Annotated in this window: 53 protein-coding genes and 1 riboswitch; of the genes, 23 read left to right on the plus strand and 30 right to left on the minus strand. The window is 44.3% G+C overall.

Annotated features, from left to right (window positions below; translation table 11 throughout):
• Positions 1-123: 123 nt before the first annotated feature.
• Positions 124-1,059 (minus strand): dihydroorotate oxidase, encoded by a 936-nt coding sequence (locus NFR56_RS02390; protein ID WP_251457468.1) that lies wholly within the window; start codon positions 1,057-1,059, stop codon positions 124-126.
• A gap of 299 nt (positions 1,060-1,358) precedes the next feature.
• Between NFR56_RS02390 and gdhA the strand changes: the two genes are divergently transcribed.
• Positions 1,359-2,705 carry an NADP-specific glutamate dehydrogenase gene (gdhA, locus tag NFR56_RS02395; RefSeq protein ID WP_195424606.1) on the plus strand — a complete coding sequence of 449 codons (1,347 nt, stop codon included), beginning with the start codon at positions 1,359-1,361 and terminating at the stop codon, positions 2,703-2,705.
• A 281-nt stretch (positions 2,706-2,986) separates the two neighbouring features.
• Positions 2,987-3,307, plus strand: a complete 321-nt coding sequence (locus NFR56_RS02400) for a hypothetical protein (RefSeq protein WP_024056290.1) — start codon at positions 2,987-2,989, stop codon at positions 3,305-3,307.
• A gap of 40 nt (positions 3,308-3,347) precedes the next feature.
• On the opposite strand, the gene NFR56_RS02405 is transcribed toward NFR56_RS02400, so the two are convergent.
• Positions 3,348-4,196, minus strand: a complete 849-nt coding sequence (locus tag NFR56_RS02405; protein ID WP_024056291.1) for a mechanosensitive ion channel family protein — start codon at positions 4,194-4,196, stop codon at positions 3,348-3,350.
• 137 nt (positions 4,197-4,333) lie between these two features.
• Here NFR56_RS02405 and sstT point away from each other — a divergent pair, with 137 nt between their 5' ends.
• Entirely contained in the window at positions 4,334-5,551 is a 1,218-nt protein-coding gene (sstT, locus tag NFR56_RS02410) for a serine/threonine transporter SstT (protein WP_251457471.1), read from the plus strand.
• Between the two features lie 53 nt (positions 5,552-5,604).
• Here sstT and NFR56_RS02415 read toward each other — a convergent pair whose 3' ends face one another.
• From NFR56_RS02415 to NFR56_RS02435, 5 genes are all read right to left on the minus strand, one after another.
• Positions 5,605-6,936 (minus strand): alanine/glycine:cation symporter family protein, encoded by a 1,332-nt coding sequence (locus tag NFR56_RS02415; RefSeq protein WP_045759866.1) that lies wholly within the window; start codon positions 6,934-6,936, stop codon positions 5,605-5,607.
• A 102-nt stretch (positions 6,937-7,038) separates the two neighbouring features.
• A riboswitch (glycine riboswitch) is annotated at positions 7,039-7,133 on the minus strand.
• A gap of 129 nt (positions 7,134-7,262) precedes the next feature.
• Positions 7,263-8,681, minus strand: coding sequence for a C69 family dipeptidase (locus tag NFR56_RS02420; protein ID WP_045759867.1), 1,419 nt, complete (start codon positions 8,679-8,681; stop codon positions 7,263-7,265).
• A gap of 159 nt (positions 8,682-8,840) precedes the next feature.
• Positions 8,841-11,180: an endonuclease MutS2 gene (locus NFR56_RS02425; protein WP_049497164.1), complete on the minus strand. Its 2,340-nt coding sequence runs from the start codon at positions 11,178-11,180 to the stop codon at positions 8,841-8,843.
• A gap of 73 nt (positions 11,181-11,253) precedes the next feature.
• Complete coding sequence (locus NFR56_RS02430) at positions 11,254-11,808, minus strand: CvpA family protein (protein ID WP_049474356.1); 555 nt, start codon at positions 11,806-11,808, stop codon at positions 11,254-11,256.
• A 10-nt stretch (positions 11,809-11,818) separates the two neighbouring features.
• Positions 11,819-12,109, minus strand: coding sequence for a hypothetical protein (locus tag NFR56_RS02435; protein ID WP_049471900.1), 291 nt, complete (start codon positions 12,107-12,109; stop codon positions 11,819-11,821).
• A gap of 136 nt (positions 12,110-12,245) precedes the next feature.
• On the opposite strand from NFR56_RS02435, the gene rnhC reads away from it, so the two are divergent.
• The 3 genes from rnhC to recD2 all read left to right on the plus strand — a co-directional run bounded on the left by rnhC (position 12,246) and on the right by recD2 (position 16,299).
• Entirely contained in the window at positions 12,246-13,145 is a 900-nt protein-coding gene (gene rnhC, locus NFR56_RS02440) for a ribonuclease HIII (protein WP_251457474.1), read from the plus strand.
• 3 nt (positions 13,146-13,148) lie between these two features.
• On the plus strand, positions 13,149-13,799 hold the full coding sequence (lepB, locus tag NFR56_RS02445) for a signal peptidase I (protein WP_003008799.1): 651 nt from the start codon (positions 13,149-13,151) through the stop codon (positions 13,797-13,799).
• 67 nt (positions 13,800-13,866) lie between these two features.
• Positions 13,867-16,299 carry an SF1B family DNA helicase RecD2 gene (gene recD2, locus NFR56_RS02450; RefSeq protein WP_070675390.1) on the plus strand — a complete coding sequence of 811 codons (2,433 nt, stop codon included), beginning with the start codon at positions 13,867-13,869 and terminating at the stop codon, positions 16,297-16,299.
• An 8-nt stretch (positions 16,300-16,307) separates the two neighbouring features.
• On the opposite strand, the gene dinB is transcribed toward recD2, so the two are convergent.
• Positions 16,308-17,414, minus strand: coding sequence for a DNA polymerase IV (gene dinB, locus NFR56_RS02455; protein ID WP_031575564.1), 1,107 nt, complete (start codon positions 17,412-17,414; stop codon positions 16,308-16,310).
• Positions 17,415-17,674: 260 nt separating this feature from the next.
• Here dinB and pflB point away from each other — a divergent pair, with 260 nt between their 5' ends.
• The 6 genes from pflB to NFR56_RS02485 all read left to right on the plus strand — a co-directional run bounded on the left by pflB (position 17,675) and on the right by NFR56_RS02485 (position 24,599).
• Positions 17,675-19,990 carry a formate C-acetyltransferase gene (gene pflB, locus NFR56_RS02460; RefSeq protein WP_031575567.1) on the plus strand — a complete coding sequence of 772 codons (2,316 nt, stop codon included), beginning with the start codon at positions 17,675-17,677 and terminating at the stop codon, positions 19,988-19,990.
• 420 nt (positions 19,991-20,410) lie between these two features.
• Positions 20,411-21,169: a threonine/serine exporter family protein gene (locus tag NFR56_RS02465; protein ID WP_031575570.1), complete on the plus strand. Its 759-nt coding sequence runs from the start codon at positions 20,411-20,413 to the stop codon at positions 21,167-21,169.
• A gap of 4 nt (positions 21,170-21,173) precedes the next feature.
• Positions 21,174-21,641 carry a threonine/serine exporter family protein gene (locus tag NFR56_RS02470; protein WP_003005049.1) on the plus strand — a complete coding sequence of 156 codons (468 nt, stop codon included), beginning with the start codon at positions 21,174-21,176 and terminating at the stop codon, positions 21,639-21,641.
• Between the two features lie 106 nt (positions 21,642-21,747).
• A complete protein-coding gene (locus tag NFR56_RS02475; RefSeq protein WP_101770620.1) occupies positions 21,748-21,978 on the plus strand; it encodes a hypothetical protein in 231 nt (76 codons plus the stop codon).
• A gap of 186 nt (positions 21,979-22,164) precedes the next feature.
• Positions 22,165-23,337, plus strand: coding sequence for a hydroxymethylglutaryl-CoA synthase (locus NFR56_RS02480; protein ID WP_134974643.1), 1,173 nt, complete (start codon positions 22,165-22,167; stop codon positions 23,335-23,337).
• Positions 23,337-24,599, plus strand: a complete 1,263-nt coding sequence (locus NFR56_RS02485; RefSeq protein ID WP_134974644.1) for a hydroxymethylglutaryl-CoA reductase, degradative — start codon at positions 23,337-23,339, stop codon at positions 24,597-24,599. Before NFR56_RS02480 ends, NFR56_RS02485 begins: the two co-directional genes overlap by 1 nt.
• 48 nt (positions 24,600-24,647) lie before the next feature.
• Here the strand turns inward: NFR56_RS02485 and NFR56_RS02490 are convergent, their stop codons facing one another.
• The 9 genes from NFR56_RS02490 to NFR56_RS02530 all read right to left on the minus strand — a co-directional run bounded on the left by NFR56_RS02490 (position 24,648) and on the right by NFR56_RS02530 (position 34,354).
• Positions 24,648-25,475, minus strand: a complete 828-nt coding sequence (locus NFR56_RS02490; protein WP_251457477.1) for a PrsW family glutamic-type intramembrane protease — start codon at positions 25,473-25,475, stop codon at positions 24,648-24,650.
• Positions 25,468-27,129: a C69 family dipeptidase gene (locus tag NFR56_RS02495; protein WP_251457480.1), complete on the minus strand. Its 1,662-nt coding sequence runs from the start codon at positions 27,127-27,129 to the stop codon at positions 25,468-25,470. Before NFR56_RS02495 ends, NFR56_RS02490 begins: the two co-directional genes overlap by 8 nt.
• A gap of 164 nt (positions 27,130-27,293) precedes the next feature.
• Positions 27,294-28,298, minus strand: coding sequence for a type 2 isopentenyl-diphosphate Delta-isomerase (gene fni, locus NFR56_RS02500; RefSeq protein WP_251457483.1), 1,005 nt, complete (start codon positions 28,296-28,298; stop codon positions 27,294-27,296).
• Positions 28,295-29,302, minus strand: a complete 1,008-nt coding sequence (locus NFR56_RS02505) for a phosphomevalonate kinase (protein WP_023919165.1) — start codon at positions 29,300-29,302, stop codon at positions 28,295-28,297. Before NFR56_RS02505 ends, fni begins: the two co-directional genes overlap by 4 nt.
• Positions 29,292-30,242 (minus strand): diphosphomevalonate decarboxylase, encoded by a 951-nt coding sequence (mvaD, locus tag NFR56_RS02510; RefSeq protein ID WP_251457486.1) that lies wholly within the window; start codon positions 30,240-30,242, stop codon positions 29,292-29,294. The genes NFR56_RS02505 and mvaD overlap by 11 nt, the downstream gene beginning before the upstream one ends.
• Positions 30,224-31,102 carry a mevalonate kinase gene (mvk, locus tag NFR56_RS02515; protein ID WP_251457489.1) on the minus strand — a complete coding sequence of 293 codons (879 nt, stop codon included), beginning with the start codon at positions 31,100-31,102 and terminating at the stop codon, positions 30,224-30,226. The genes mvaD and mvk overlap by 19 nt, the downstream gene beginning before the upstream one ends.
• Positions 31,103-31,250: 148 nt before the next feature.
• Positions 31,251-32,192: a serine hydrolase domain-containing protein gene (locus tag NFR56_RS02520; RefSeq protein ID WP_070675421.1), complete on the minus strand. Its 942-nt coding sequence runs from the start codon at positions 32,190-32,192 to the stop codon at positions 31,251-31,253.
• Between the two features lie 10 nt (positions 32,193-32,202).
• A complete protein-coding gene (locus NFR56_RS02525) occupies positions 32,203-32,970 on the minus strand; it encodes a CppA N-terminal domain-containing protein (RefSeq protein ID WP_070675424.1) in 768 nt (255 codons plus the stop codon).
• A 106-nt stretch (positions 32,971-33,076) separates the two neighbouring features.
• Entirely contained in the window at positions 33,077-34,354 is a 1,278-nt protein-coding gene (locus NFR56_RS02530; protein ID WP_023919173.1) for an HdeD family acid-resistance protein, read from the minus strand.
• A 101-nt stretch (positions 34,355-34,455) separates the two neighbouring features.
• On the opposite strand from NFR56_RS02530, the gene NFR56_RS02535 reads away from it, so the two are divergent.
• The 4 genes from NFR56_RS02535 (at position 34,456) to NFR56_RS02550 (ending at position 39,889) form a co-directional block, all read left to right on the plus strand.
• On the plus strand, positions 34,456-36,744 hold the full coding sequence (locus NFR56_RS02535) for a Xaa-Pro dipeptidyl-peptidase (RefSeq protein WP_251457492.1): 2,289 nt from the start codon (positions 34,456-34,458) through the stop codon (positions 36,742-36,744).
• 104 nt (positions 36,745-36,848) lie between these two features.
• Positions 36,849-37,343, plus strand: a complete 495-nt coding sequence (locus tag NFR56_RS02540) for a DUF536 domain-containing protein (RefSeq protein WP_003008835.1) — start codon at positions 36,849-36,851, stop codon at positions 37,341-37,343.
• 53 nt (positions 37,344-37,396) lie between these two features.
• Positions 37,397-37,990 carry a 3'-5' exonuclease gene (locus NFR56_RS02545; protein ID WP_251457495.1) on the plus strand — a complete coding sequence of 198 codons (594 nt, stop codon included), beginning with the start codon at positions 37,397-37,399 and terminating at the stop codon, positions 37,988-37,990.
• 324 nt (positions 37,991-38,314) lie between these two features.
• On the plus strand, positions 38,315-39,889 hold the full coding sequence (locus NFR56_RS02550) for an ATP-binding cassette domain-containing protein (protein ID WP_251457498.1): 1,575 nt from the start codon (positions 38,315-38,317) through the stop codon (positions 39,887-39,889).
• A gap of 292 nt (positions 39,890-40,181) precedes the next feature.
• On the opposite strand, the gene NFR56_RS02555 is transcribed toward NFR56_RS02550, so the two are convergent.
• The 4 genes from NFR56_RS02555 to NFR56_RS02570 form a co-directional block, all read right to left on the minus strand.
• Complete coding sequence (locus tag NFR56_RS02555; protein ID WP_003005613.1) at positions 40,182-40,481, minus strand: YbaB/EbfC family nucleoid-associated protein; 300 nt, start codon at positions 40,479-40,481, stop codon at positions 40,182-40,184.
• A 162-nt stretch (positions 40,482-40,643) separates the two neighbouring features.
• A complete protein-coding gene (locus tag NFR56_RS02560) occupies positions 40,644-41,168 on the minus strand; it encodes a DUF924 family protein (protein ID WP_049471959.1) in 525 nt (174 codons plus the stop codon).
• A gap of 3 nt (positions 41,169-41,171) precedes the next feature.
• Positions 41,172-42,020 (minus strand): ATP-dependent sacrificial sulfur transferase LarE, encoded by an 849-nt coding sequence (gene larE / locus NFR56_RS02565; protein WP_070665645.1) that lies wholly within the window; start codon positions 42,018-42,020, stop codon positions 41,172-41,174.
• Position 42,021: 1 nt separating this feature from the next.
• Positions 42,022-42,687: a Crp/Fnr family transcriptional regulator gene (locus NFR56_RS02570; RefSeq protein WP_070594487.1), complete on the minus strand. Its 666-nt coding sequence runs from the start codon at positions 42,685-42,687 to the stop codon at positions 42,022-42,024.
• Between the two features lie 161 nt (positions 42,688-42,848).
• Between NFR56_RS02570 and larA the strand changes: the two genes are divergently transcribed.
• From larA to aao, 5 genes are all read left to right on the plus strand, one after another.
• Positions 42,849-44,123 (plus strand): nickel-dependent lactate racemase, encoded by a 1,275-nt coding sequence (gene larA / locus NFR56_RS02575; RefSeq protein WP_049489292.1) that lies wholly within the window; start codon positions 42,849-42,851, stop codon positions 44,121-44,123.
• A gap of 8 nt (positions 44,124-44,131) precedes the next feature.
• A complete protein-coding gene (larB, locus tag NFR56_RS02580) occupies positions 44,132-44,899 on the plus strand; it encodes a nickel pincer cofactor biosynthesis protein LarB (protein ID WP_023919185.1) in 768 nt (255 codons plus the stop codon).
• Complete coding sequence (gene larC, locus NFR56_RS02585; protein ID WP_251457501.1) at positions 44,899-46,206, plus strand: nickel pincer cofactor biosynthesis protein LarC; 1,308 nt, start codon at positions 44,899-44,901, stop codon at positions 46,204-46,206. The genes larB and larC overlap by 1 nt, the downstream gene beginning before the upstream one ends.
• A gap of 20 nt (positions 46,207-46,226) precedes the next feature.
• The gene (gene larD / locus NFR56_RS02590) at positions 46,227-46,940 is read left to right on the plus strand and encodes a D/L-lactic acid transporter LarD (RefSeq protein WP_024056458.1); all 714 of its coding nucleotides are present in this window, start codon (positions 46,227-46,229) and stop codon (positions 46,938-46,940) included.
• Positions 46,941-47,075: 135 nt separating this feature from the next.
• Positions 47,076-48,248 carry an aminoacetone oxidase gene (gene aao, locus NFR56_RS02595; RefSeq protein ID WP_049507505.1) on the plus strand — a complete coding sequence of 391 codons (1,173 nt, stop codon included), beginning with the start codon at positions 47,076-47,078 and terminating at the stop codon, positions 48,246-48,248.
• A gap of 322 nt (positions 48,249-48,570) precedes the next feature.
• Here aao and NFR56_RS02600 read toward each other — a convergent pair whose 3' ends face one another.
• From NFR56_RS02600 to tsaB, 6 genes are all read right to left on the minus strand, one after another.
• Positions 48,571-49,233 carry a hypothetical protein gene (locus NFR56_RS02600; protein WP_049507503.1) on the minus strand — a complete coding sequence of 221 codons (663 nt, stop codon included), beginning with the start codon at positions 49,231-49,233 and terminating at the stop codon, positions 48,571-48,573.
• A gap of 102 nt (positions 49,234-49,335) precedes the next feature.
• Positions 49,336-49,662 carry an AzlD domain-containing protein gene (locus tag NFR56_RS02605; protein WP_192832564.1) on the minus strand — a complete coding sequence of 109 codons (327 nt, stop codon included), beginning with the start codon at positions 49,660-49,662 and terminating at the stop codon, positions 49,336-49,338.
• Positions 49,649-50,344 carry an AzlC family ABC transporter permease gene (locus tag NFR56_RS02610; protein WP_049471955.1) on the minus strand — a complete coding sequence of 232 codons (696 nt, stop codon included), beginning with the start codon at positions 50,342-50,344 and terminating at the stop codon, positions 49,649-49,651. Before NFR56_RS02610 ends, NFR56_RS02605 begins: the two co-directional genes overlap by 14 nt.
• Positions 50,345-50,513: 169 nt before the next feature.
• A complete protein-coding gene (gene tsaD, locus NFR56_RS02615) occupies positions 50,514-51,524 on the minus strand; it encodes a tRNA (adenosine(37)-N6)-threonylcarbamoyltransferase complex transferase subunit TsaD (RefSeq protein WP_251457503.1) in 1,011 nt (336 codons plus the stop codon).
• Positions 51,514-51,951: a ribosomal protein S18-alanine N-acetyltransferase gene (gene rimI / locus NFR56_RS02620; RefSeq protein ID WP_251457506.1), complete on the minus strand. Its 438-nt coding sequence runs from the start codon at positions 51,949-51,951 to the stop codon at positions 51,514-51,516. Before rimI ends, tsaD begins: the two co-directional genes overlap by 11 nt.
• Positions 51,948-52,631, minus strand: coding sequence for a tRNA (adenosine(37)-N6)-threonylcarbamoyltransferase complex dimerization subunit type 1 TsaB (tsaB, locus tag NFR56_RS02625; protein ID WP_251457509.1), 684 nt, complete (start codon positions 52,629-52,631; stop codon positions 51,948-51,950). The genes rimI and tsaB overlap by 4 nt, the downstream gene beginning before the upstream one ends.
• A gap of 292 nt (positions 52,632-52,923) precedes the next feature.
• Between tsaB and NFR56_RS02630 the strand changes: the two genes are divergently transcribed.
• Complete coding sequence (locus tag NFR56_RS02630) at positions 52,924-53,154, plus strand: DNA-directed RNA polymerase subunit epsilon (RefSeq protein WP_003008866.1); 231 nt, start codon at positions 52,924-52,926, stop codon at positions 53,152-53,154.
• Positions 53,155-53,157: 3 nt separating this feature from the next.
• Positions 53,158-54,840, plus strand: coding sequence for a ribonuclease J1 (gene rnjA, locus NFR56_RS02635; RefSeq protein WP_003003107.1), 1,683 nt, complete (start codon positions 53,158-53,160; stop codon positions 54,838-54,840).
• A 252-nt stretch (positions 54,841-55,092) separates the two neighbouring features.
• Here the strand turns inward: rnjA and glnA are convergent, their stop codons facing one another.
• From glnA to NFR56_RS02650, 3 genes are all read right to left on the minus strand, one after another.
• A complete protein-coding gene (gene glnA, locus NFR56_RS02640; protein WP_049506574.1) occupies positions 55,093-56,439 on the minus strand; it encodes a type I glutamate--ammonia ligase in 1,347 nt (448 codons plus the stop codon).
• 39 nt (positions 56,440-56,478) lie between these two features.
• A complete protein-coding gene (locus NFR56_RS02645; protein WP_049506573.1) occupies positions 56,479-56,838 on the minus strand; it encodes a MerR family transcriptional regulator in 360 nt (119 codons plus the stop codon).
• A 67-nt stretch (positions 56,839-56,905) separates the two neighbouring features.
• Entirely contained in the window at positions 56,906-57,439 is a 534-nt protein-coding gene (locus NFR56_RS02650) for an FUSC family protein (protein ID WP_049506572.1), read from the minus strand.
• Positions 57,440-57,671: the final 232 nt, after the last annotated feature.

Raw genomic sequence — 57,671 nt, forward strand, 5'->3', positions numbered from 1 at the left:
CAGCCCTACTCAACTGTGCGGAGGTGGGACGACGAAATCGAATTCTAACGAATTACCGATTTCTGTCCCACTCTCATAAAAAACTTCCCCAAGTTTCCACTTGAGGAAGTTCTTTTCGAAAGATTAGTCAATGTAGTGCAATTTCCCACGGAAGTCTTCCAGGCTTTGGTAGCCTTTTTCTTCCATGATGGCTTTGAGCTCCGCAGTGATGCGTTCAAATGCTCCTACTCCTTCTTTATGAAGCGTCGTGCCGATTTGCACCATACTAGCCCCACAAAGGATATGTTCAAAGGCATCGCGACCGGTCAAGACACCTCCTGTCCCCACAATCTGAATTTCTGGATTCAGACGTTGGTAAAAGGCATGGACATTGGCGAGAGCCGTTGGTTTGATGTATTCTCCACCAATCCCACCAAATCCGTTCTTAGGACGAATCACCACGGATTCATCCTCGATGTAGAGGCCATTTCCGATCGAATTGACGCAATTGACAAACTTGAGCGGGTATTTGTTAAAGATCGCTGCTGCTTGATCAAAATGAACGATATCAAAATAAGGTGGCAACTTGATGCCTAGAGGTTTGGTGAAATAGGCAAAGACCTCAGACAAGATCCGATCTGTCGTATCAAAATCATAGGCGATCTGAGGTTTCCCAGGGACATTGGGACAAGATAGGTTCAACTCTGTCAAGCCTTTAAAGTCACTATCTTGCACCTTTTTCAAGATGGTATGAGTTTCTTCAGGAGACATGCCGACGAGAGATAAGAAGAAGGTCCGGTCTGGATCCGTTTCTTGCAACTCCAATAAGTAATTCAAATAATATTCCAACCCTTGGTTAGGTAGCCCCATTGAATTGATCGAACCAAGCGGCACATCTTGGTAGCGTGGCTCTGGATTACCAGCACGGAATTCTAAGGTCGCTGTCTTGGTCACAAAGGTCCCCGCAGCTGAGTTCTTCACTTCTTCTAATTCCTCAGTGGTCATACAGGCTACACCTGCCGCATTCATCAGGCAGTTGTCAAATTCAAAACCAGCAATTTGCGTTTTTGTCGATACCATCTTGTACTCCTTTTTTGAAACACCACCAACAGAATCGTTCGGGATGCTCTCTATTTTCTTCTTTCATTATACCATCACTTGGAAGCTTCCGGACAATCAAAGCTAAAAATTCTTCCAAATATTCGGACTTTCCTAGTCGCGATAAAATTTTCAGAAAATTCAACTTTTTTCTTTACAAGCCAAAAAAAGTCTGCTATAATGATCCATGTAATAAAACATGACATTGTTTGTCAACTGTCTCAAAGCCACTCCCCTAGCGGGTTTGCTGGTTTTCGTTTCATTCACAAAGGAGAATTAACATGACAACTGCTAAAGAATATATCCAAAGCACTTTCGAAACTGTAAAAGCTCGTAACGGCCACGAAGCTGAATTCCTTCAAGCTGTTGAAGAGTTCCTCAGCACTTTGGAACCTGTTTTTGAAAAACATCCTGAATACATTGAAGAAAACATCTTGGCTCGTATTACAGAACCTGAACGCGTAATTTCTTTCCGTGTTCCTTGGGTTGACCGTGAAGGAAATATCCAAGTAAACCGTGGTTACCGTGTTCAATTCAACTCTGCTGTAGGTCCTTACAAAGGTGGTCTTCGTTTCCACCCAACTGTTAACCAAGGGATCTTGAAATTCCTCGGATTCGAACAAATCTTCAAAAACGTCTTGACTGGCCTTCCTATCGGTGGAGGTAAAGGTGGATCTGACTTCGATCCTAAAGGAAAAACTGACGCTGAAGTGATGCGTTTCTGTCAAAGCTTCATGACTGAATTGCAAAAGCACATCGGTCCTTCTCTTGATGTCCCAGCTGGTGATATCGGGGTTGGTGGACGTGAAATCGGATACCTTTACGGTCAATACAAACGCCTTCGCCAATTCGATGCTGGTGTCTTGACTGGTAAACCTCTTGGTTTTGGTGGTAGCTTGATCCGTCCAGAAGCAACTGGTTATGGTTTGGTTTACTACACTGAAGAAATGCTCAAAGCAAACGGTGATAGCTTTGCTGGTAAGAAAGTCGTGATCTCAGGTTCTGGTAACGTTGCCCAATACGCTCTTCAAAAAGCTACTGAACTTGGTGCAACTGTCATCTCTGTATCTGATTCAAACGGTTACGTGATCGACGAGAACGGTATTGACTTCGACCTTCTTACAGATGTTAAAGAAAAACGTCGTGCTCGTTTGACTGAATACGCTGCTGAAAAACCAACTGCTACATACTACGAAGGTTCTGTATGGACTTACGCTGGTAACTATGACATCGCTCTTCCATGTGCAACTCAAAATGAAATCGATGGCGATGCTGCTAAACGTTTGGTTGCTCAAGGTGTGAAAGTTGTCTCTGAAGGAGCAAACATGCCAAGTAACATCGATGCCATCAACGTATACAAAGAAAATGGTATCCTTTACGGACCTGCTAAAGCAGCCAATGCTGGTGGGGTTGCTGTATCTGCTCTTGAAATGAGCCAAAACAGCCAACGGCTTTCATGGACACGCGAAGAAGTGGACGGACGTTTGAAAGACATCATGACCAACATCTTCAACACTGCTAAAACAACTGCAGAAACTTACGGACTTGGTAAAGATTACCTTTCAGGTGCCAACATCGCTGCCTTTGAAAATGTCGCAAACGCGATGATTGCACAAGGTCTTGTATAATCAATCGATATTTTTCTTTGAGACCTTCGGGTCAAAGCCTCTCAACTCCTGAAACCAGTGTGTTTCAGGAGTTTTTTGTAGTTACTGATCTCTTTAAGGACAATTGGTCTCAAGGTAAGAAAGTCATTTTTAAAGAAAGGAATCTTAACCATCATTAGTGATGAGAGATTTGAGCCATCTCTTTTTCTGTATCTTTTTCTAAAAAAATTTTATTTTTTTTACTTTACCCCCTTGCATTTTTAATAAATTAGTATTAAACTATAGCAAAAGGAGGTGCGCTTATGTTTCATTTTGCTCAAGACAAGTCAACTACCATTGAATTCCTTAAGTCTGAATTGATGCAACTGCTTTCTGATATGCGTCAGGAGATTGCAGCAAGCCGTCAAGCACAGACTTGTACTGCTTGCCAACACATCCAACACTGCATTAACAAGATCCAAAGGGCAAAAAGTTCCGTAGCCATAGCCCTTCCGATCGAATCATTGGATCTCGAAATCACCGCCCTATTGCGCAAGCAATTATTGATCTTGCCACCTGAGGCTCGAAAGATTTGGGATCAGATTAAATATTTGGATGACAAATACTGCCACTTAAGATCGTAACATCGATTAAAAAAGCTCAGAAAAATATTTCTGAGCTTTTTTACATGATTCCGTTATTTCCTGTTGGAAGGTTGATTCCTGCTTCCATCAAGGCATCATGATAGAGTTTACAGTAAGTATGATAAACAGTAACCTGGGTTCCATTTTGAGCGGTCATCACAATACGGAAGGAGTAGCGACCATTTTTTTCAATCTGTGGGCCTAAAATGGTAGGACCTGTCAACACTTCTGGGTGTTTGTCTTGTTGAGACTGGCTGACCTGAGCGATGACCTGGTAGATCTTGTCAAGATCAGTATTCGCATCTAGTGGAATATCCACCAGCACGCGCATATCTCCACGCGAGAGGTTGCTGACGACAGTGATATTGCGGTTTGGGACAAAGTGGAGACTCCCGTCAAAATCACGTACTTGAGTTGTCCGAATTCCCACACTGCTAACGATGCCGGCAATATTAATAGAACCATTGGTAAGTCGGACATTGTCCCCCACATCCAGCTGGCGTTCTAAAAGGATAAAGAAACCATTGACCAAATCGGAAAGGAAGCCCTGGGCTCCCATCCCGATAGCCACCCCAGCAATCCCAGCACCAGCCAATAGACTAGAGACTGGAAGACCGAGGATCGACAAGATCCAGTAAATCAAGATAAAATACAAGCAGTAGTTCAAGAGACTCTCTACTAAACGGAGAATGGTTTTTTTACGGGCTTCATCCTGCACCGTATACTTAAAAGAAGGGGTTAATATCCGCTTGACCAGGCTATGGATGACCTTTTTAGCGATAAAAAATAAGAGAAAGACAAAAATCAGAGAGATGCATTTTGAAATTAGGTCATCAAAAATCTTTGTCCAGTCTATTTTACTGAAATAACGTTGGAAAGCTTGACTCATTTATTCGGGCCTTTCTAACAAAGAATAGTATGATTATATCAAATATTCGGAAATAAGGCTATTTTTTAAAAATTTCATTGCTATTACCCCCTAACTATCGTATAATATTCCTTAATTATTTTTTAAGGAGGCCTTACATGATTCATCGACTGATTACCACTTGGAATAAAACCAACCTTATGAAAAGAATCGCAATCGGAATTGTACTTGGTGTCGTTCTAGCACTTGTATTTCCGAAAGCAACTGGGATTGGACTCCTAGGAGAGTTCTTCGTTGGAGGGCTCCGTGCCATCGCACCCCTTCTGGTCTTTGCACTCGTCGCAAATGCTCTCTCCCAACACCAAAAAGGAACAGAGACCAATATGAAAAAGGTCATCGTCCTCTATCTCCTAGGAACCTTTGCAGCTGCCTTCGTCGCTGTTTTGGTCAATTACATCTTCCCTATCACCATTACTCTGACTGGAAAGGCCGCTGAAGGATCCTCTCCAAACGGGATTGGTGAAGTGATTAGTAACCTCTTGCTCAAGATCGTCGACAACCCGGTCAACGCCTTGCAACAAGCCAACTACATTGGGATCCTTTCTTGGGCGACTGTCTTTGGGATCGCCATGAGAGAGGCCAGTGAACATAGTAAAGACCTCCTACAAACCCTAGCAGACATCACTTCAAAAATTGTCGAGTGGATTATCAACCTAGCTCCATTTGGGATCTTAGGTTTGGTCTTCACGACCATCGCTGGCCAAGGACTTAGTGCCCTTAGTAACTACGGGATTCTCTTGGTAGTATTGGTGGGAACGATGGCTTTTGTCGCTCTGGTCATCAATCCATTGATCGTCTTTTTCATGATCCGCAAAAATCCCTATCCCCTTGTTTTTAAATGCCTCCGTGTCAGTGGGGTAACAGCCTTCTTCACCAGAAGTTCTGCAGCCAACATCCCTGTCAACATGCGTCTCTGTGAAGAATTGGGGCTGAATCCAGATACCTACTCTGTTTCTATCCCTCTTGGATCTACCATTAACATGGCAGGCGCAGCCGTGACGATCAATATTTTGACGCTCGCTGCTGCCAATACCTTGCACATTCAGGTTGACTTTGGAACTGCGCTCATTCTAAGTGTGGTAGCGGCTATCTCTGCTTGTGGCGCATCTGGAGTTGCGGGAGGATCTCTCCTTCTCATCCCTGTTGCTTGTAGCCTCTTTGGTATCACCAATGATTTGGCCATGCAAGTCGTCAGCGTCGGCTTTATCATCGGGGTCATCCAAGACTCTTGTGAAACAGCCCTCAACTCTTCGACAGATGTGCTCTTCACTGCCATCGCCGAAATGAGCAGCTGGCCAAAAGAAAAACGCTATTAAATGAGCCTATCTCAAATAGACAAGAAAACCCAGATCCATCGATCTGGGTTTTCTTATTTCTTAAAGTATTGTTTGCTTTCTTTGATGATGACAGGTGAGAGAGCTAAGAGGGCAATTAGGTTAGGCAAAGCCATCAGCCCATTCACAATATCCGCGATCACCCAGACCAGATCCAGCTTAAGGAAGCCTCCTAGTCCAACCATAAAAACAAAGAAGGTCCGATAGAGGTTGATATGTTTAACACCAAATAGGAATTCAAAACACCGCTCTCCGTAATAAGACCAGCCAAGAATAGTCGTGGTCGCAAAAAGCACCAAGCATAGCGTTAGAATGATGCCTCCGACTGGGCCAAAGGCGCCTGTAAACGTATCCTGAGTCAGGGTACTAGTGCTGCCCTTAGCCATCCACTCACCTGAAACCAAGAGCGAAAGTCCTGTCAAACTACAGATGATAATGGTATCAATAAAGGTTCCTGTCATGGAGATCAAGCCCTGCTCGACGGGCTCATTGGTCTTCGCCGCCGCTGCTGCAATGGGTGCAGATCCGAGACCAGATTCATTAGAGAAAACTCCACGCGCCACCCCTTTTTGGATAGCCATTTTGACCGTTGCTCCTGCGAAACCTCCCATGGCTGCAGTCCCTGTAAAAGCACCCGAAAAGACCGATTTCAAGGCTGGAAGCAATTGGTCCAGATGCAAGACAATAATCGTGATGGTCGCAAAGATATAGGCAGCCGCCATAAAAGGAACCACTTTTTCAGAGACTTTGGAAATCCAGTGAATCCCTCCAAAGATGATGGTTGAAACCACCAGAGCAATTACTACACTAGCCACTTCTGGAGCTGTTCCAAAACTGGCTTGAAGGGATCCCGTAATGGAATTAACCTGGGTCATGGTTCCGATCCCAAAGAGGGCTACCAGCACTCCTGCAACCGCAAAGAAAATAGCCAATGGTCGCCACTTCTCTCCCATCCCGTGAAGAATGTAGTACATCGGACCACCTGAGATATGACCGTTGTCATCCTTGGTCCGATAACGAATGGCTAAGAGCCCTTCTGCATACTTGGTCGCCATTCCAAAAAAGGCTGCCATCCACATCCAAAAGAGGGCACCTGGGCCACCTGTCTGAATCGCTGTAGCTACCCCTACAATATTCCCCGTCCCTACAGTAGCTGCTAGGGCTGTCGCAAGGGCTCCGAAACTCGAGATATCCCCGTGTCCCTCATCTTCTGTAAAGATCAAGCGAAAAGCTTTTGGAAGGTAGCGTATCTGAAGCAAACCCAAGCGAAGGGTCAGGTAGATCCCTGTTCCTACTAAGAGCACCAATAACGGGGCGCCCCACACTAGATTATCGAGTTGTTGAAAAAACTGCAATACATGATCCATTTTCTGTCTCCTTTTTCATCGACCGCTCGACAGAAAAGAGAAAAAGAAAGAGCACATGTCAAACATGTACTCTGGTCCTGCTTAAAATAGGGGTCTTCCCCTATTTTTCGCTCTGTCCTTTTACCTGAGAGTTTGAGTAGATGCATCCTCTACCTTGCCCCTTCGGTGCCATTTCTGGTCTCTCCAGAGTTCCGTCCATTCACAGTCACTCACGCTCCTGCAAACTTCATTCGGTCGTATGTAATTTTCTCTATTTTAATCGATTTTCAAAAGTTTGTCAATCGTTTCTGAAAACATCTTGTAAACTACCTGAAAATACACGGTTTTTAATCACTCAAGGAGAAGTGATTGGTCATGAGGTTGCTAGCATCGAGCAAAATCTTGTCCAAGAGTTGATCTGTCGCTTCCTGGATTTGATCACTCATAGCTTGGTTTTCCGCTTCAAAATCAACGGTTTCACCTGTGGCAAGTGCACGATCGACTTTATTGATGCGCGCATGTCCCCAGGCCATTGTCGTTTCTTGGTAATCATCCAAATCACCAACATGGTGAGCATAGTGAGGATCTGCTAGTCCCGCAATAATCCGGTTGGCCCAGTAGAAGGAATCCGTTGTTACCTTAGCCGTCGTATTGGCAAAGTAGTCTGGCGTTGTATCCACTTGGGTAAAGAAAGGAACAGCTGTATTGTATGGCATGGAGCCATAAGAAATCCATTGGATGCCTGTCGTTTCTTGTGGTTTATTGGGACGCAATTGTAAAATCGCTGTCTGGCTGGTCCGGTTAATCCCGATCGTCCGGAAGGTCCGCTGACTCACGTGATCTCCTTCAGGGCCATAAGGATCGTAGATAGTGTCTTGGTAGTGGTTGCTCAATACATATTTGACATCTTCAATCGTCACCTTGCGATAGGGTTTTTGACACCAAGGAATCTCAAAACTCCGTGGATCCTGCTCGATTTCAGGATTGAGGAAACGCTGGATGGCCCAAGCCCGCGGTGTATTGTAGTGACGATCCTTGTCTTTTTGGCTACCAAAGGCATAGCGTGGATTAAAACCTTTCCCTTCTTGATCCAGAATCAAATGGTGCTCTGTGACAAAATGTTCAAGGTCTGGGTCACAAAGAAACTCATCTGGATTACCAAATTCAAAATAATCACTTCCTAGTTGATTCGGGTTGGTCACATAGGCATCGTCAGGGACACGGCGCGCCATCCAGTGGTGACCTCCGATGGTTTCCAACCACCAGATTTCATTCACATCTGAAATGGCAATCCCGTTGGATTCATATGTTCCGTACTCTTCCAAAATCTTTCCGAGACGCAAGACCCCTTCGCGGGCTGTCTTGACATAAGGCAAGACCAAAGTCAGCATGTCTTCCTCACCGATGCCACTCTCTACAAGAGGATCTGCCCCTAGCACACGGCTATTGGTCGTAATGGTCTCTGTCTCACTCATGGCTACATTATAGACATTGATCCCAGCTTCTCCCCAGATCCCGTCTTTAGGAATGGCATCTGGAACCGCTGTATAGCGAACTGGATTATCTGGCAAGTCGATTTCAAAAGTTGATAAAACAGACTTGTAATGACGTGGTTGATCTTCTGGTTTGACCACGATCAATTTCTTGGGCGTAAAAACGCCATTTTGAGAATCCTCTGTTCGTGCTACAATGGTTGAACCATCATAGCTAGCATTTTTTCCGACTAGAATCGTTGTACACGAATCTGCACTTTCACGTTTACGCATGCGTATCCTCCCAAATCATTCATTGCCTCTATTATAGCACTTTTAAAAAGGAGGACCTACTGAAAATCAGATTTAAAAGCGAATCCTTTTCAACAACTTTCAAATATTTTCATTTTATAAAATTTTAAAAAACCTAGCTGATAAACAGCTAGGTTTCGATTATCCTTTAAACGTGACAATGGTCGCGCCACTTCCACCTGCATTTTGGGGGGCGTATTCAAAACTTTTGACGTGTTTGTTGCGGCGGAGGTACTTGGTCACCCCTTCACGGATAACACCCGTCCCGATCCCGTGGATGATATCGACTTGGGCCATGTTGTTGAGCAGGGCCTGATCGATAAAGCCATCTAGCTCTTGCATAGCCTCTTCATAGCGTTTTCCACGGAGGTCCAGACGCGCTCTCGGTCCGCTCGTGTTCGAACGTTTGACGACATTCACCTGACGTTTCTTAGGTTGAGCCGCTTCTTTTTCAGCCTTGATGAGGTTGAATTCTTTTTCTTCCAAGGTCATCTTGATCAAGCCAACTTGTGCCTCCCAGCGACCATCTTTGAGTTGCTTGACTAGGGTTCCGCGTTGGCCATAGCTGATAACCAAGATTTCGTCTCCCACCTTAGGAGCACGCGCCTTTTTGGCTTTTTTCAAGACCTTGTTTTTAGAAAGATCGACGGTCTCAGGCGCTAGTTTTTTCAATTGAGCCTTGGCCTCAATGATTTCATGTGGTTTCAACTGGGATTTGGCGTGAAGGCCTTGAAGGATACGGTCACTCTCTGAGAGGGCCATGTCCACAATTTCCTTGGCCTCTTCTCTTGCCTTATTAAGTTCTGTTTCTCTCTCTCGGGTCAGTTCGTTATAGAGTTTTCGAAGAGCGCGATTGAATTTGAGATTTTCTTGCTCGACCTCTTGAATGGTATCCAAGCGCTTGCGACTTTCTAAGGTCTGCGCCTCCAATTTTTCAATAATTTGATTGACATCATTATCCGTATTGGTCATCTTCATGGCATCCTGGATAATAGTCTCAGACAAGCCCAAACGGCGGGCAATTTCAAAGGCATTGGAGCGGCCAGGAACTCCTTGCATGAAGCGATAGGTCGGACGCAGACTCGCTGTATCAAATTCCATGCTGGCATTTTGCACTCCTGCAGTCTCAATCCCGTAGGCCTTGAGCTCTGGATAGTGGGTTGTCGCCATGGTCTTAATCCCGCGTAAGCGCAGGTCCTCTAGAATGGCAATAGCAAGGCCAGCCCCCTCTTGAGGATCGGTTCCAGCCCCCAACTCATCCAGAAGGATCAAGGAGGCGGTATCCACTTGATTCAAGATAGATACGATATTGGTCATATGGCTGGAGAAGGTCGACAAGCTCTGCTCGATCGATTGTTCATCTCCAATATCTGCAAAGACTTGTGAGAAGATGCCCACACGACTACCTGGATCCGCTAGGATGGGAAGACCAGACTGGGCCATAATTTGCGCTAGTCCCAGCGTTTTTAGCATGATGGTTTTCCCCCCTGTATTGGGACCGGTAATCACGATTTCTGTCAGGTCCTCGGTAAAATGCAGGTCATTCGCGACAGCATTTTCAATCAAGGGATGACGTAGTTGCAAGAGCTGAATAGAGCGATTGCTGCTAACCTCTGGTACCACTGCCTTACAATCGCGCATAAAGCGATACTTGGCCTTGATCAAGTCCAAGTGACCGATAATCCAAGCGTTATTTGCAATCTCTGCTGCATGAGGGCGGAGAGTGTCAGACAATTCCTCCAGAATCTGAATGATTTCATACCGTTCATCTGCTCGATGGTTGGCAATTTCTTCATTAAGATTGACGACTGCTCGAGGCTCGATATAAACAGTATTCCCACTGGCTGAGATATCGTGGACCACCCCTGCAATGCGGTTGCGATAGGTGTTTTTTACTGGTAGAACATTGCGGCCATTCCGACTAGCAATCACAGCATCCGCCAACATATCGGCCTTGCTTTTCAGCAGATCTTGTAGAATCTCTCTGACCTGGTGTTCATTTTCCTGGATTCGACGACGAATTTTGGCCAATTTTTCGCTAGCAAAAGACTCGACAAAGCCTCCTTCGTTGATAGCTTGAAGCCCACCTTGTAGGCGAGGAAGATCCACCAAGTTGTCAAAGAGGCGATTGAGCCTTTCCAGACGGACATTTTCCAAGTTGTCGTAGAAATCCTTGAGCTCATGTGTCACCCGAAGGACAGCTTTTAGCGCTAGTAATTCATCGATATTGAGGGATGCCTCCATCTCCAAACGCTTGGCCACTGGACGGACATCTTGAATGGTCGATACGGCAAAGCGAGGCTCTTCCAAGAGGATCTGCTCCATATCTTCTAGCTCCATAAAGGCCGTTTCGATGCTTTCTTTTTTATCAGTTGGAGTAAGGGCTGCTAGCTCCATCTCCCCTTGTTCTGTCTGTAGATAGGGTTCAAAGAGTTGCTTGACCTTGTCAAACTCCAGAATATCTAAGATTTTTTTATTCATGTTTCTCCTACAAAAAAAGTGAGCGTCCTTCCTTGAATCGGACTTGTCTCACTCCTTTCTTCATTTTTGCTCCTTAAGCTCCGATAATCGCAGTCACCCACAAGTTGTGGAACAGACTGGAACTGATCGGGGTATGAAGGATGATAAAGCGGATCAATCCACTTGCATTTAGTCTATTTTGGATGGAAGCCATGGGAACTGTTGAGAGAATAGTCAAGCCCATCTGGATCACCAAGAGGGTTATCACGACGGCGATCACACCTGCTCCAATTTGATACTTGCGATCCTCCAATTTTTCTGGCTGGGGAACCAAGTGCATAAAGATTCCAATCACGCGGCCGATCAAATAAACCAGCACAAAAATCAACACATAAGCTAACCCTGCATAAAAGATGTCATCTAATTGAAACAGGTAGCGGTTGGCATAAAAATAATTCACCGATTGCTGGGTGGGACTCGAAAAAGGAACCCATAGAGACAAAAGCTTAGCCAGTCCCTTGTAGCTACCACCTGCAATCAAGAGGGCCACCAAGGTCACTAGAAAATAATAGGACTGGAGGATGATGCCTCTTGCATAGCCAATATAAAAGCTCCATGCCAAAATCAATAAGATTAAGAAAGTTAACATGTATCTCCTCTTATTTAGATGATTTATCCTTTAAGTCGTCTAAAGCTTTGCGACGAAAATCATCTAATTCTGTTTCTTTGTCGTCAAACTCAATCTCGCGATTCAGTTGCATAGACAAACTATTTACTGCCAATAAGATAGCGATGGTTTCATCATCGGCCTCTGGCATTTGTTCCTTAATTGCTTGGTATTTTTCTTTCGCAACACGTTCGACTTCTTCCATAAACAAATTATCATGGTTGGTTGTTAAAGTGAGCGCTTTGTTTCCAAATGTAAATTTATATCTATTTAAGCTCGCCATAAAAATCACCTCACGGTATTATACCAAAAAAGGCTAGCTTTGTCAGTAGCAAAGCCCCTCTTCCCAGGGATTTTCCAGTGGATTCTTTCTTTCTTTTTGCTCCCTCTCTCCCTGAATTTGTGGTACAATAGTGGTTATGGAAAGTATGACACTCACTCCAACACAGGAGCAAATCCTTGATTTTGTCCATACCTATCGCAATTCTCTCACTCAAAGTAAGAACCCTCATATGGATTATTTCTTTCGACTAGAGGGAGCGACCGTTTCGATCTACAAGTCTGGAAAGGTCCTGCTCCAGGGCAATGACCTCACTCCTTACCTGACCTTTTTCAGGCAAGATAATGGGAACCCTAAGCCTTCTGCCACTTCATCTGCACGACAAGATCTAGCCATGATCGGAACCGATGAGGTCGGAAACGGCTCTTATTTTGGTGGACTCACCGTTGTCGCATCCTTTGTCACACCTGACCAGCACGACTGGCTCAAAAAGCTTGGTGTTGGTGATTCGAAGACCTTGGATGATCGAAAAATTCAGCAATTGGCTCCTCTCCTTGAGGAAAATATCCAGCACCAAGCACTCTTATTGTCTCCAAAGAAGTACAATGAAGTCATTGCTTCTGGCTACAATGCGGTTTCGGTCAAAGTGGCCCTGCACAACCAGGCTATCTATCTTCTATTAAATAAAGGAGTCCAAGCAGAGCGAATTGTGATCGATGCCTTTACGACGGCTAAAAACTACCAAAAATACGTGAAAGCTGAAAAAAATCAGGTCACCCAAGCCATTGAGTTGGAAGAAAAAGCAGAAAGCAAATATTTAGCGGTTGCAGTTAGTTCCATCATCGCCCGCAATCTCTTCCTTCAAAATCTGGAAGATCTGGGCAAGGAACTGGGCTTTAATCTCCCTAGTGGAGCAGGAGCGAAGTCAGACCAAGTCGCTGCTAAATTGCTTCAGACCTACGGGATGAAGGCTCTGGATTATTGTGCCAAACTCCATTTTAAAAACACAGAAAAAGCAAAGAAATTACTAGAAAGATAAGTTATGTCAAAAAGAAGTTCAAAACAGTCATCTAGCTCACCAGTGGTGAGATTCCTTAAAGAATGGGGCCTCTTCAGTATTATTGTTGGTCTCATTATCGCCTCTCGCATCTACCTCTGGGCTCCGGTCAAGGTGGACGGCCATTCGATGGATCCAACCCTAGCAGATAGCGAGTATCTCCTTGTGGTCAACCACCTCTCAATTGATCGTTTCGACATTGTCGTTGCCAATGAAAAAGACGACGACGGCAAAACCAAGGACATCGTCAAGCGGGTCATCGGTCTTCCTGGAGATACTATCCAGTACGACAACGATACCCTCTACATCAATGGGAAAAAGACCAACGAGCCCTATTTGAAAGACTACATCGCTCGTTTCAAAAAAGATAAATTGCAATCAACCTACACTGGAAAAGGCTTCGAAGAAAACGGAGAACTCTTCCGCCAATTGGCCAATACAGCCCAAGCTTTTACAGTAGACAAGGATGGCAATCCTAAATTTACCTTGAAGTTGCTCGACGATGAATACCTCCTACTTGGAGATGACCGGATCGTTTCAAAAGATAGCCGTCAGGTCGGAGCTTTCAAGAAAGAACAAATCAAAGGGCAAGCCGTCTTTAGACTCTGGCCGATCTACCCTTTCAAAACTTATTAGTCTAGATTAACAGACTGAGGCTGAGACAAGTATGTCCCAGCCTCGCTTCATAAAAAGGAAAGAAATGATGGAATATTATTTTTCTGGTACTATTGAGCGCATTATTTTTGAAAATCCTAGCAGTTTTTTTCGAATCCTCTTGCTCGACATCAGCGATACCGATGCCGAAGATTTTGATGATTTTGAGATTATTGTGACAGGAACCATGGCAGATATCATGGAAGGCGAAGACTACACCTTCTGGGGTGAGCTGGTCCATCATCCTAAATACGGAGAGCAGCTCAAAATCAGTCGCTATGAACGTGCCAAACCCTCTAGCAAGGGCTTGGTGAAATATTTTTCCAGCGATCACTTTAAAGGAATTGGTCTCAAAACAGCCCAAAAAATCGTGGACCTCTATGGGGACGATACCATTGACAAAATTTTGGAGGCCCCTGAAAAATTAGAAGGAATCACAGGTCTCTCCAAGAAAAACCGCCTGGCTTTTGTGGAAAAACTCCGTCAGAATTACGGAACGGAGCGCATTCTCGCCCAACTAGCCAACTATGGCATTCCCAATAAATTGGCCTTTCAGATCCAGGATTTCTACAAGGAAGAAACCCTCCAGATCGTGGAGCAACAGCCCTACCGATTGGTGGAAGATATCCAAGGCATGGGCTTTAAAATCGCGGACCAACTAGCCGAAGAATTGGGGATTGCAAGTGACGCCCCTGAGCGTTTCCGCGCGGGCCTGATCCACAGCCTTTTTAGCTACTCTATCGAGACTGGAAATACCTTTATCGAAGCCAAGGACCTCCTGCGCTATACCATTGACCTTCTAGAATCCGCTCGTCCAGTAGAATTGGATCCTTCCACTGTCGCCCAAGAATTAGGACGCCTCATCGAGGAAGACAAGGTCCAAAACGTGGACACCAAGATCTTTGACAACAGCCTCTTCTTTGCGGAGGAAGGGATTCGCAGTCATATCGGTCGATTATTGGAAAAAGGAAAGTCGACTTCATTTGACCCTGAGAAAATCAACCAGGCGATTGAGGCGGTTGAAAAAGATCTGGGAATTCGCTACGATGCGATTCAAAAAGAAGCGATTCACCAAGCGATCCAAAACAAGGTCTTTATCCTCACAGGGGGTCCTGGGACAGGAAAGACTACCGTTATCAATGGGATGATCAGTGTCTATGCCCAACTCCACCAGCTGGATCTTCGGAAGAAACAAGACCTGCCGATCCTCTTGGCTGCCCCAACAGGACGGGCAGCTAGACGCATGAATGAGCTGACAGGACTTCCGAGCGCCACCATCCACCGCCATTTGGGGATGACAGGAGATGATGACACCAGCCACTTAGAGGACTATCTGGATGCAGACTTCATCATTGTGGACGAATTTTCCATGGTTGATACCTGGCTGGCTAATCAATTACTCAGCAACATCGCAACAGATACCAAACTCTTGATTGTGGGAGATGCCGACCAATTACCTTCCGTCAGCCCTGGTCAGGTCTTGGCTGATCTCTTGCAGATCCCAAGCATCCCTCAGACCAAACTCGAACATATTTTCCGTCAGAGTGAAGATTCGACCATTGTCTCACTTGCAGGAGACATTCGCCAGGGCAAGCTTCCTCAAGATTTCACAGAACGAAAAGCCGACCGCTCTTATTTCGAAGCCGGAAGCGAACACATCCCTAAGATGATCGAACAGATCACCTCAGCTGCCCTTCGCAGTCAGATCCCGGCTCGAGATATCCAAGTCTTGGCACCTATGTACAAGGGCCAGGCTGGCATTGACAACATCAATACACTCATGCAAGACCTTCTCAATCCAGCTATCAAAGATCAGGTCGTCTTTGACACGCCAGACTGCCAATACCGCGATGGAGACAAGGTTATCCATCTGGTCAATGATGCAGAAAGCAATGTCTTTAATGGAGATATTGGCTACATTACCGATCTTCTCCCCGGAAAATATACAGAATCGAAGCAAGATGAATTGACTATCCAATTTGATGGCAATGAAATCGTCTACCCGCGCAATGAATGGTACAAGATTCGCTTAGCCTATGCGATGAGTATTCACAAATCGCAAGGAAGCGAATTTCCTGTGGTGATTTTACCCATTACCAATCAAAGCCACCGGATGTTGCAGCGTAATTTGATCTATACCGCCATCACGCGCTCAAAGAGCAAGCTGATTCTCTTAGGAGAATACAGCGCCTTTGATTTCGCTACTAAAAATACAGGTACAGCGCGCAAGACCTATTTGGTTGAACGTTTCAAGGACCTGGACGGAGGCGAAGCAACCACAGACTATTCTTCATCCCTTGCAACGGCTTCTGCTACAGTCGAATCTGCACGAAGCAAGGAAGAAACTGTTGAAACGAAAGCAGAGACGTCTAAGCCTACTATCTATCGACTAACAGAAGACAATCTCCACACCATCTCGCCTATGATCGGACTAACAGAAGAAGAGATTGCAGCCTTCTTTGATATCAAAAAAGACGACTAGTGAACAGACTAGTTGTCTTTTTCTTCCTCTACCAGAGGTAGTTCAGTATGATCAACAAAGTTGGTCATGGTGACACCCAAGAGGCGGATTCCTGTATTTATCGATTCGATTTCTTGAAAAATGTGACGCGCTGAACGATTGATGCGCTCAGCATCTCGCGTTGGCTCCGTCAAGGTGATACGCTTGGTCAGGGTGGTAAAGTCTCCATAGCGCACTTTTAAGACCAAAGTTTTTCCTTGCTTGCCGTGTTTTTCCAGCGATTGGGCTACCTTACTGGACAGATTGGCAATTTCTTCTAAAATATCATCTTCAGCATAGAGGAGCTTGCGATAGGTCCGCTCTTTTCCGATCGACTTGCGGATACGATGGCTCTTGACAGGGCTATTATGAATCCCTCGCGCCTTTCGAAAGAGATCATAGCCAAATCGCCCAAACCGATCAATCAAAGTCATCTCCGGGATGGCTAAAAGATCCGCGCCAGTATAGACACCCATCTCATGTAGTCTCTCTACTGTCTTCTTTCCTACTCCATGAAATTTGGCAATGTCCATTTGGCTCAGGAAATCCTTAGCGTCCTCCGGTAAAACCACCGTTAGGCCACGGGGTTTTTGGTAGTCACTTGCCATCTTGGCCAAAAATTTATTATAAGAAACACCCGCTGAAGCTGTGAGATGCAGCTCTTCCCAGATAGCATGCTGAATCAAGCGGGCGATTTTGACAGCTGATTTGCTCTGGATTTTATTTTCCGTCACATCTAGATAGGCTTCATCAATACTCATCGGCTCGATGAGATCTGTATAACGCTTGAAAATCTCACGGACCTGCTCACCTACTTCTCGGTATTTCTCATAATTTCCAGAGATAAAAATGGCTTGAGGACAAAGGTCCAGCGCTTCTTTAGAGCTCATAGCTGAATGAATGCCATATTTCCTTGCTTCATAGTTACAAGTCGAGACCACACCTCTCCCTCCTGACTGACGAGGGTCCTGGCCAATCACGACAGGCTTGCCCTTCAAACTAGGGTTGTCTCTTTCTTCGACGGCAGCAAAAAATGCATCCATATCAATATGAATAATCTTGCGACTGGTATCATTCACTAATGGAAATATCAGCATTTTTCACCCTCCTTTCTTTCTATTATAGGAAGAAAATTTCAGAATTGCAAAAATCGACTCCCCAGAAAACATGAAAATTGATGAAAAACTGTGTTTGTTTTCAAAAATATAGTACAGTATCACAGAGGATTTGAAACTGTATTACAAAAGAATCTGTTGTTTTTCGCAATTCGCCTTTGTGTAACCGATTTCTGTATGGTATACTACTATTGTAAGTGCAACAGATATAGTTGCTAGAAAGACAATAGAGGAAAATAAAAATGGTTGTTAAAACAGTCGTTGAAGCACAAGATATTTTTGACAAAGCCTGGGAAGGCTTCAAAGGTGAAGATTGGAAAGAAAAAGCAAGCGTTTCTCGCTTCGTTCAAGCTAACTACACACCATATGATGGAGATGAAAGCTTCCTAGCTGGTCCAACTGAACGTTCTCTTCACATCAAAAAAATTGTTGAAGAAACAAAAGCTCATTATGAAGAAACTCGTTTCCCATACGATAACCGTCCAACATCTATCGCTGATATCGCAGCTGGATATATCGACAAAGAAAACGAAGTCATCTTCGGTATCCAAAATGATGAATTGTTCAAATTGAACTTCATGCCTCGTGGTGGTATCCGTATGGCGGAAACTACTTTGAAAGAAAATGGATACGAACCAGATCCTGCAGTTCATGAAATCTTCACAAAATACGTTACAACTGTAAACGACGGTATCTTCCGCGCTTACACTTCTAACATCCGTCGTGCTCGTCACGCTCACACTGTAACTGGTCTTCCAGATGCTTACTCTCGTGGACGTATCATCGGGGTTTATGCTCGTTTGGCTCTTTATGGTGCTGACTACTTGATGGCTGAAAAAGCAAACGACTGGAACTCTATTACTGAAATCGATGAAGAATCAATCCGTCTTCGTGAAGAAGTAAACCTTCAATACCAAGCACTTCAAGAAGTTGTTAAATTGGGTGACCTTTATGGTGTAGACGTACGTCGTCCTGCCTTCGATACAAAAGAAGCGATCCAATGGACAAACATCGCCTTCATGGCTGTCTGCCGTGTGATCAACGGTGCTGCTACTTCTCTTGGACGTGTGCCAATCGTTTTGGATATCTACGCTGAACGTGACTTGGCTCGTGGTACATTTACTGAATCAGAAATCCAAGAATTCGTTGACGATTTCGTTATGAAATTGCGTACTGTTAAATTTGCTCGTACAAAAGCTTACGACCAATTGTACTCAGGTGACCCAACCTTCATCACAACTTCTATGGCTGGTATGGGTAACGACGGACGTCACCGTGTTACTAAGATGGACTACCGTTTCTTGAACACTTTGGACAACATCGGTAACTCTCCAGAACCAAACTTGACAGTTCTTTGGACTGACAAATTGCCATATAGCTTCCGTCGCTACTGTATGCACATGAGCCACAAACACTCTTCTATCCAATACGAAGGTGTAACAACAATGGCCAAAGACGGATACGGTGAAATGAGCTGTATCTCATGTTGTGTATCTCCACTTGACCCAGAAAACGAAGAACAACGCCACAACATCCAATACTTCGGTGCTCGTGTTAACGTGCTTAAAGCTCTTCTTACTGGTTTGAACGGTGGTTACGACGATGTTCATAAAGACTACAAAGTATTTGACATCGATCCAATCCGTGACGAAGTTCTTGAATTCGAATCTGTTAAAGCAAACTTCGAAAAATCTCTTGACTGGTTGACAGACACTTACGTAGATGCTTTGAACATCATCCACTACATGACTGATAAGTACAACTACGAAGCAGTTCAAATGGCCTTCTTGCCAACTCACCAACGCGCAAACATGGGATTCGGTATCTGTGGATTTGCCAACACTGTTGATACATTGTCAGCAATCAAATACGCTACTGTTAAACCAATCCGTGACGAAGATGGCTACATCTACGACTACGAAACAATCGGTGAATACCCACGTTGGGGTGAAGATGACCCACGTTCTAACGAATTGGCAGAATGGTTGATCGAAGCTTACACTACTCGTCTTCGCAGCCACAAACTTTACAAGAACGCTGAAGCTACAGTTTCACTTCTTACCATCACTTCTAACGTTGCTTACTCTAAACAAACTGGTAACTCACCAGTCCACAAAGGGGTATACCTCAACGAAGATGGTTCTGTGAACTTGTCTAAATTGGAATTCTTCTCACCAGGTGCTAACCCATCTAACAAAGCGAAAGGTGGATGGTTGCAAAACTTGAACTCACTTGCTAGCCTTGACTTTGGTTATGCAGCTGACGGTATCTCACTCACTACTCAAGTTTCACCACGTGCTCTTGGTAAAACTCGTGACGAACAAGTTGATAACTTGGTAACCATCCTTGATGGATACTTCGAAAACGGTGGACAACACGTTAACTTGAACGTTATGGACTTGAACGATGTTTACGAAAAGATCATGTCAGGTGAAGACGTCATCGTTCGTATCTCTGGATACTGTGTAAACACTAAATACCTCACTCCAGAACAAAAAACTGAATTGACACAACGTGTCTTCCACGAAGTTCTTTCAATGGATGATGCCTTGAACTAAGATTCAAATAGATCTTAAAAAACCAGTCGGAAACGGCTGGTTTTTTTCATCCCCATCGCAAGAGTATTCTGAATTTTGAAAGAGTTTAAGAGCTTACTATATAGGGTTTGACAGCGCTTTCTCCAAGTGTTATAGTAGAGCTGTAAATAAGATAGAAGGGGTGATCCTATGTTTTTAACATTTATTTTCGCTATTATTTGGCTCTTTATCCTGATTGCACTGATCTTTTTAGCAACCCTTCTCGTCCAGGATAGCACCGTGCAGCACCACCACCTGAGTTAACGAATGATAAACCTAAACAATAGCTATTCTAAATGAATTTAGAAAGGATAAGAAACAAACTAGAATTGTCAGATTTTAGTTCTGTCTCTCGTCCTTTTTTGCTATAATAGAAACAGATTATTTAGTAAGAAGGATATTATGGAAGAGTCAAAACTGATCAACCAAGTGATCGACGTCCTGATGTTAGCTGGAACCCTCCTGATAGAGAGCGGTTCTGAGATTCACCGGGTCGAAGATACCATGATCCGGATCGCCCATTCACAGGGAATCGTCGATTGCAATGTTTTAGCGATGCCAGTCGCTATTTTCTTTTCAATTGAGAATGCCAATGTCACGCGCATGAAACGGATCTTGCGGACCAATTACAATATCGAAAAGGTCTGTGATGTCAATCAGATCTCTCGTCAACTCGTCTCTGGAGAGATCGATCTCGAGCAAGCCTACCAAGCCCTGAGCGAGTTGAAAATGAAGCGAGTTCCTTATACCAATCTTCAGTTGACCATTGCGGCAACCCTCAGTGCTCCTTTCTTCTCCATCATGTTTGGAGGAAATTTCTATGATGCGATTGGAGCGGGTATTGCGACTGTCTTTGCCTTTGCTTTTTCTCTTGTCGTTGAGAAATACGTTCGCATTCCTTTTGCCACTGCCTTTGCGGCCGCCTTTGTCTTTGGTTTTTTGGCCCATATCTGGACGCGCTATAGTGGTTTTCCTTCCAATACCGATCTCATTATCGCAGGCTGTGTCATGCCCTTCGTTCCTGGAATCGCTATGACCAATGCCGTCCGAGATCTGATGAATTACCACCTCAATTCTGGGATGAGCAAACTCTTTGAGACTCTCCTCATTACTCTTGCACTTGGTGCCGGTACAACGGTCGCCCTCGTCCTTATGAAATAAAATGATGAACCTAACTGAATTTTTAATCCAAGCGGTGGCCAGTTTGATTGCCATCATCACCTTTTTAATCGTCCTAAATGTGCAGCGCTCCATGTTGATTCCTGGAGGAATCCTCGGTATGGGCATCTGGCTACTTTACTATATCCTGAAAGGGCCTACCAATGTCATCGTTGCAACCTTTATCGCAGCCATTGTCGGCTCCTGTATCAGTCAGATTTTAAGTATTATTCTCAAGACGCCTGTCGTGGTCTTTATGTTGTCCATTCTAGCCCCATTGGTTCCTGGATATATTTCCTATCGAACCACTTCCTTCTTTGTCAGTGGGCAATATCGCCAGGCAGTAACTAGCGTGACACTGGTGGTTATTCTGGCCTTGGTGATCTCCATCGGGATGGCTAGCGGCTCCGTTGTCTTGAAACTCTACCATTCTTACCAACGCCATCAAAAAAGAAAAATGACCAATGCCAACTAGCATTGGTTTTTCAAAACTTATCTATGTAATCGCTTGTATTTTTGTTTAAAAGTAGTACAATGATAGTGAAATAACAAATCCTTTAAAGGATGCGAGGTGCTGTAGGATGGTAAACAAGTATATCAAGTATCTTCCTTGGATGATCCTAGGAGCCTTCCCCTCCTATCAATCAGCGACTTACTATGCCCGTAATTCATTTGACTTGTTCTATCTGACCTTGAACTTTCTGATTGTGTACATCGCTTTAATCGTCTTCTACGAAAAAGTTCTAAGAGACAAATGCAAAGAACTCTTCATACGAATCATGAGCAATCCTAAAAAAGATAAGCAAGGATAAGAGTTGAAAAGTCATCTAAGGATGGCTTTTTTTATAGATTTTCTATTTTTTCTATGAAACATTGCAAAATCGGTCCCGAGAATGATTTCCTTGCTGATCTAGCTTTTTCAAGGGAGTTTTACCCTTAAATATGGTAAAATAGTAACGAAATATACTAGTAGATATCAAATAAAAAAGAGGTTAAGAATGACAATTGGGATTGATAAGATTGGTTTTGCGACGAGTCCTTATGTCTTGCGTTTAAAAGATTTGGCTGCTGCTCGTGATACTGATCCCGAAAAACTGAGCAAGGGTCTTCTCTTAAAAGAACAAAGTGTTGCACCGATCACAGAAGACATCGTCACATTGGCTGCTACTGCAGCAGATGATATTTTAACAGACGAAGATAAAGAAGCGATCGACATGGTGATTCTTGCGACAGAATCTGGAATTGACCAGAGTAAGGCTGCTGCTGTGTTTGTCCATGGCTTACTAGATATCCAGCCTTTCGCCCGCTCTTTTGAGATGAAAGAAGCCTGCTATGCTGCGACTGCTGCCTTGGATTATGCTAAACTCCATGTTGAAAAATTTCCACAGAGTAAGGTTTTGGTCATTGCCAGTGACATTGCTAAATACGGAATTGGAACTCCTGGAGAACCAACACAGGGGGCTGGAGCGGTTGCTATGCTGATCAGCCAAAATCCTCGTATTCTATCTTTTAACGATGATAATGTTGCCCAAACACGCGATGTCATGGATTTTTGGCGTCCAAATTATGCGACAACTCCCTTCGTGAATGGGATTTATTCAACGCAACAATATCTAGATTCTCTGAAAACAACCTGGGCGGAATACCAGAAACGGACTGGCCTTACCTTGACAGACTTTGCGTCCGTCTGCTTCCATTTACCTTATCCAAAATTAGCTCTCAAGGGCTTGAAAAAAATCTTGGATAAGTCAGTATCAGAAGAGAAAAAAGATCAATTACAATACAACTTTGATCAATCGATTCTATACAGCCAACGCGTGGGAAATATCTACACTGGATCTCTTTTCCTAGGCTTGCTATCACTACTGGAAAATCGTCCCCAACTCAAAGCCGGGGACCGAATCGCCCTCTTTAGCTATGGAAGTGGAGCAGTTTCTGAGATCTTTAGTGCCAATCTCGTTCCTGGTTTTGAGCAACTCCTAGATCACAAACGTATGGACAAACTAGATCAACGGACGGTTCTTAGTGTTGCTGACTACGAACGACTCTTTTATGAGGAAGTAGATCTAGACTCTAGTGGCAATCAAGTGTTTGAACCTGCTACGCTTCAAACTTATGCTTTGACAGAGATCAAGGAACACCAACGCACTTACCAGAAAGTAGAAAAATAATGGCACGATTACCAGGTTTTGCAAAACTTTCTCCCACAGAACGCATAGAGGCCTTACTGAAGGAAGGCCTCTTAACTTGGGATGAAGCACAGATCTTAAAAGAACAAAAGGGACTTCCCCTTTCTATTGCAGATCAATTGACGGAAAATGTCTTGTCGACTTTTGACTTGCCTTTTAGTCTCGCTCCTTATTTTCTGATCAATGGTCGTGACTATGTCCTTCCTATGGTCACAGAAGAGCCTTCCGTGGTTGCAGCTGCCAGCTTTGCGGCCAAGCTCATCCAACGTTCGGGCGGTTTCACCACCCAAGTGCACCAACGCCAAATGATCGGTGAGATTGCTCTGACAGATGTTACGGATGTGAAAATGGCTAGCAAGCGCATCCTAGAAGACAAGGAAACTCTTCTTCAGCTGGCTAATGAAGCCTATCCTTCTATCGTCAAGCGTGGAGGCGGAGCGAGGGATCTTTGGGTCGAAAACAAGGGGAACTTTCTCATTGTCTACTTGGCTGTCGATCCTAAAGAAGCCATGGGAGCCAATATGCTCAACACGATGCTGGAAGCTCTGACTGATCGTATCCAGGAACTCTCTGGTGGTCAGGCCTTGATGGCAATTTTATCCAACTTGGCCACTCGCTCTTTGGTGAGTGCACGGTGTGCCATCGATTTTAAAGCACTGAGTCGAAATCCTGAGGAAGCCATTGAGATTGCCCACCGGATGGAGCTAGCTAGCCAACTGGCTCAAGTGGATCCTTACCGTGCAGCCACTCATAACAAGGGGATTTTTAACGGGATTGATGCCCTGGTCCTTGCGACAGGTAATGACTGGCGGGCCATCGAAGCAGGAGCCCATGCCTATGCCGCACAAAGTGGCCCATACAAAGGCTTGAGTAGCTGGACAAGTCAGCCAGAAGAGAAAAAACTCTATGGAGAGATCACCCTACCAATGCCAGTTGCAACAAAAGGAGGCTCCATTGGCCTCAACCCTACAGTTCAAGTCAGCCACCGTTTACTAGGAGAACCTTCTGCTATCGAATTAGCAGGTGTCATCGCGTCGCTCGGTTTAGCGCAGAATTTCGCCGCCTTGAAAGCCCTCGTGACTACAGGGATCCAAGCAGGACACATGAAGCTCCAAGCACGCTCTCTAGCCCTGCTAGCAGGAGCTAAGGAAGAGGAAGTTCCCCGTCTGGTCAGCCAACTCCTTGAAAACAAACCCTTCAATTTAGAAAAAGCACAAACACTCTTACAAGAATTGAGAAAATGAAAGAACTAAGACGCACGTCTTAGTTCTTTTGTGTTTGAAAAATTTGCCTTATTGTTTTAAAAATGGCAAATCGGGCTCTTTCTTGGTATAGAGTACCACTTCGATAAAGGTCCCTACTTGGACGGCAAAGAGCAGTCCGACGAGAAGATTAATCCGATGGTCTGTTTCATAAAACGGAGAATTCCATAAGAAGTGATTGGCTACTGTCGAGACAACACACCAGAGTCCAAAGAGTTTTTCCTTTTGCTGGGTCACTTGAGACAACAAGAGGAAGACACCAACGGATACAACAGCTGTATAGAGGGCGTGTGAAGCTAACCCACCAGAAATACGATTAATGGCCTCAGTAACGGCGGCTAATTGGCTAGTTTTTGTTTGGCGGGCAACGTACCCTAAGTCCTCAATGATTTGAAAACCAAAGCCGGAGCCCAAGCCGGCAATTAGAATCGATTTTAGATCTTTTTTGCCAACCATCAAAACTACCCAAAAGGCAACTAGAGCCTTAAAGAATTCCTCTGAGAATGGGGCTGTCAAGGCATCGGTCCACTTGTTAAAGACAGTGGCATCCTTGATCACATGGCTATTCATAATATCGATCAAGCTATTACCTGAAAAGCTCAACCAGCCTGCTACGAAGGCACCCCCAAACATAGCAATCCATAAGAGATAGTTTGGGACAGACAACTGCTTGGCCAATCGTTTTGAAAAGAGATAGAGTGGGATAATAATAGCAGCTAAAACAGACAAGTTCAAGACCAAGTCTCTGCCTGCAGACTGGCTAAATTCTTGTTGAGAAAGATGACCGAGTTCAAACTCCAAGCCAATTCCTGCAAATAATAGAAAGAGATAGATCGAGACTCTTTGAATTTTAGTCATCTTGTTTTCCTCCCTTTTGTTTCTTTGAGCGAATTAGATAGATCACAATCGCTAGAAGGGTTGCTCCGAACAAGCCTGCTGCTAAAATGTAATCATAGTCAAAATCAACGAGATCAATTTTCTCTTCATAAGCAGCATCTTCTTCGTCATCTAGATCTTGCAGAGCACTTTTTCCGTGTTCATCTGCTACCTTTTGTTCTGCTTCTTTTCTAATTTCTTGCAAGCGTTCAAAGGTTTTCTCAGCTCTCGCTATTCCTTCCTCTGTTGCCTTCTTACTTGCTTCTTCAGGCTGAGAAGCAAGGGCAATTTGTTCCTGATCACTCAGATCTTGTTCAACCATCCACTGAGATTCCAATCGTTCCATTTCAGTACGAATCGCCCCATCTTCGAATAAATCAGGATACTTGGCTACAAGGTCATTGATTCTTGAAATGGTCCAATACCAGGAGCGGTCATTGTAATGATCGCCTAATTCTTGGTAGGCTTGATAGGTGTTGAGAATATTGCCATAGTACGGTAGGTAAGGAGCATTCCGCGGACTGCCCATCGACAGCCACATGGTACCTCCACCCGCACTTGCTGGGACCTCGTCTTTCAGTTGGAAAATATGGGCCTCCATGACATTTGGATTGGAGATGGGGTATTTATAAACGGCATCAAACTCTCCTTTTTTCGGGATGCCTTTTCCATCCAGCTCCATTTGATCCTGTGGTTTGTATTTGGTTCCTTCCAAACGATTGCGTTGGAGATTCATGGCATCGCGGAGAGTTAATTTCCGATCAGTTGTATGAAGAAGATCAAAGGACGCATCGTCATATTTAACAGGAGAGCTTGGGTCTAGAGATTTGATCCCCGACCAAACCCGCGAGCGATCCGCTTCTTGCAAAGGCGGATTATAGGATTGAGAAATGTGGAATTTTCCATCCACTTCCTTATAGCTATTTGCGTCCTTGGCGACTTTTTCAAGACCTTTTGAGGCAATCGTACGCTCTGTATCCGATAAATCAACATGGCCTAAGAAGAAAGTATTTGGAAAGACTGCAAAGCGATCTTCTGGAAAGAGAATGGCCGCATATTGGTGACCGGATAGGATTTCCATATACCAGACGCCTTCTTTATCGGCAATGGTCACAATATTTCCTTCTGCAGCGCCTTTTTCTTCGACGATTTTAGCAATGAGTTCAACCCCTTCTCTTGCGGTTTTCACACTTGGGAGAACAATGCTGGTTAAGCCGGATTCTGCCAAACCATCCTTGACATAGGGATCCACTTTTTGGATCTTGTCATTTGCTGAAGCAGATACAGTAGCAGAAATGGAAACCCCATATTCATTGAATCCTGCTTCATCAAAAATTCCTTGATCTGGGGTGACATCTGGAACTGCTGTATACTTATAGCTAATCTCTGGCAAGGGATATTGAAAACCGTTGGCGGCATCCTCAAAGATGGCACCTTTTTTATTGTAGACACGCTCTCTGACCACAAAATTTTTATTATGGTTGGGCTCTAAATCTTCGGTACGCCCTACCAAGGTCGAGCCGTCGGCCGTCAGTTTCTTCCCAATGATGAACCCCGTACAAGCCTCAACAGGTTGAGCAATCAACAAAAGCGGAAGCAAGGCTGCTACAGCTGAGCGAAAATAGTGCTTCTTCATCCTAAACTCCTTTTTAAAAATGTTTTTCCTTATTTAGTATACTCTTTTACGATCCTGTTTTGCAAGCGATTCCACCAACCGTAAACGATTCGTAAACTATCAGAATTTTTGAGGGGAATCACTTTTTCAAAAAAGAAAGGATTGGCTTATTTTGCCAATCCTTTTCATTTTCTCTGTTGCTTCGCTTGCCACAACTTTCCATATAGGAGATAGTCGACTTCACGGAGCTCTTTCAGGTTCTGACAACCGAGCGCACATAGGAGCAATCTGAGATCTTCTTTCCAGCCTTGGACAAGGACGATCACTTCTTCAATGCTCTTAGTCTCTACCATCTCAAGAAAAACGCGGGATAGTCCTACGCCACGTGCTCCAAGGACCAAGGCCTTGACCATATCAAGAGGATGACGGATGCCACCACTTGCGAGGACCTCAACCTGATCCATCTGATCCTGTAACTGTAAGAGACACTGCGCAGTTGATTGTCCCCAATCATCCAGATAAGCGCGATTGCCACCACGACGATTCTCAATATAGGCAAAACTAGTGCCACCACGGCCAGAAATATCGACGGTTTTAATTCCAGCATCTAGCGCTGCCTGAACTGTTTTGGGATCCATACCAAAGCCAACTTCCTTCAGGACTACAGGCACTGGAAAGCCCTGCCCATAGCTCTTGAGATGGTCTTTCCAAGTGTGGAAAATCCGCTCCCCTTCGGGCATGAGTAACTCTTGCATCAGATTCACATGGACTTGAAGAAAGAGGGGTTGTAGCTCTTCCACTGTACGCAAACCCAAATCTGGCTCTTTATCGATGCCAATGTTGGTTGCTAAAAGAAGATGAGGGTGGACTTTTTTGACCGCATACGATTGATCGCTCGGATCCTTCAGCCCTGCACTGTAAGAGCCGGTCACAAAGAGAATCCCACAGGCTTCGGCTACCGCTGCCAACTTTTGATTGATCTCTTTGGCCCGTTTACTCCCGCCTGTCATGGCATTGATATAAAAAGGGACCTCCCAATCACGCCCTGCGAAATGGGTTGTCAAATCAATCTCCGCTAGATCCACAAGGGGGAGGGATCGGTGAATCAGCTCGATCTCATCAAAGCTATTATAGGAGGAGCTTTGCTCCAAGGCATAGCGAATATGCTGGTCTTTTCGATTTTCGCTCACGAATCTCCCATCCTTTCTTGGTAAATGACTTCAATATTCTTTTCCTTCCAGCGGTCTATCAAGGTCTGAGTCTCAACTGGGTCAAAACTAAGGGCGATTCCACAGTCGCCTCCTCCAGCACCACTAGATTTGGCACAGGCAGAAAGACCCTCTGTCGCTTCTTGCAGAACTTTCAGAGCTGGGGTATAGATCAAAGGGTTCAAAGACTTTAGGTTCTTATCGGCACGTTTGATACTGGTCTCAATTTCTTTTTGGTTCCCTTCACGGAGGCCTTTTTCAAGATTCTTCACTGCGCTCTGGCTCTCCTGAAGAAATTCTTCCTTGATCGCTCCCTTGACCTGACGGATCAAATCACTTGAAATCGCTGGTTCCTTGGTCCAACCAACCAGAAAATCATAAGCGATGGCTGGCTGGATCGAGCAGATCTGGTAGTCCCAATCCAGGTCTAAAACTTGTGACAGGGGCTGAGAAGTCAAGACTTCATGCAACCAAGCCCGATCAAAGGATTGGTAATAAATCAAGTCCTCGTAGGCAATACAAGCCAAATCGCCCATGGAACCATTGTCCCCTCTTTGCACCAAGACCACTGCTGCTAGTCGAAAGAGCAGGTCCGGATGTAGGTCTAGTTCATACAGAGCGGCCACGGCCTTGATCACGAGCAAGACCACACTTCCGCTGGAACCAATCCCATACTTTTTCCTCTCTTCGCCCAACGTCCCTCTTAGGTGAAGATCAAACGGTTTAGGGGCTATCCCCTGATCTTTCAGCCACTTTTCCATGAGCTGAATGGTCTCTTGAATCAAGGCGTAGTCCTTATTTGGGGTCAAATCCACCTGGTAACCAAAGAGATCTGAGACTAGCTGATAGCTTCTAGATTCTTGGATAGTAGCTGACAGATAAATGGGAATAAACTGAATCACGGCTCCATAGCCAGGCGTTAGCACTGCGTATTCTCCAGCTAGATAGAGCTTGCCTCCAGTCTGTACCTGATACTTAGTCTTCATCTTGAGGATCCTTTGTTTTAGATACGATGGTCCGATAGCGGTCGTCAAATAAAGGCACCAGCTGATCCAAGTCTTCTTCTAAACAGAGAACCTTAACGTTTGGCCCTGCATCCATGGTGAAGTAACAAGCATGGCCTGCAGCGCGAAGCTCACGGACAAAGTCCATAGCTTTGTGGCTTTCTTCTGTCAAGTAGCTAAAGGCTGGAGTGGCTGTTCTAGTCGTCGCATGCATAGCAAGGGCATTGCGCTCTGTCAGCTGACCGACATGTTCAAAATTATTGCCAGCTAGATAGTCCAGCATATCCTTGTAATCTTGTCTAGACTCTTCGATCCATTCTTTGAAATTAGTCGAAGTCTCCATGCAGCGTTTCATCCCTTCCCGGCTGGAAACGGGCTTTTGCTTGTCATTGAGAACCAGCATGATCATAGCCAGTTTCAGGTCTGTTTTAACCTTATAAATCTCTCCACTTTCTTTGTCCCAGGCCGCTAAAGGGCCAAAGAAAGACCGTGAAGAGGAACCCGAAGCAAACTTGGCTTTTTGAGCTAATTCCTCCTGGCTCAAGCCCAAATCATAGTACTGATTGCAAGCCTTGACGAGAGCAGAGAGCCCGCTTGAGCTAGAGGACAAGCCTGCTGCGGTTGGCATGTTGTTGCTGGTATCCACCCGAACAAATCCCGCTTCATCTGCTGGATTCAAGCCATCAATCACAGCTCCAATTTTGGCTTGCTCAGCTGGATTTTGAAATTCCCCATCGATGTAAAATTCATGCGCAGTCGCATCTGCTGGCAAGGGAGAGAGACTGGTCTCTGTATACATATTCTCTAAGGTCAACGAAATCGAACTGGTTGAAGGGACCATCTGTTTGGCATCTTCTTTTCCCCAGTATTTGATAATCGCGATATTGGCATAGGACTTAGCCGTTACAGGTTTTCGATCCATGTATGGTGCGCTCCTTCTTTTTCTAATGCATGGGCAATGGTTGCTGCTTCACGAGAATCCTTGACGAGGGCAATCACACAGCCACCAAGACCGCCTCCGCTCATTTTAGCCCCTAAGGCCCCGTTTTCAAGGGCAACAGCGACCAAATGGTCTGCTTCAACACAGCTGACACCGACGGCTCTCAAGTGCTCATGACAAGTAGTCAGAGCCTGTCCTAGGCTCGTTAGATCATTCATTTTCAGAGCCTCTTCCACCTGCTGGGTCAACTGACCAATCTCATGGAAATGGGACAAAACTTCCTGCCCTTTGGCTTCCACCTTTTGGATCGCCTCACGGGTATTGCCATGAATTCCCGTATCCGCAATCACCAAGCTCGCTTTTATTCCCAGCTCCAGCGGGTAAAAGCCTACATTCCGGATGAATTTAATGGCTTGATCGCTCAAACAAGTCTTGGCATCGAGCCCACTTGGATTCATATGGGCAATGGTTTCTGCTCGATTGACCAGGATTTCTAAGGTCTCATCATCCAGCTCCTCTTGATAATAGTCAAAAACTGCTCGAATAGCTGCGATACTCACCGCCGCAGACGATCCCATCCCCCGTTTTTCCGGTACCATGGACTGAATCCGGCAGCGAATCCGGGCCTCTTTAATCCCGAGGTGCTCAAGAGACGCAAAAACCGCCATGGACAAGGTGTCGTCTTCAAACAAAACCCATGGACTGTCTGCCGGGATGATCTGGCAGATCACTTCGATATGATGGAGTGGCAGCGCAATAGCCGGATAACCATAGACCACCGCATGCTCTCCAATTAAGATAATTTTACTATGCGCCCTTCCGACGCCTATCTCTTTGTTCATATTCATCTCGCTCTATTAAGGTCATTACTATTTTAATATAAATCAGCCAAAAAAGCGATGCTTTTGAAGGAAATCCAACCTAAGACGGAGTTGAGTTCTATCTGACAGACCGTAAAAGGCCAGGATCCATCATCCTAGCCTTCCATTTCTATTTTTCAAATTCTTGTTTGATCAAGTCCATCAAAGAGTTGCGGTCGAGGATCCATTGGGCCCGTTCGTCCTTCTCATAGGTCCGGTTGGACAAAAAGATCACCGCTTCCTGCCTCTTTCGATTGTACATGATGAAGGTTCCAGTATAGCCCGTATGATCTAACCAGTCCCCCTCTAGATTCCATCCGAGAGCGCGGGTCTTGCCCTCTTCACGCGCAAAATTCTGAGACAAGTCACGCGCAAAATCCTCCTTCAGATAACGCTCTAAGAAGCGCTCTAGATCAGCAACAGTTGAAAAAAGTCCAGCACTTCCCGCATGACGACCCAATACTCTCGCTTTGGGATCATGAACACTTCCAGAAGCCACTCCACGGACCGTTGGCACCGCCTTTTCGACCGGTCCAAACCGTGTCTCCGTCATCTTCCAAGGTGTAAAAATCAGCTCTTCAAATAAGCGATCCAAGGGCTGGCGAAACCTGTCTTCTAACCAAAAGCCCAGCAGAAGAAAATTGACGTCGGTGTAATGAAAACTCTTGTCTTCTTTTAACTGCAAATTTTCAAGAGCTGTTTTCAACTGTCTCGCATCCAATTGATCCCGGTTGGGGATAAAAGGATCGAGCCCAGAAGTATGGGTCAAGAGTTCCCGGATGGTCGTCTTCTCATGAGCAAAACGCGGGTAAAGCTCTTTAAAGGGGCGATCAAGCGCAAGCTCCCCTTTCGCATACAAAAAGGCACAGATGGTAGCAACTCCAACGACCTTACTGACACTAGCCAAATCATAGACCAGGTCAGCCACTACTGGCTCTCCTTTTTCAGGATCCGCTAGTCCCAGATAGTGCTCACTCCACTGACCATCGCGGTAAAGCGCAAGAGAGGCACCTGGATAGATGCCTTCTTGGATTTGTTCGGTAATTTTTTCGATGATTGCATTCACGCTCATCACTCCATTCTTATTCTTCATAAGAAATATGGACCTGATCTTGATTGGCTTCAAACCAGAGTTCGATCTGGCTTGGATCCTTGGCAATCAAGAAAGTTCCCTTACGGTGCACAAAATCGACAGTTTCTCCTAAGCTTTCTTTCAAGTCTTCCACATCAAAAGATGCCAATTCGACCTTGATCATGCTCAAATCCCAAGTAACCTTGTTCTCAACTTGGAGATCTTTTCCTTGGGCTTCTTGTAAATGGATAAAGTGGGCCAAAGCTGGCAAGTTGCTATAGAACTTCTCAGCCTCAGCAAGATCGGCCACATTGACCTCAAGAAAGTCCACATCAAAGCTGGTCAAACCTTTGAAATCTTCTGGAAGCTCAACAAGAGGCGCTTTCTCCAAAGGTTCTAGGCTTTCAAGATTTTCTTCCGCATGCACGAAAATGGTATCTCCTTGAGGAGACACAACTTCAAAGGCGCGACCATTAGCTCCTTGGTAAAGGGCGCTTGTCTCTGGCTGGCGGGCCAACAAATAATCAATTTCTTGAGCTTGTGCCACTTTCACCACGATGCGACCCAATTTCTTTGGACCTTCGACCTTACGCGAACGCATACTCGGTGACTCTTCTAAGACGATTTTTTCTACTTTTGAGGCATCTCCTAAAGACAGGAGAGCTCCTTCTTCCACTAATACTTTCATTCCCAATGTCTCTTCATAAAAGCGTTGATTGACATTTCGGTTATTCACTTTCAAGACTGGGATCACTCTTACGATCTGATTTGCTGTCATACTTTCCTCCAAGCACTTTTTATTGTAAAAGATTTTCTGGCTTTTTACAAGAAATCTTGTGCAAAAAAGACAGATTTTTCAAAAATAAAAATCTGTCTTTCTTTTTTTAGTATACTGTTCGTGTATGGACCCGCCCGTTTGGAGCTTCAAATTCGTATTCTAAGTAATCCTGATAGGTCCCTGGTGCAATCACTCCACGCACATCTAATACAGCCGTTCCTGCCTGTCCCACAATGGAATCTGCTAACAGGCAGCAATTAGTAGACAGAACAAAGTAAGATTTAAAACGCGAAGAAGTAAATTTATATAGCTCAGCCCCTAAATCATATTTCAATTTGTAAGCGTAGGTCGGCTGACCGTCTTCCAGTAACCTCCTAGGTGGATCCCAAGGTTCTAACAACTGATCAATTTCAGCTAGACGCTTCTCTACTGCCTGATTCTCTTCTTCGGTAAGGGATAGGCTGTAGCCAAACAGCGTCTTTTGACTCTCTTTTTTACATAGTTCGATGTATGGTTCCTTATCCACTTTAAACAGTACGCCATCCCCAATCGTCCCAAATAGACGCTCTGAAAAGGGATCGTAACTTCCGTAAGAAATGACCTTCCCCTGATAACAAATATCTACATGCCCAATCGCTCCAAATAAGTTGCTGTCAGAAGTATGAACCAAAATTTCTAATTCCCTTGCCTCTTCTTCTTTTTTCACCAATCGATAAGGGCCTGTGTGTCCCGCCGAGCTCCCTTTTTGAAGAAACTGGTTAAACCGTTTTAACTCCTTAGCAGGGATAAAGGCTGCAAAGATAACCGGTAGGCTAATACGAAAGCGACGTTTTAACTCTTGGCCTTGTTGGTCTTTGTCAAATAAAATACCATCTCGAATATTAGAAATCCCCAACAAGACCAGATAAGCCCCCAAGAGGATAAATTGGAAGTGCCCATCTGAACCAGGTTCCAAGACAGTTGCTAGACCAAGCCCACCGTTTAAAAGCGCATCCCATAAATAGAGCCAGCCTCCTTTTACCCGATTGGCCTTATAAAGCCAAAATGTGATCCCATAGACAATGGCACTCCCCAACTGATATGCCCCTAAACAAATCACAACTAAGTTTACGGGCAGACTACTCAGTCGATTCAACCAGATCAACGCAAGTGAAAGAAAAATAAACCAAATAGAGTGGCTATAGGAAATAGACTTGCTACGTAACAAAAAGCGAAGAAGAAAGCTTCCTAGTCCATCAACTAAAAAGTAAATGGCTAATAGATCCAAGGAAAATTTGGTGAAACCAACGCCGTTTCGAAAAATGAGAATCCCAAAAATGACGGCAAGAACCCCAAACAATAAGGTCCGTCTTCTTGCAACTTGTTCAAAAGATATTTTTTTCAATATTCCTTCTCCTTATAGACGAAAGGTCTTTAGACAAATACTATTTTATCAAGTATAATATAAGAAGTAAAGAAAAAAGAAACTGATAAAAGGAGCAGTCTATGAAATACAATCAATATAGCTATCTATCTGTTGACCAAAAAGACATTCTTAAGGAACTAAAAGAAATTGGGTTTGACCTTCCCACCCACCTCCCAGAAAAAGAACTGTTTGAATGGTTTGTCCGCAAGGTTTACTTCACCTATAAAGATACAGATTATCCCCTCTCTAACCTAGTGGTGGATTCTAAAACAGACTTTTTAACGTATATCCAATCTGACTGCGAATGGTCTCCGAACATTTTTTACACAGTAGCCCTCCAATTACTCGGTTTCCGCTATTTTATTGATTTTGAAGATACGGATAGCTTCTTGAAAGAAGTCCAATTTCCGATTGAGTATGGAAACTTGGTAGAAAACCTCTATCACCTTCTCAATACTCGAACAGTAAAAGGAAATTTACTCATCGATCAGTTGGTCAGCGATGGCTTGATTCCTGAAGATAACCAGTATCACTATTTTAACGGCAAGAGCCTCGCAACCTTTACGAGCCATGATGCCATCCGCGAGGTCGTCTATGTGGAAAGTCGGGTCGATACCGACAAAGATGGTCTGCCAGACTTGGTCAAGGTCAGCATTATCCGTCCTCGCTATGAAGGCAAGATTCCAGCTGTTATGACCGCAAGTCCTTATCACCAAGGGACCAACGATAAGGCCAGCGACAAGGCCCTCTACAATATGAATGTCGACCTCGAGGTCAAAGAACCTCATACCATTCAAGTAGAAGTACCTCAATTAGAATTGGTGGATCCTGTCGGTTCAGCTGAGCTAGTCGATGAAGCTGAAGAAACTCTCACCCATATCAATTCCAGCTATACCCTCAACGACTACCTCCTTCCACGCGGCTACGCTAATCTCTACGTATCTGGAGTGGGGACAAAAGATTCGCAAGGCTTGATGACCAATGGAAATTACCAACAAATCGAAGCCTACAAGAACGTTATCGACTGGCTCAATGGCCGTTGCCGGGCCTTTACAGATCACACACGCAAACGCCAAGTCAAAGCTGATTGGTCTAATGGAAAGGTCGCAACCACCGGGATCTCTTACCTTGGAACCATGTCTAACGGCCTTGCGACCACAGGTGTGGACGGTCTAGAAGTCATCATAGCAGAGGCTGGGATCTCTTCTTGGTACAACTACTACCGCGAAAATGGTCTCGTGACAAGTCCTGGCGGCTATCCAGGTGAAGATTTTGATTCCCTTGCCGAATTGACCTATTCACGCAACCTTTTAGGTGGGGATTATTTACACCACAATGCGGCCCACCAAGCCGATCTTGATCGCGTCAAAAAAGAGCTGGACCGCGCTTCCGGAGACTACAATCAATTCTGGCACGATCGCAATTATCTCCTACATGCTGATCGAGTCCAAGCAGAGGTGGTCTTTACCCATGGCTCCCAAGACTGGAACGTCAAACCGCTTCACGTCTTTAACATGTTCCAGGCCCTTCCAGCAAACATCAAGAAACACCTCTTCTATCACAATGGTGCCCATGTCTACCTCAACAACTGGCAGTCCATTGACTTCCGTGAGAGCATGAACGCCCTCCTCTCTAAAAAATTGCTGGGCTACGATTCAAGCTATGAGTTGCCAACTGTCATTTGGCAGGACAATACAGGAGAACAAAGTTGGACTTCCTTGGATGATTTTGGCAATCAAACAAGTCAGCGAACCTTCCTACTCGGAGATGGTGAAAAAGTCATCCAAAACCGCTACGAGACAAAAGATTACGAGCGCTATGGTAAGGCTTATCCGACCTTCTTAACGGACCTCTACCAAGACAAGGCCCAACAGGTAACCATCGATCTTCCAATCGAAGAAGACCTGCACCTCAACGGGAAAGCTCGCCTTCACCTACGACTTCACTCCAGCACCAATAAAGGCCTTCTCTCAGCCCAACTCTTAGAGCTTGGAAGCAAGAAATACCTCCAACCCTATCCTGCAGTCTTATCGGTCCGTACACTGGATAACGGTCGCTACCATATGCTAGACAACTTGACCGAGTTGCCATTTAAGGAAGCGGGCCAACGAGTCATTTCGAAAGGTTATCTCAACCTCCAAAATCGTCATGATCTCTTAGAGGTTGAGGACGTGACGCCAGGCGAGTGGATGGAATTTGACTTTGATCTCCAACCAACCATCTACAAGCTCGAAAAAGGAGCGACCCTTCGCCTGGTCCTTTACACAACGGACTTTGAAATCACTGTGCGTGATCAAACCGATTACCAACTCACCATTGACTTAGCACAATCAAGCCTCCATCTTCCTGAAATGACAGAGGTCCACTAATCGTGGTATCAAGGCTTAGCCTTTCTTTGCTTCATTTGACAGCTTAGCCTACTTATGTTACTATCTAATAGAGTATTTCATAGAAAAAGATATTAGAGGAAGTTATGGCGATTGAAAAAACTGTCAGCGAAATTGCTGAAATTTTAGGAGTCAGCCGCCAGGCGGTCAATAACCGTGTCAAGGCGCTGGCTCCAGAAGATACCCAAAAAAACGAAAAAGGGGTTACCGTTGTAACCCGTAGTGGCTTGATTAAGCTCGAAGAAATCTACAAAAAAACTATTTTTGAAGATGAGCCAGTCAGCGATGATGTGAAGCAACGCGAATTGATGGAAATTTTGGTAGATGAAAAAAATGCTGAAATCGTCCGTCTCTACGAGCAACTCAAAGCCAAAGACGAGCAACTCGCTAAGAAAGATGAACAGTTGCGCGTGAAAGACGTTCAAATTGCTGAAAAAGACAAGCAATTGGACCAACAACAACAATTGACTTTACAAGCAATGAACGACCGCGATACCTTGAAACTTGAACTCGAACAAGCCAACGAAAAAGTTCAAGAGCAAGAAAGCAAAGGTTTCTGGGCACGCGTTTTCCGTCGATAATCCGGGGCTGGATCCTACCAGTCCCTTTTCTTTTCTACCACAGGAGATTTCCCATGAAAGCATTAGAAGATTATATCGCCTTTGATCTCGAATTTAACCAATACGAAGGCGCCTATCAGATCATCCAGGTGTCTGCCGTACGTTTTACGAACGGTAAAGAAGTCGATCACTACGACTCCTACGTCTACACCGATAAGCCCCTAAAAAGCTTTATTAACGGCCTGACTGGCATTACCCAGGACAAGATCCAAAATGCCCCACAACTAGAACAGGTCCTCAGCGAATTCAAGGCCTTTGTAGGAGACCGGCCCTTGATCGGATACAATGCCAAAAAGAGCGACCTACCCATCCTACTTGAAAATGGCTTGGATCTAGAAGACCAGTACGCTGTCGATGTCTTTGACGAGGCTTTCGAACGTCGTCCATCTGACCTCCACGGCATTAAAAATCTCCAACTCCACACCGTTGCAGAATTTTTGGGAGTTGCAGGAAAATCACACGATAGCTTAGAGGATGCCCGCATGACAGCCCTTGTCTACCAACAATTCCTCGAATTTGATCAAGGCCGCACCCTCCTTGAAGAGCAAGAGAACTTCTTCACCAACCCCTTCGGAGGCTTGGACTTATCCGGATTTTTTGATGAATAAAAAAAGGCTCAAAACTGAGCAGTACTCCTAGAGTTAGATGTTTTCATATCTTTCTTTGGGGGTGCTTTTTATTTCATTTCTGTAAAGATTGACTAAAGCAAATTTTCATCCGACAGACAAGTAGAGCATATTCAAAGTCTTAACTTAAAATATTAGTTATTAAAGATTTAATCATTTCTAATTTTTTGAATATTCATTGACCAGACTTATTCTTAGATGTATAATGAGCATGTAAAATATATCACAAAGAATAATATGTAATAAGATTTAATGATTACATCTGATATTTCTCAACCATAGGGTTCTATTTTCTAGGAGAGATTTATGATTAATATCTTTAAATATCTTGATAAAAAAACAAAATACCTAACCATTATTGGAGCACTGGCAAATGGGGGTCTCGCATTAGGGCAACCTTTGGTTGTTGCCAAAGCACTATCGATAGATCAAAATAACCTTACCTATTCCTCTATTTGGAAATTTGCCCTCTTTGGTTTTTCTGTCTATTTCGCTTTGTATAGTCTTATGTTATTTTGTAATCATGCAAATAATGTCTTTCGACGTGAAATTCACATGAATATCCGAATGGCATTATTTCATAAGTTAATGGAAGACAGAGAATATAGTGAAGATGAAAAGATTACCATGCTGACACAGGATATGGAATTTCTAGGAGATAACTTTTTTGAACGCTATATGTCTATTTCATGCTGGGGATTTGGAGCACTGATTACGGCGATCTATATTATTACCCAAAATGTTTTATTGGGTTCTATCTTTGTTTTCTTCACGATCTTACGTCCCATTCCACAATTCTTGATGAATAATAAGCTAAAGAATTCAGGGGATGAAATGTCTCAGGGAAGAACAGCTGTTCATAACCAAATCTCTGATAGCATTCGAGGAGCTCAAACCTTGCGAATGAATCAAGCCTTGCCTGAAAATTCTCAACGCGTTTGGAATATCAACCTACGTTATCAGCGAGCCATTCAAAAGTTTGTTTTTACCCATAATATTGTTTTCTTTTGTAATGGTTTTATGGTCTTTCTGAGCCAAGTACTCCCCTTGGTATTAGGGTTCTTCCTTGCTATGCAGGGTCATCATGTTTCAGTGGCTAGCCTGGTTGCTATGTATATTGCTGCTGGTCAACTGGTAGGACCTATCCAAAATATCATGTATGATGTGGTTGAAGTACAAGGAGCCAAAACAACGGCAGAAAAGATTTTCGGAATTTTAAATCGAGCAGATGATAGTGAAACGAACAATCATTCGATCTCTCAAGTAGAAGAACTAGAAATTTCTCATTTAAGTAAATCTTATAATGGTAGAGAGATTATTCGCGATCTTAATCTAGCCATTCGACAAGGCGAAAAAGTCCTCATCAAAGGGCCAAGTGGCTGTGGGAAATCAACCCTCTTTCGAATGATCACAGGAGAAGAAAAGCCGGATGCCGGAATGATTACTTGTCGTACAAGGGATGGAGTTAAAACAAGTCACTTTGTTCGTCAGGTAGGCATTATCAGCCAGCATCCTTTCCTCTTTAATGATACTATTCGCTACAATCTCAGTTTGGGACAAGAGTTTTCAGATCAAGAATTAGAGACTGTTTTAAGACAAGTCAAACTCGACCATGAATTAACTGATGGGCTTGATTTTGTAATCACTAATAACGGAGAAAATATTTCAGGCGGACAACGTGTCCGAATTGAACTAGCCCGCTTCCTACTTCGTAAAAAGGATATTTTATTAGCAGATGAGGTAACTGCAGCTCTTGATTCAGAAAATAGCCAGATGGTTCGAGACTTGATTTTCTCACTACCGATGATGGTGTTAGAAATCGCTCACCATATTGATAATGAAAGTCGATACGATCAAGTCATTGAATTAAGAAAAGAATAAAATTGCTGACATAAACCTAAAAATATATCGTTAGTGTTTCAAAGAAAGAAAATACTAAAACTTTCCGCCGTGAGAAAAGTGCCTGAAACAATAACGTTTCAGGCACTCGGAATTATTGAGACCTTAGGCTCAATAATTAGTCTTGGAACTTCCTGGATTGCTGAAATCATCCACTGGATAATTTCACCTAACGTCCGTACTCACCCAAGGAAAGTTTTTAATATGACTTCGTCTTCAATCTGAAAAAGGCTCAAAACTGAGCCTCTTTTGAGTTAATGAAAACTTCCTTAGCTTAAAATGGTAATTTCCCTGCGAAAGCACCGAGTTTTTTCTTAGTTGCCGCATCAATTTCTTCAATGGCAGCATTGATGGCTTGAACCGTCATATCAGAAAGCGTTTCTGTATCTTCTGGGTCGACCACTGCGGCGTTGAAATCGATGGAGACAACCTTCTTATCACCTGTAAGAGTTGCAACAACCAAGTCTTGAGCAGATTTCCCTACAAATTGAGTTGCGGCTAATTCCGCTTGGCTTTGCTCCATTTGCTTTTGCAATTTTTGAGCTTGCTTCATCATATTTTGCATATTCATCATAGCAATTACATTCCTTCCAACTTCTGAAATTTACAGTTCATTATACCATTTTTTAAACGCTTGGAAAAGCCTAGGTGAGGGAACTCTGACATCATGCCTGCTGTTTCAGGCAATTTCATGAAGAGAGAAAAGAGTTTTGAAATCTGTGGGCCTCATCTTCCCTTAAAAGCCAGAATGTTCTTTCAAATACTCCTCTTCTTCCTTGGTCGAAGGCCGTCCTAAGATGGCATTCCGATGTGGATAACGCCCAAATTGTTGAAGAATGTCCATGTGCATCTTCTCATACTTCAAACGCTTTTCTAAGCCCGGTTGATCAAATAGGCGCAGAGCTTCTTCATGAATGGTTAAAGATTCCGAATGCATAAAGGGCATGTAGAAAAAGCCTCTTTGTACAACTGGTAATTCTTGAGCTTGTGTTAGGCCTTCTTGGGCCAAGACCAAGGCCAGGGAATCTGTCGCAAAAGCTTGGGCAGTCCCTCGAAAAATATTGCGAGGAATTTGGTCCAAGAGCAAAATCTCTGCTAAACGCCCTTCTGCCGTAGCCCGCCAGTGAAACAATTCCCCACGACTGGCCTTCCAATAAAGTTCCTCAAAGCGCTCCCGCATTTCTTGATCCAGTGCTTCTGATTTTTTGAACCAATCCTCTGGCTTCAACTCTTCGAACCAGAACCTTATCACTTCCTTCATTGCTTAACCTGCCATAATTTTTTCTTTTGTTTTTTCATCCAATGCATCATTCATCCGGCCGTACTTATATCCAGCCAAATCCAAGGCTACATAGGTAAATCCGATTTTTTTCATGTAGTCATTGATCTTGTCATGCAGTTGGATGGCTTTAAGCAGATGGTCTTCTTCCACTTCGATGCGCGCCAAGTCTCCATGCACACGCACACGGACTTGCTCAAAGCCAAGTCCTACAAGGAACTCTTCCCCTTCAAAAACCCGTTGTACATTTTCTGAAGTGATTTTCACTCCGTATGGGAAGCGTGAGGCAACGCTACAAGATGGCACCTTATTCCAATTGGAGACCCCTCTTTCCTTGGCCAATTGACGAATTTCTGTCTTATAGAGGCCGGCTTCTTGCAAGACACTGCGGACACCCGCTTCGTCCCGAGCCTTGATACCAGGGCGAAAATCGTCGATATCATCCATAATATTGCCGTCTACCAATTGCTTAAAGCCCAGTTCTGTAACTGAATCCTTAATAGTTTGGTACATCAATTGTTTGGTGTAATACCAAATATTGGGCGTATTGGCAGCAATCCGTGGATCACTCAATTCTCTCATTTCCAGTCCAAGCACAGGTGCTCCTAGCTGATCGGCCAAGTCGAGCGCTAGATCGAATTCTTCATTTGAAAACATCTCAGAGTTCACGACGGCCGCAATAACATTGTCAGGTCCCAAGGTATCCAAGGCCACCTTCAAGAGATAAGAGCTGTCAATCCCACCTGAATAGGTAACGGCTACTTTTCCGATTTCCCGCAAAATATCTTGTAATTTTTCTTCTTTTTCTTTTCTGATTTGTGCTTCTGTTGCCATGTTAGAATGTTTCCCTTCCAATAAATTCTTCAATTCGTTCGATGTCCAAAATAACGATCTTTTGCTGTCGAATGTCTAAAACTCCCTCCCGCTTTAATTCGTTCAGTATGCGGTTGACACTGTTTCGGGTTGAGATCCCACAAAAACCAGCAATATCTTCATTGGTAATATTAAAATCAATCAAGATACCATCGTCCTGCTCTACCCCAAACAAACTGCACAGCTTTTGTAGGTGAAAACAAACTGCGCCTTTTTTCCCATTCATCATCATGTACTGCTGGGATTCCATACTCTCAGACAGTTTATTGCGATAATAATCCCGTACGTAATCTTGCAGTTCCTTTTTCTCTTTGACAAAGGTCCAGAACTTGACCCGAGGAATCCGGTAAAAACTAGCCTCAGCTGTCTCGACGCGCACGTTAAAAGGCGAGTCCGTATAATTGGATACCTCATCCCGTAACAAGGATACAATATCGGTCGCTTTTAAATAGGAAAAGTTAAATTCTCGACCATCACGCATGATGACACTGGTCTTGACAACCCCTTCTTTTAAAATATAGATATAGTCCTCTTTAATCCCGCGATAAGAGAGGTAGCTGTGGTATTTTTTCTTGATAATGGGCGTTCGCCTCTCTTCCAAGAATTTCACTAAAAATGCTGAATCCACGCGCGTTTTTCCTCCTGTTTTGGCTCTTCATAGAAGTCACACTAATGATACACCTGTTCAAAACGAACGACGTTAACATTTGTTGACATCAATTGGTGCACACCTCTTTTTAAAAAGAATTATACTATAAGTATCAGTATTAATAAAGGAGATCGCAAATAATGGTAGAAATTAAATTACCGTACGACAAAAAATCGATTGTTGCAAAGATTCCAGATGAAAACTTTGCAGGATTGTTAGAGTCTAAGGCGGAAAACTTCCATAACCCACTGTCTGAAGAAGAAACTGTTGAACGTTCAATGGACAACCCTATCGGCAGCCCTACTTTGGAAGAACTTGCTAAAGGCAAAAAAGACATCGTGTTGATCAGTTCTGACCACACTCGTCCCGTTCCTTCTCACATCATCACTCCAATCATTTTGCGTCGTATTCGCTCAGTTAACCCTGATGCACGCGTGCGTATCTTGGTTGCTACTGGTTTCCACCGTCCTTCAACTCGTGAAGAATTGATCAATAAATACGGCCAAGAAATCGTTGACAATGAAGAAATCGTTATGCACATTTCAACAAACGACGATGACATGGTGAAAATCGGTCAACTTCCTTCAGGTGGTGATTGTATCATCAATAAGATCGCTGCTGAAGCTGACTTGTTGATAGCAGAAGGATTCATCGAATCTCACTTCTTTGCTGGTTTCTCAGGTGGACGTAAATCAGTCCTTCCAGGTATCGCATCATACAAAACTATCATGGCGAACCACTCAGGTGACTTCATCAATTCTGATAAGGCACGTACTGGTAACCTTGACCACAACCCAATCCACGAAGATATGCTTTACGCTGCTCGTACTGCAAACTTGGCCTTCATCGTCAACGTTGTATTGGACGGCGAAAAACACATCATCGGATCTTTCGCTGGGGACATGGTTGAAGCCCACAAAGTTGGTTGTGACTTCGTTGCAGACTTGGCACGTGTGTCTAAGATCGAAAGCGACATCACAATTTCAACAAACGGTGGTTTCCCACTTGACCAAAACATCTACCAAGCTGTTAAAGGGATGACTGCAGCCGAAGCTTCTAACAAAGAAGGCGGAACAATCATCATGGTAGCTGGATGTGCAGACGGTCACGGTGGAGAAGGTTTCTATCGCAACCTTGCTGACGTAGAAGATCCAAAAGAATTCTTGGAACAAGCCATCAATACACCTCGTTTAGAGACTGTCCCAGACCAATGGACTTCTCAAATCTTGGCACGTATTTTGGTACACCACCATGTTATCTTTGTATCTGACCTTGTAGATCCTGAATTGATCAAAGGTATGCATATGGAACTTGCAACTTCATTTGACGAAGCGCTTGAAAAAGCCTTTGCTCGTGAAGGAAAAGATGCTAAAGTAACTGTTATCCGCGACGGACTTTCTGTCGTTGTTGAATAGAATCAAACATGGATTTTCAACCCAATCTAGAACAAACACTCCGTTCTTTGCAAGCGGGCCATCTCTCCGTTGAGGATGCGCTGGAGCAAATCAACGGGGTTAAAGAGCTAGGGTATGCAGCAATTGATACTGACCGGCAACGTCGCAACGGCTTCCCTGAAGTCGTATACGGCGAAGGAAAGACAGTTGAGCAAATTGAAGGAATCCTGCAATTTCTTTCACAGAAAGAATTGCCGATCCTCACAACAAGAGTCTCTCTCCAAAAGGGAGAGGCTCTTTCTCAGCGCTTTCCGACTGGCCACTATTATCCGGAAGCCCGCTGCTTCGTTCTCAACTCTAAAAAGGAAGAAGCCGATCCTGAACACTACATTGCGGTCGTCACAGCAGGGACAAGTGATGTTCCTGTTGCAGAAGAAGCTGCAGTCACTGCAGAAACCTTTGGCCATTCGGTTCGCCGAATCTATGATGTGGGAGTCGCCGGCATCCATCGCCTCTTCAATCGCTTAGAAGAGATCCAAAAAGCCAGTGTGATCATCGTGATTGCCGGTATGGAAGGAGCTCTTGTTAGTGTTGTAGGAGGTCTTGTGGATGTTCCCGTTATTGCCGTTCCGACCAGCATTGGATACGGAAGCAACCTTCAAGGGCTAACAACCTTGATGAGTATGTTGACCTCTTGCGCTTCTGGCGTAACGGTCGTCAACATTGATAACGGATTTGGTGCAGCTTATTCAGCATGTATGATCAATCGACTCAACCACAATCGAAAGGAAAACTGATGACCAGTCTATTTTTAGAACCTTTTTCTGGAATAAGTGGCGATATGCTCAATGGTCTTCTTGTGGACCTTGGGGCAGATGTCGAGCTTCTTCACACAGAACTCGAGAAACTGGGAGTGGATGGTTTCCACCTCCACGTTCATCGCGTCGCAAAGAGCGCAATTTGGGGAACTGATTTTGATGTTCACCTTCACCACGGGGAGAAAGATACGGGGATTGAAGGTGATTTTGATCACGATCATGAACATCATCACGATCACGAACACCATCATAATCACGAACATCATCACGATCATGAACACCATCATCACCATTCCCACGCGGATGCTCGCAGTTATGCGGATATCCACGATTTGATTGCCGCTTCACAGTTGAGTCCTTTTGTGAAAGAAAAGAGTCTTGAAGTCTTTCTTGATATCGCAAAGGCCGAAGCAGCTGTGCATAACATGCCTGTCGAACAGATTCATTTCCATGAAATTGGTGCAATTGACTCCATCGTCGATATCGTTAGCTTTTTCATCCTAGTGGAATCGCTCGGTATCGATACAGTTTACTCTACTCCTCTCACTGAGGGAAGTGGGACCATTTCAGTTGCCCATGGAGAAATGCCTGTTCCGGTTCCCGCTGTGATGCAGTTGAGAAAAGGAACTACTATTCCGATTACTCAAGACTTCACAGTTAAAACGGAGTTGATTACTCCGACAGGGTTAGCCCTCCTTAAAGCATTGTCCCCAATCTTTGAACCAATCCCCTCTCACCTTTCCATCGAAAGTGTGGGCTATGGATTTGGTAAAAGAGAGACTGGAAAATTCAATGCTTTACGCGGTTCGCTATTGAAAGAAGACACCTCTCACAGCACCACTGTTGTTCATCGCACGGAAGATCAAATTATTGAGATCACCACTACGATCGATGATCAAACACCAGAGCAACTCGGTTATATTATCCACCGTTTCCTGGACGCTGGAGCTTTAGATGTCTACTATCGTAGCGTCGTTATGAAAAAGAATCGCCCTGGCTTTGAATTGATTCTCTTGATTCAAAGAAGTCAGTTGGAAGATTTTTCAGCCCTCTTGTTCAAAGAAACCAGTACCATTGGTTTTCGATACCAACAAGTCGACCGAAAGGTCATGCAACGTCGATTTGAACAAATCGATACGGAATTTGGACCCGTTACGGTAAAAATTAACCAGTACGGATCTACCACTAAAAAAACACTTGAATACGAAGACTGTCAGCGTATTGCTACGGAGATGCAGTTGCCGATTCAAGAAGTTTATCACCAATTACAAAAATACATTTATTAATTTAGGAGACATTAATTAACATGACACATCAATTACTTGCAGAAGTTATGAGTACAGCTTTGATGATTATCTTCGGGGTTGGCGTACACTGTGACGACGTTTTGAAGAAAACAAAATATGCTGGAACTGGACACTTATTCGCGATCACTACATGGGCATTCGGTATCACTGTCTGCTTGTTCGTCTTTGGCGGTGTTTCAATGAACCCTGCTATGGCTTTGTTGAAAGTCCTTCTTGGTAAATTGACAATCGCTCAATTCTTCCCAATCGCAATCGCTGAAATGATCGGTGCCTTCCTTGGAGCTTTGATTGCTTACTTTATGTATGCTGACCACTTCAAGATTTCTGAAGGTCAAATTGATGGTGTTGCTATCCGTAACATCTTCTCAACTAACCCTAACTGCCGTAACCTTCCACGTAACTACTTCGTCGAAGCGTTCGCAACATTTATCTTCTTGACATCTATCATGGCTGCTGAACACGCCAACGAAGCAATGCTTCCATTCACTGTTGGTTTGATCGTTTGGGCTATCGGTATGGGTCTTGGTGGTACTACAGGTTTCGCGATGAACCAAGCGCGTGACCTTGGACCTCGTTTCGCTTACCAAATCTTGCCAATCAAAGATAAAGTAAACAACGACTGGCAATATGGTCTTCTTGTACCAGGTACTGCTCCATTTGTTGGTGCTGTCCTTGCCTTCTTCTTCATCCGTTACTTCCTTGGAATCATGTAATGAGTTGATCAAAGAATCATTCGAAAGCAAGCATCGAAAGGTGCTTGTTTTTTGATTCCTTCATTTCCGAAGCCGTCCATAAAATGATATAATGGACAAAGCAAATCATGAAAAAACAAGAGAAGGAAGAACGACATGACTCATTTTCACACCATTGTCATCGGTGGTGGCCCAGCAGGTATGATGGCGACCATTGCCAGCGCCTCTTATGGCCAACCTACGCTGCTGATCGAAAAAAATAAAAAGCTGGGTAAGAAACTTGCAGGTACCGGAGGAGGTCGCTGTAATGTCACGAACAACGGGACCTTAGACGATTTGATGGCCGGTATCCCTGGAAATGGCCGTTTCCTTTACAGTGTGTTTTCCCAATTTGATAATCATGATATCATCCAATTTTTCACCGATAATGGCGTCGAGCTAAAAGTCGAAGATCATGGCCGGGTCTTTCCTGCTAGTGATCAATCTCGCACCATTATTCAAGCCTTAGAAAATAAGATCCTTGAGCTAGGTGCTAGCATGGCCACCAACTGCGAAGTCGTCTCTGTCACCAAGCCAGAAGACGTCTTTATCGTCAAGTCTGCTGAAAAAACATGGACAGCTGACAAGCTGATTGTCACAACTGGGGGCAAATCCTATCCTTCTACCGGCTCTACTGGCTACGGACACGAAATTGCCCGCCACTTCAAACACACCATCACCGATCTCGAAGCGGCAGAAAGTCCTCTTTTGACAGACTTCCCACACAAGGCCCTCCAAGGGATCTCTCTGACAGATGTGACCCTCAGCTACGGCAAACACATCATCACCCATGACCTGCTCTTTACGCATTTCGGTCTTTCTGGCCCTGCAGCCCTTCGGATGTCTAGCTTTGTTAAAGGTGGGGAAATCTTATCTCTGGACCTCCTTCCGACTACCTCTTCTCAAGAGTTAAAAGACTTTCTAGAAGAGCATCGAGAAAAGTCCATTAAAAATAGCCTCAAAACCCTTCTTCCTGAACGGTTAGCTGATTTCTTGGTGCAAGGATTCCCTGAAAAAGCCAAACAACTCACTCCTCCTCAGATAGAAGAGCTCATTCAAAACATCAAAGAGGTGCCTATTCCTGTCACAGGGAAGATGTCTCTAGCCAAGTCCTTTGTCACCAAGGGCGGCGTCAGCCTCAAAGAAATCAATCCTAAAACCCTAGAAAGTAAGCTAGTTCCTGGGCTCCACTTTGCAGGAGAAGTCCTCGATATCAATGCCCATACAGGCGGTTTTAATATCACATCCGCCCTCTGTACCGGTTGGGTAGCAGGAAGCCCTCATTACTAAAAAACGAACTCGATTTGTTCGAGCTCGTCTTAGAATGATGACAAACTATTTTAAAGTAAAATAAGTTAAGTAATTCTACAAAGAAATATAAATGTGGTCCAATTCTTAGAATGAATCAAGAAAATGCCGAAACTTTCCGCTGTGAGAAAAGTGCCTGAAACTTTTTGTTTCAGGCACTCGGAATTATTGAGACCTTTGGCTCAATAATTAGTCATGGAACTTCTACGAAGTTCGCTGACGTCCGTACTCACTTAAGGAAAGTTTTTAAGAGGACTTTGTCTTCAATCTGAAACGAACTCGATTTTCCATCGAGTTCGTCTTTTTATTGTTCTTTGGTTAATGAAAAGCGGAAATCATTGTATTTAGTATAGTCAAATTCTGTATTGAGATCCGTTGTGAAAACAATCGGTGTATAGTGTCCTTCTTCTAAGACAAAACCAGGCTCAAATCGGAAGTTTGCTCCACCTAAGCCTGTGATCCCAGGGAGCAAGGCATCAGCCCCATCAAAGCCTTCAACATTCCAATAGTAGATATTTCCAGTTGCTTGGACGGCTCTTGCCGTATAGGTCGCCGTCCGAGTCGGTTCGCTGTCATTTTTGAAGCTTACCACTGTTGTCACATTTCCATTGGCATCCACTGTCATTTTAATCGCATCCGCTTGTGGACTAGATCCTACCCAAGTTCCCACTAGTTCTGCAGGGACAGTAGCTTGCGTCGTAGCAGACGCATTCTCGGTCTTACTAGAGTCTTTTGTACCTGTCGCGCTACTGGCTTGAGTTGAAGAGCTAGCTGTATCTTTTGCTTGAGCAGAAGATGCTGCACTCTTTTTGCTATTACTTTTGGTTTTTTTCTCTACCTTACTGGTAGATACTTTTGCGGAGGAGGAAGCTGTCTTTTTATCCTTAGCACCACAACCACCGAGAGCTAGACCAAGTGAAGCAGCCACCAGAACAGCGGCACTCCAACGGAAGATTGATTTTTTCATAAGATCACCTCTTTATCTTTCTGACTCCCATTATACCTCAATTATTACAAATATCAAGTTTTTTTGTAACAATTGTAATTTTTTTGTAACATATTTTTGCATTTAAAATGTCAATCGTAATAGAGCGATCAAGACAATTCCAAACAAAACGGTTCCCATAAGGTTTTTGTAACGAAAGGCTACAAAGAAGCTGGGAATGGTCACTACTAGGTCCAACCAGTGGAGCTGCGGGGGGCTTCCGATTTTTCCATCTACTAAGCTTGATAAAACCAAGGCAAAGATAATGGAAATGGGCAGGTATTTGAGAAAGCGGGTCACAGGAGCCGGCAGTCCCTTGTATTTGACTAAGAGGAAGGGCAAGATCCGAGGAATCCAGGTAACGAGGGCTGAGGCCAGAATGGCCATGAAGATATAACTATTCACACGCATCACAGACCACCCCCACAAAACAGCCGATCAAGGTCGCAGCTAGCACAGCTAGCGGTTGCGAAACAAAAAAGAGTAAGAGAAAGAAACTCACTGCTACTGCTAACAGCACCATGAGCATGGTCTTGGTCTTTTCTGTCAGTTGCATTCCTTGAAACTGGGCTGCAAAAATCCCAATAAACATAGCCACCAAAGCAAAATCAAGCCCAAAAGCCTTTGGATCAGGTAGGAGAGATCCTAGAGCTGTTCCGATAACCGTCGCACTGATCCAGGCCACATAGCCTACTAGATTGTTCCCATGCATCCAAGGAACTGTAATGGTGTCCGTCTTTAACTTCTCACTCAAGTAGACCCCATAACTCTCATCAGTCAGGAGACTGCCAATCCCAATGGTATGAGCAAGACTAGCATCCTTAAAGTCAGACGACGTATGTAGGCTCATCAACATATTACGGAGATTGATCAAACACACCGTCAAGGCCATATTCAAGATCGAAGAATGAGCCGCAATCAGAGAGATCATCGCAAACTGAGCCGCCCCAGCATAGACCAAGACACTCATCAAGGCCATCTCCAAAGGAGAAAGATAGGGAGACGCCACCACACCGCAAGCTAGGCCAATACTGATATAGCCCAAAGCCGTCGGTAGCGCGTCCCTCACCCCCTGCCAAAAATCTTTTTCCACTCTCTTACTCCTTTCCAAATCATTGACCTCTATTATAACACAAGAAAAAAGGTTGAAAAAGGACCAATGAAAGAGAAAGCTTTATAATCCCTTCGCAAATCCGCTACTAGTTGGTGAGATCCCAGCAAAAAAGCCATTGGACCTTGCACATCCAATTGGCTCCTTTATCTTATTCAATTCCTTCAAAGGCCAGACTTGGTTTGGTATTGAGGTCCCAGCCCGCGAAGTTTTCTTTGTTCCACTCACTGACACTGGCATAGGCGATCATCCCTGCATTATCCCCGCAGAGGCGCAGAGGCGGAATGATGACCTTGACATCTGTGATGTCAGAAGCCAGGCGTTCACGGAGACCTTGGTTGGCTGCGACCCCACCAGCGACGACTAGGGTTTTGACCGGATATTTTTCCAAGGCCTTCTTGGTCTTGGCCATGAGAATGTCTAATACGGCTGCCTGAAAACTTGCAGACAAGTCCGCATTGGAGAGGCTTTCTCCTTTTTGCTCGGCATTATGGTGCAGATTGATAAAGGCCGATTTGAGTCCTGAAAAGGAGAATTCCAGATTGTCTTCCTTGATCATGGCCCGTGGGAAATCGTAGATATCAGATCCTTGGTGGGCCAGTTGATCAATCTCACGTCCTGCTGGATAGGTCAGGCCCATGACGCGCCCGACCTTGTCATAAGCCTCTCCTACAGCGTCATCACGGGTCTCTCCGACGATCTTATAATCACCCGCTTCACTGACGTAGACTAGCTCGGTATGTCCTCCACTCACCAGCAAGGCCAAAAGTGGAAATTCTAAGGGCTCGACGCTTTGAGCGGCCATCAAGTGCCCTGCCATATGATTGACAGGAATCAAAGGAAGTCCATGCGCCCAGGCAAAGGCCTTGGCTGCAGCTAGGCCGACCAAGAGAGCTCCAACCAGACCTGGACCGTAGGTGACAGCCACAGCTGTGACATCGGCTTCAGTGATGCCAGCTTCTTCCAGGGCTTCTTCAATACAAGCGGTGATGACTTCCACATGGTGACGAGAAGCTACCTCAGGCACCACCCCACCAAAACGCTTGTGACTTTCGATTTGACTGGCAATGACATTGGACAAGAGTTGGTCGTCATTTTTCAAGACAGCCACACTGGTCTCATCGCAAGATGTCTCAAAAGCCAAAATATATCTATCTTTCATTTGGGTTCCTCTTCATGATCACAGCATCCTCTATGGGATCGTGATAGTAGTTTTTCCTCCGTGCAATTTCTTCAAAATGCATTTTTTTGTATAGACCTTGGGCCGGTTGATTGGACACGCGCACTTCTAAGAAAATTTCTTTTTGGTCCGGCAACTGCGCGAGTAACTGCTGAGCTAGTCCTTGGCCTTGAAAGGTGCGTTTGACCGCGATCTGTAAGACTTCTGCTTCATAGAGAGTTTCTTGAATGGCGACAAACCCAAGGACTTGTTCTTCATCCACAGCTAGGAAATAGAAAATCGATTCCTGCTCTAAATCAGCTTCAATCTGCTCCAACTTCCAGGGGCTAGCTTCATAAACATCTTCCATCACATCGAGAATAGCAGCCGCATCCTGGCTACTCCCTTTCCTGATTGTTCCTTTCATCATAGGCGCTTGATGTAAGAGGTCGTTGTTTCCGTGTGGTCTTTGAGCCAATTTTCCTCCGCTTCGACCCGTTTCAGATAATGAGGGACAAAATCATGGAGGCTAGCAGGTACTTGTTTGAGGCCGAGACGTCCGATTTTCACTGCATCTGGCAGGGTTTCAGAGAAAGTAGCCTTTGGCAGATGAGCTTTGATCTGCTCCTCAAAGGCTGTGACCTCTCCGATAAAGGTGACCTGCTCACTCGTCGCTGCACGCTCTAGGACTTCCTCAAATGGAAAATGCCCTTCTGGTGCAACCAGCTGATCTTCTTGGTAAAAACCTGCATAAACGTTGTTTCGACGGGCATCCATGACAGGAACTACCAAACCTTCTAGATCATCTGGCACTAGAGCTAAGAGGCTCGAAACCCCGACCAATTCAATCCCTAAGGTATGAGCCAAGGTCTTTGCGGTTGCGACCGCAATGCGCAGCCCAGTGTAGCTCCCAGGACCTTCCGCCACCACGATACGATCCAAGTCCTTGGGTGTCAAGTCAATTTGTTGCATCAAAAAATCGATGACCGGCATCAAGGTAATACTATGATTTTTTTTAATGGTTAATGTTGTTTCTGCAAGTAGAGTCTCATCTTCTAAAATCGCTACAGAAAGAGCCTTACTCGAGGTATCAAATGCTAATAATTTCATTTCCTACTCCTCTTGAACTGGATTATATTATACTACAAATTCCCTTCAAATCCCAGCGAAACTCTCCTCTAGAACGCAGGATTTTCATATCCAAAACTGCTCAAAAGCTTCTCTATTATAGGTCTTTGCCTTTCTGACTTTTCCAGTCTATCTTTTACTTACAGGCAAATTTATGATATAATGATAATTAATTGTATCGAATCAGGTCCACTAGTTGCGAGTAGGAAACTCTAGTGATTGCACTCCTTCGCAGCTAACAAATAGACCGAAATAATGAAAGGAAAATTACTTCATGATTTACAAAGTTTTTTATCAGGAAACTAAAGACCGCAACCCTCGTCGTGAAACCACGCATGCACTTTATCTCGATATTGATGCACCAAATGAACGCGAAGGACGCATCCAAGCTCGTCAATTGGTTGAAGCAAACACAGATTTCAACATTGAATTTATCACACCACTTTCTGAGCAACACCTTGCTTACGAGAAAGAGTCAGGTGCTTTTGAACTAACGGAGTACTAATCCATGGCTTATACCTTAAAACCTGAAGAAGTTGGTGTATTTGCCATTGGTGGACTTGGAGAAATCGGAAAAAATACCTACGGGATCGAATACCAAGATGAAATCATCATTGTCGATGCTGGGATCAAATTTCCAGAAGATGACCTCCTTGGGATCGACTATGTAATCCCAGATTACTCTTATATCGTTGACAATATCGATCGCGTCAAGGCGGTCCTCATTACCCACGGGCACGAAGACCACATCGGTGGGATTCCTTTCCTTTTGAAGCAAGCCAATGTCCCTATCTACGCTGGACCTTTGGCACTTGCCTTGATCCGTGGAAAATTAGAAGAGCACGGCCTTCTTCGTGATGCCAAACTCTACGAAATCAACCAAAACACTGAGCTTCAATTTAAAAATCTTAAAGCAACCTTCTTCCGTACGACTCACTCGATTCCAGAACCTTTGGGAATTGTGATTCACACCCCTCAAGGAAAGATTGTCTGTACCGGAGACTTCAAGTTTGACTTTACACCTGTTGGTGAACCAGCTGACCTCCATCGCATGGCAGCCCTTGGAGAAGAAGGCGTTCTCTGTCTGCTTTCAGACTCAACCAACGCGGAAATCCCAACCTTTACCAACTCTGAAAAAGTGGTTGGTCAATCCATCATGAAGATCATCGAAGGGATCCACGGACGCATCATCTTTGCTTCCTTTGCTTCGAATATCTTCCGTCTCCAACAAGCAGCTGAGGCCGCTGTTAAGACCGGTCGTAAGATCGTCGTCTTTGGACGCTCGATGGAAAAAGCCATCGTCAATGGAATCGAGCTTGGCTACATCAAGGTCCCTGCTGGAACTATTATCGAGCCAAATGAGATCAAAGACTATGCAGCCAATGAAATCCTGATCATGTGTACAGGAAGCCAAGGAGAGCCAATGGCAGCCCTCTCTCGGATTGCCAACGGAACGCACCGCCAAGTGCAACTCCAACCAGGAGATACTGTGATCTTCTCTTCTAGTCCAATTCCTGGAAATACAACCAGTGTGAATAAATTGATCAATACGATTTCTGAAGCGGGTGTAGAGGTCATTCACGGGAAGATCAACAACATCCATACCTCTGGACACGGGGGGCAACAAGAACAAAAACTCATGCTCCGCTTGATCAAACCAAAATACTTCATGCCTGTCCATGGTGAATACCGGATGCAGAAGATCCACGCAGGACTTGCGCGTGATTGTGGAGTAGAAAAAGACAATATCTTCATCATGAGTAATGGTGATGTCCTTGCCCTTACAGCCAACTCTGCTCGGATCGCAGGAAGCTTCAACGCTCAAGACATCTATGTCGATGGAAATCGTATCGGTGAAATCGGGGCTGCTGTCCTTCGTGACCGGAGAGACCTTTCCGAAGATGGTGTCGTGCTTGCTGTTGCGACTGTTGACTTCAAATCGAAGATGATCCTGGCTGGACCAGACATCTTGAGCCGTGGTTTTATCTACATGCGTGAATCAGGGGATCTGATCCGTGAAAGCCAACGCATCCTCTTCAACGCTATTCGTATCGCCTTGAAGAACAAAGATGCCAATATCCAAACTGTTAATGGTGCAATTGTCAATGCCCTTCGCCCATTCTTATACGAGAGCACGGAACGTGAACCTATCATTATCCCAATGATTCTCACACCAGATGACGAAAATTAACAAAACAACCAGTTGAAACCACTGTTTCAACTGGTTTTATAGTAACCTTTTGAGGATCAAAAAGAGAGTGGGACAGAAATCGGTCATTCGTTAGAATTCGATTTCGTCGTCCCACTTCCGCACAGTTGAGTAGGGCTGTAAAAGCTGATGAAATCAGCGTAGTAGAGCCCACTCAACCACTGCGTCTTGCTCGACAATCCAAAAATAATTGAGAGGCTAGGACTTTTGTCCTAGCCTCTTTACTCTTGTTTCTTAATAAAGATCTAAATAGTTGTCTACTTCCCATTGGGATACGAAGGTCGCATAGCTTGCCCATTCGATTCGTTTGGCTTCAAGGAAGCTGGTGTAGATGTGCTCACCCAAGGCAGTTTTCACCACTTCGTCTTCTGTCAAGGCTTTCAAAGCATTGTGAAGGGTAGAAGGTAGATCTGTGATTCCAGCTGCTCTACGTTCTTCCGGTGTCATCACATAGATATTTTCTTCGATCGGAGCAGGTGCTTCGATTTTATTTTCAATCCCGTGAAGGCCGACTTCAAGCAAGACTGCCAAGGCTACATAAGGATTGGCCATTGGGTCTACGGAGCGTAATTCCAAACGAGTTCCCATACCACGTGATGCTGGCACACGTACCAATGGGGAACGGTTGCGGCCTGCCCAAGCGATATAAACAGGTGCTTCATATCCAGGAACCAAACGTTTATAAGAGTTGACGGTTGGGTTGGTCACCGCTGTAAAGTTATATGCATGCTTGATCAAGCCACCCAAGAAGTGATAAGCTGTTTCTGACAATTGCATGCCCTTTGGATCTTCTGGATCAAAGAAGGCATTGTTGCCATCTTGGTCAAAGAGAGACATATTACAGTGCATACCTGATCCGGCAATTCCAAATTTTGGTTTGGCCATAAAGGTTGCATACAAACCGTGTTTACGGGCAATGGTTTTCACGACAAGCTTGAAGATTTGAATCTTATCACAAGCGCGGAGCACTTCATCATACTTAAAGTCGATTTCATGCTGACCAACGGCCACTTCGTGGTGACTGGCTTCTACTTCAAAGCCCATCTTGGTCAAGACATTTACGATTTCACGACGGGTGTTATCTGCAAGGTCTGTTGGAGCCAAGTCAAAATAGCCACCTTTGTCGTTTACTTCAAGTGTTGGATCTCCATTTTCGTCCAACTTGAAGAGAAAGAATTCTGGTTCTGGACCAAGATTAAAGGATTTGAATCCAAGTTCTTCCATATGACGAAGGGCACGTTTCAAGTTGCCACGTGGGTCTCCTGCAAATGGTTCTCCTTCTGTCGTATAGACATCACAGATCAAGCCAGCTACGCTACCATTTTCATCTCCCCAAGGGAAGACTGTCCATGTATCCAAATCTGGGTAAAGATACATATCTGATTCGTTGATACGGACAAATCCTTCGATAGAAGAACCATCAAACATGGCTTTGTTTGAAAGAACCTTGTCCAGTTGCTCATCGGTAGCTGGAATTTCGACGTTCTTCATGGTTCCCAAAATATCAGAGAACATCAAGCGAATAAAAGTAACATTTTTTTCTTTTACTTCACGGCGAATATCTGCAGCAGTAATTGACATTTTTGTCTCCTTAAAATAGATTACAAGCTTATGAAATGATCAACGAAATTGACCATATGGCGATGGGGAAGATGTGAAGCGACTTTGCTGAAGAATATCGCGATGAAGAGCCTTACGAATGGCTTCTTGGCTGACCACCTTGGTTTGCTCTTGCTCTTTTTCCGCATATCTCTTCTTGATATCCGCAATATTTAAGCCATCTGAGATATAATCTTTGATCTCAAGCAAGCGGTCCATATCATCCAACGAATACATGCGGCGATTGCCTTCTGTCCGATCAGGAGAAATCAATCCCTGATCTTCATAATAACGAATCTGGCGAGCTGTCAAGTCGGTCAGCTTCATAACACTGCCAATCGGAAAGACTGCCAGTGAGCGTCGTAATTCCTTTTCCTTCATACCATTCCTCTTTCTATTCTATTATATCGAAAAAAAAATCTATGTCAAGATTAAATGTTACATAATCTTACATAGGTTTTTTGTACTTCTTGAGAAAATCTTGAATACGATCGACATCCGAATTGACCAAAATCGCAACAAAAACGCCGATAAAGGTCTCAAATATTCGGGCAAAAACATACAAGAAGGTTTCTCCGTTAGGAATCGAGAGAGTAATGATCAGCATTGCCGAAACTCCTCCGATAATTCCTGCTTTATTATTCATAGCGACATTTGTCATAATGGTTAACATAGTCGCAATTGGGACAAAAATCAGAGTTACCCAATACGCCCCATGAAAGAGCGTTTTTAAAAGGAAGAACAAAACAGCATAAAAACCTCCGATACTATTGCCCATGACACGCGAAGCCCCGAAGTGGACACTCTTATCAAAATCTTCCCTCAAACTAAAAACAGCTGTCAAGGTCCCGATCTGAAGGCCGCGCCAGCCAAATATTCCAAAAATAAGTAGTACAATAAAAACGGCAATCCCTGTTTTAAAGGTTCTCATCCCCAAACGGAATTTGGACCAATCAAATTTGTGTCGTTTAAAGTAATCCATGGTCACCTATCTTTCTATCTCTATTATTCTACCATATTTTCAGAAAGGAGAGAACAGGTAAAAATAGAAAGAAAAGAGAGTGGGACAGAAATCGGTAATTCGTTAGAATTCGATTTCGTCGTCCCACCTCCGCACAGTTGAGTAGGGCTGTAAAAGCTGATGAAATCAGCGTAGTAGAGCCCACTCAACCACTGCGTCTTGCTCAACAATGCAAAGACAATTAAGAGGCTGG

The organism is Streptococcus caecimuris (assembly GCF_943193075.1).
Taxonomy (GTDB): Bacteria; Bacillota; Bacilli; order Lactobacillales; family Streptococcaceae; genus Streptococcus; species Streptococcus caecimuris.

Coding starts and splice junctions, on each gene's coding strand:
- NFR56_RS02390 (WP_251457468.1), bottom strand. CDS start 1,059: ATGGTATCGACAAAAACGCAAATTGCTGGTTTTGAATTTGACAACTGC.
- gdhA (WP_195424606.1), top strand. CDS start 1,359: ATGACAACTGCTAAAGAATATATCCAAAGCACTTTCGAAACTGTAAAA.
- NFR56_RS02400 (WP_024056290.1), top strand. CDS start 2,987: ATGTTTCATTTTGCTCAAGACAAGTCAACTACCATTGAATTCCTTAAG.
- NFR56_RS02405 (WP_024056291.1), bottom strand. CDS start 4,196: ATGAGTCAAGCTTTCCAACGTTATTTCAGTAAAATAGACTGGACAAAG.
- sstT (WP_251457471.1), top strand. CDS start 4,334: ATGATTCATCGACTGATTACCACTTGGAATAAAACCAACCTTATGAAA.
- NFR56_RS02415 (WP_045759866.1), bottom strand. CDS start 6,936: ATGGATCATGTATTGCAGTTTTTTCAACAACTCGATAATCTAGTGTGG.
- NFR56_RS02420 (WP_045759867.1), bottom strand. CDS start 8,681: ATGCGTAAACGTGAAAGTGCAGATTCGTGTACAACGATTCTAGTCGGA.
- NFR56_RS02425 (WP_049497164.1), bottom strand. CDS start 11,180: ATGAATAAAAAAATCTTAGATATTCTGGAGTTTGACAAGGTCAAGCAA.
- NFR56_RS02430 (WP_049474356.1), bottom strand. CDS start 11,808: ATGTTAACTTTCTTAATCTTATTGATTTTGGCATGGAGCTTTTATATT.
- NFR56_RS02435 (WP_049471900.1), bottom strand. CDS start 12,109: ATGGCGAGCTTAAATAGATATAAATTTACATTTGGAAACAAAGCGCTC.
- rnhC (WP_251457474.1), top strand. CDS start 12,246: ATGGAAAGTATGACACTCACTCCAACACAGGAGCAAATCCTTGATTTT.
- lepB (WP_003008799.1), top strand. CDS start 13,149: ATGTCAAAAAGAAGTTCAAAACAGTCATCTAGCTCACCAGTGGTGAGA.
- recD2 (WP_070675390.1), top strand. CDS start 13,867: ATGGAATATTATTTTTCTGGTACTATTGAGCGCATTATTTTTGAAAAT.
- dinB (WP_031575564.1), bottom strand. CDS start 17,414: ATGCTGATATTTCCATTAGTGAATGATACCAGTCGCAAGATTATTCAT.
- pflB (WP_031575567.1), top strand. CDS start 17,675: ATGGTTGTTAAAACAGTCGTTGAAGCACAAGATATTTTTGACAAAGCC.
- NFR56_RS02465 (WP_031575570.1), top strand. CDS start 20,411: ATGGAAGAGTCAAAACTGATCAACCAAGTGATCGACGTCCTGATGTTA.
- NFR56_RS02470 (WP_003005049.1), top strand. CDS start 21,174: ATGAACCTAACTGAATTTTTAATCCAAGCGGTGGCCAGTTTGATTGCC.
- NFR56_RS02475 (WP_101770620.1), top strand. CDS start 21,748: ATGGTAAACAAGTATATCAAGTATCTTCCTTGGATGATCCTAGGAGCC.
- NFR56_RS02480 (WP_134974643.1), top strand. CDS start 22,165: ATGACAATTGGGATTGATAAGATTGGTTTTGCGACGAGTCCTTATGTC.
- NFR56_RS02485 (WP_134974644.1), top strand. CDS start 23,337: ATGGCACGATTACCAGGTTTTGCAAAACTTTCTCCCACAGAACGCATA.
- NFR56_RS02490 (WP_251457477.1), bottom strand. CDS start 25,475: ATGACTAAAATTCAAAGAGTCTCGATCTATCTCTTTCTATTATTTGCA.
- NFR56_RS02495 (WP_251457480.1), bottom strand. CDS start 27,129: ATGAAGAAGCACTATTTTCGCTCAGCTGTAGCAGCCTTGCTTCCGCTT.
- NFR56_RS02505 (WP_023919165.1), bottom strand. CDS start 29,302: ATGAAGACTAAGTATCAGGTACAGACTGGAGGCAAGCTCTATCTAGCT.
- mvaD (WP_251457486.1), bottom strand. CDS start 30,242: ATGGATCGAAAACCTGTAACGGCTAAGTCCTATGCCAATATCGCGATT.
- mvk (WP_251457489.1), bottom strand. CDS start 31,102: ATGAACAAAGAGATAGGCGTCGGAAGGGCGCATAGTAAAATTATCTTA.
- NFR56_RS02520 (WP_070675421.1), bottom strand. CDS start 32,192: ATGAGCGTGAATGCAATCATCGAAAAAATTACCGAACAAATCCAAGAA.
- NFR56_RS02525 (WP_070675424.1), bottom strand. CDS start 32,970: ATGACAGCAAATCAGATCGTAAGAGTGATCCCAGTCTTGAAAGTGAAT.
- NFR56_RS02535 (WP_251457492.1), top strand. CDS start 34,456: ATGAAATACAATCAATATAGCTATCTATCTGTTGACCAAAAAGACATT.
- NFR56_RS02540 (WP_003008835.1), top strand. CDS start 36,849: ATGGCGATTGAAAAAACTGTCAGCGAAATTGCTGAAATTTTAGGAGTC.
- NFR56_RS02545 (WP_251457495.1), top strand. CDS start 37,397: ATGAAAGCATTAGAAGATTATATCGCCTTTGATCTCGAATTTAACCAA.
- NFR56_RS02550 (WP_251457498.1), top strand. CDS start 38,315: ATGATTAATATCTTTAAATATCTTGATAAAAAAACAAAATACCTAACC.
- NFR56_RS02555 (WP_003005613.1), bottom strand. CDS start 40,481: ATGATGAATATGCAAAATATGATGAAGCAAGCTCAAAAATTGCAAAAG.
- NFR56_RS02560 (WP_049471959.1), bottom strand. CDS start 41,168: ATGAAGGAAGTGATAAGGTTCTGGTTCGAAGAGTTGAAGCCAGAGGAT.
- larE (WP_070665645.1), bottom strand. CDS start 42,020: ATGGCAACAGAAGCACAAATCAGAAAAGAAAAAGAAGAAAAATTACAA.
- larA (WP_049489292.1), top strand. CDS start 42,849: ATGGTAGAAATTAAATTACCGTACGACAAAAAATCGATTGTTGCAAAG.
- larB (WP_023919185.1), top strand. CDS start 44,132: ATGGATTTTCAACCCAATCTAGAACAAACACTCCGTTCTTTGCAAGCG.
- larC (WP_251457501.1), top strand. CDS start 44,899: ATGACCAGTCTATTTTTAGAACCTTTTTCTGGAATAAGTGGCGATATG.
- larD (WP_024056458.1), top strand. CDS start 46,227: ATGACACATCAATTACTTGCAGAAGTTATGAGTACAGCTTTGATGATT.
- aao (WP_049507505.1), top strand. CDS start 47,076: ATGACTCATTTTCACACCATTGTCATCGGTGGTGGCCCAGCAGGTATG.
- NFR56_RS02600 (WP_049507503.1), bottom strand. CDS start 49,233: ATGAAAAAATCAATCTTCCGTTGGAGTGCCGCTGTTCTGGTGGCTGCT.
- NFR56_RS02605 (WP_192832564.1), bottom strand. CDS start 49,662: ATGCGTGTGAATAGTTATATCTTCATGGCCATTCTGGCCTCAGCCCTC.
- tsaD (WP_251457503.1), bottom strand. CDS start 51,524: ATGAAAGATAGATATATTTTGGCTTTTGAGACATCTTGCGATGAGACC.
- rimI (WP_251457506.1), bottom strand. CDS start 51,951: ATGATGAAAGGAACAATCAGGAAAGGGAGTAGCCAGGATGCGGCTGCT.
- tsaB (WP_251457509.1), bottom strand. CDS start 52,631: ATGAAATTATTAGCATTTGATACCTCGAGTAAGGCTCTTTCTGTAGCG.
- NFR56_RS02630 (WP_003008866.1), top strand. CDS start 52,924: ATGATTTACAAAGTTTTTTATCAGGAAACTAAAGACCGCAACCCTCGT.
- rnjA (WP_003003107.1), top strand. CDS start 53,158: ATGGCTTATACCTTAAAACCTGAAGAAGTTGGTGTATTTGCCATTGGT.
- glnA (WP_049506574.1), bottom strand. CDS start 56,439: ATGTCAATTACTGCTGCAGATATTCGCCGTGAAGTAAAAGAAAAAAAT.
- NFR56_RS02645 (WP_049506573.1), bottom strand. CDS start 56,838: ATGAAGGAAAAGGAATTACGACGCTCACTGGCAGTCTTTCCGATTGGC.
- NFR56_RS02650 (WP_049506572.1), bottom strand. CDS start 57,439: ATGGATTACTTTAAACGACACAAATTTGATTGGTCCAAATTCCGTTTG.